Raw genomic sequence first — 57,671 nt, 5'->3', positions numbered from 1 at the left:
GCTCTAAACTCACGAATCTGATTTGGATCAAGACCCGCTGTCGGTTCATCCATTATGAGCACATCGGGATCATGGAGCAGTGCCTGAGCAAGGCCCACCCGCTGGCGATATCCTTTGGAAAGCTTCCCTATCGGTTTCTCAAGTACCTGTCCGAGGGAGCACTGCTCAACCACATAGTCGATTCTATGTTTGAGCATCTTCGAATCTATCCCTCGCGCTTCGCCGAAAAAGCTGAGGAGTTCAAGCGGGGTCATATCAATATAAAGCGGGCCGTTCTCGGGTAGATAGCCAAGGAATTTGACAGCTTCCAGCCTATGCGAACGTACATCGAGTCCTGCAATTTCAGCGGTACCTTCGCTTGCGGACAAGAATCCAGACAGGATTTTCATTGTTGTCGTTTTGCCCGCTCCGTTTGGGCCAAGAAAGGCTACAATTTGTCCTTTCGGGATGGAAAAAGTGAGATCCCTTACAGCGACAAAATCTCCGTAGAATTTGCTGACTCGTTTCGCTTGTATCATACTCTTTGGCGATGATGGTTTTTCGGTCATAGTATCCCTTGTTGACTATTTCTCATCTGATAATGATCCCTTCTATTTCGTTCTCATCTACGCATAGTGATGCAACATCACCATTTAGCGCGTCAAAATATAGACTCAGCTGGAATTTGTCAACCATACTATTTGGCCGTGTATCTGGTTGAGGGAGTGCAATTTAATGGAACTCTTGCAGCATAATGGTGTGACCTCTGACAACATCGCAATTACATAAAATGCGCAGCTTGAAGCTTCAAAATATCGCTGGCGTTGCTGAGAGGAAATAAAGATTGGAATTCGAAGAAAGAAGCTATACCCCGGTCGGCGCTTTGTCTTCCTGGATATCCTGATACTCTTCACCGTCCTCTCCCTGATATTTAGAAGGGCACTTAACGAGAATCTGATCGGCGACGAAATAACCTTCGCTATTGGGCTGACCTTTAAGAACAACGGAGGTGGCTTGATCGAAGTTACCCGGGACAGTGCCATAGTAGACCACGGGCATGCGAAAGGCCGATATAGTATCCTGGTCTTCAGGATTAAATACGGCAAATTCGAGCCGGGTCTTGTCTGCATTATAATTGACCCGGCTAAAATCGATCTTACCCATCACCTGTACTTTGCGGTTGCTGGCAACTGCATTCTGAATAGAGACATATTGCACGGTAGTCTTGAAAAAGGCCGATGCCCCCCAAGTAAGAAAAACCACTATTATTACACTGCCAATTACATATTTCGCGTTCATTTCATTCCCTAAGCCTTTCTGGTGATTTTCTCACACAAGCTGCTAAAATAAAAAGTCCTGTTGCCCGCTTGGATAATATAACTCCATTCTGCCGAAATAAGGCATCATATTTATCCAGTTTATACGGCGGTTTCCCGCGACCGCGCTATCCCTTTGATTGACGATGTTAAGCGAAGCAGCCAAAAGAAGAGTCCGGTGAATAATATCAGCGATGAGAAAAAAATTGTACGTACAGCGGGACTCATGGTGAACTTCAGGTCTTTGTCTATAATCGAATCGGATGGATGAAGCGAGGGCATGATTCTCGGCACGACAAATATAAGAAACGGAACTGTTACAAAAGCAAATATCGCATAGACCGCGGAAAGCGCGGCCCGGCGTTCTTCTATATCGATTGCGCCACGGAGAGCAAAATAGGCTCCGTAAATAAGCAAAAGAATGAAGATCGAGGTCTCACGCGGATCCCAATTCCAAAATGACCCCCAGGTCACTTTTGCAAATATCGAACCTGAAACCGTGGCAAGGATGCAAAAGAGAAGACCCAGCGAAGCAGCTGATACTGACATATCATCCTCGCGAAGATTTCTTGTTTTGAGATACCTGAGTCCATAAATGGTCGAGATGGCGAAGGCGATCACGCAGATCCATGCCTGCGGAATGTGATAGTAGAAGATTCTCGAGGACTCGCCAATTTGTGATTGCGGCGCAACAGTAATAAAGCTGAATACAATCACAGCCGACATACCAGCCAAAAGCAGTAACTTCCAAAACATCGAGATTCTGTAATAATCCTTTCTGTGCTTTTCCGCCAATTGTTTCTTTCAAATAATATAGCTACTTTGATTTCTGCAACAAAGTAAAAGCAGAATCGATATTAGTGCGGCTCTGTTCAAGTTCCTGAACTATCAGTTGAGTATCACATTTGATAGTGGAGAACGACGACAAACAAATTTTCTATTGACAACTGCACATACGGGCAGTTGTTTGTCTTTGACATGAAAAGTTTACAGGACTTTGCTCTATGACTAAAAGCCCGCTGACGGACAAACAACGCTCTGTTTTTGAATTTATTGAAATGCAGATGACCGATCATGGGAACGCGCCAACAATTCGTGAGATAGGCGCTAAGTTTGGCATTAGCTCAACCAATGGTGTTCGCGGGCACCTTTCTGCTCTCATCCGAAAAGGCTATCTCAAGAAACACGCAAGCATCTCCCGCGGAATCGAACTCACTCGTGAACTTGCGGGGAGGATGGGTCGTGTACCGCTTGTAGGAGCTGTGCCAGCCGGCTTTCCTATTGATTCGGCTGAGAATATCGAAGGTGAAATTGTGATCGATCTCTCTTTTCTGCCCAAAGGGGACTCGTATAGCCTTCGTGTAACTGGTGACTCGATGAAAAACGCGGGGATACTGGATGGAGACTTGGTTCTTGTAAAAAAACAGACAGTGGCGCAGAAAGGAGATATTATTGTCGCCTTGGTCAATGAAGAAGCGACAGTAAAACGATATTTTTCCGATGGAACGACCATCCGCCTTCAGCCCGAAAACGATGACTATGAGCCAATTTTTATTAATAAGATGTCCGGTGAATTTCGGATAGCCGGAAAAGTTGTAGGGCTAATTCGAAAAATCGGTTAGTTCGGACTGGCTTTTTGTTTCGAACAGTCTCCGCATAAACCGAGCAAGGCTGTATGCATTTTTGCCGTTGACTTTAGTGGCTCTTTGGCTACATTTCTCACTCGAGTACCTTCAAAAGCCACCGTAGCTCAGCTGGTAGAGCAACTGATTCGTAATCAGTAGGTCAGCGGTTCGACTCCGCTCGGTGGCTTGTATTTACCTGAAATTTTGATTCCTAAGAGAAACCGACCGATAGCCCCACTTTGTCTTAATATATCCGCTCAATCTGCCCGGAAACTTTCGAAAACTTCGGATTAAAATCTTCCCTTCCCCTTCCGAATGTGAACCCAAGCTGCTCATAGAGGCTCACAAAACTCAATTCGACATGCCGCTGGACAATGGCCTCCTTTATCTCCATATAACGAATCGTGCCATCGACAAAACCCGTTACTGTTACCCCCGCAATTCCTTCAAGGAGCAAGCTTACCGCGCACGCACCGGCTTCCATACCAAAATTGGCATCGTAGGCCGATGTTCCTCCCGCCCTCACAAGATGACCAGGAGCAATGATGCGAATTTCTGGAAGTTCATAGAGTCCCTCCACATACATACCCTGTGATTTCATGAAGGGCCGTATTTCCTGATCAGTCGAAAGCATCTTCTTAATCTCCTGGGACACATATTTGCCTGCGCCGGCAAGTTTCTTATGGCCGAACGTATCAAGGCCGGCTGAGTCATCGTACATTTCCCCACCACTTGAGTTACGGAGACCCTCAGCGACGACAATTGTGTATGTCCCGGCATTGATATCACTTTCGATAATCCGTTTTGTAAAGACACGTTTGAGATGGCTGTACAACTCAGTGAAGTTGACAGGAACTTCAGGGATAAGTATTGCGTCTGCTTCCCCGGCAACGCCGCCCCTGAATGCGGTATGCCCGGCGTAGCGGCCAAATACCTCGACAATTATGATTCGATTATGCGTGCGGCCAGTTGTTTTGATTTCACGGATAAAATCAGCTATTCTATTGATTGTAGAATCACCGCCGACACTGTATGGGACAAGGTCAAGGTCCATTGTTTTCGGGGCATGGACGCACTGTATGCCCTGGGTTGCAAGGTCAAGAATCACCGATCCGGTATCATCCCCCCCGCTGATGACCAGACCGCCGATATTGAACTTGGCAAGACCCGCTTTGATTCGTTCGTACTTCTTGTCATCTTTAATTTTCGAAATCTTGACTCTTGAGTGCCCTGCTTCGGAGCCTGCGGAACCGATACTGAAACGCTCGACACGAGAGGGTGTGAGTTCAACAAGTGAATCCATGTCAACAAGATTATAGAGACCGGCATATCCATTGGGAATGGCAAAAGGCTTCACACCCATGCGGGTTGCCATTTGTGCGGCTCCTTTAACTACTCCATTCAGCCCTCCGCAATCACCTCCACTGGTGATTATACCGATTGTCGAAATGCCCACAGAGTCTCCTTAACCTATTTTTTAACCGAGTCATGAATTTTGTAGTCCGAAGTATAGAACCAAATAGATTGGCAGTCAAGATTGACGCCAAAAGAGATGGAAGAAGTCTGCACAGGATGGATTTAATCCGGCTACCATTGAAAAATAAAAGCATATCACTTAGCTTCAAGCCAGTTTGGGCCGATACCAATATCGGCCACCAGTGGGACTTTGAGCTTTGCTGCTCCCTGCATGCTGATCGTAACTATCTTCTTAAGATCTTCAATTTCGTCTTTATGTGCGTCGAAAATTAGCTCATCATGCACCTGTAGAATCATTTTTGACCGCATACCGGCTATCTTTTTGTGAATAAGAAGCATGGCGATCTTTATGATATCCGCAGCAGTGCCCTGAATAGGGGTATTGATTGCCGTCCGCTCGGCGAACTGTCTGACCGAGAAATTTTTGTCGTTTATTTCAGGCAAATAGCGTCTGCGGTTGAACAGGGTGCAGACATATCCCTTTTCACGCGCGAAGACTTTTGTGGCTTCGAGATATCCCTTTATGCCGGGATAGCGCTCAAAATAGGTCTCGATAAATTTCTTGGCTTCGGCCTGAGTCATGTCAGTCTGATTGGAAAGGCCGAACGCAGAAACGCCATAAATAATAGCAAAATTAGCCGTTTTGGCAACTCGCCTCATATCCGGTGTGACAGCCATGAGGTCTACATTGAAGACCTCCGCTGCAGTCCGCACGTGGATGTCCTCGCCCTTAATGAAAGCCTCAATAAGAACCGGATCGTCTGCATAATGGGCAAGCACTCGAAGCTCAATCTGCGAATAATCGGCAGTCAGGAGGAGATAGTCTTTATCACGAGGAATGAACGCCTTGCGAATCTGGCGTCCCTCTTCTGTCCTAATAGGAATATTTTGCAGATTTGGATCGGTCGAAGACAGACGGCCTGTCGCGGCAATAGTTTGATTGAAAGATGTATGCACCCTTCCTGTCTTGGGAGAAATAAGCTTGGGGATGGCATCAACGTAGGTGTTTTTCAGCTTTACAAACTGCCGGTATTCAAGAATAAGCTTGGGGAAAGGATGAACCAAGGCAAGCTCTTCGAGAACGGAAACATCTGTCGAATACCCGGTTTTTTTGGCGGTTTTGCCATGTGTTGGCAGACCAAGTTTATCAAAGAGAATATGTCCCAGTTGTTGTGTGGAATTAATATTGAAAGCGCCGCCGGCAATCTGATGGATTTCTATTTCGAGCTTCCGAAGCCCCTTCTCCATCTGCTCGCTGAGTATCAAGAGAAAATCGGTATCTATTTTGACACCGCATTCCTCCATGTCGGCCAGGACTGTGACAAGCGGGAGTTCAATATTATAGAAGAGATTTTGCAGATCGAGCTCATCAATGGCCGGAGCGAATACCCCGCGGAGTCGATACGTATAGTCCGCGTCTTCGGCGGCGTAGGCTGTCGCTTTGTCTACAGACACAGTATCGAATGTCCTTTGATTCTTGCCGCTTCCAATGAGGTCTGCAATTGGAATCATTTTATGATCGAAATGTTTTAACGCCAGCAAATCAAGTGAGTGCTGTCGGCCTGAGGGATCAAGGACATACGAGGCCAGCATGGTATCAAAAGAAATTGGATTGATTGTTATGCCATGACGTCGAAATATATGAAAGTCATATTTGATATTTTGACCAATTTTTTGAACCGAACGATTTTCGAGCAGTTCCTTGAGAAGTTTCAGAGCCTCATCTTTTGACAAGTTTCGCTCAGGCTCCGCTGTATGCCCCAGGGGAACATAATAGGCTGTGCCTGTCCGGTCAGAAAGCGAAACGCCTACTAATTCGGCATCAAGGGCATCGAGCGAAGTTGTTTCCGTATCTACTGCTATTTCCTTCTGTTTGGACATACTCTTAAGGAGGGTACTTAAATCATCAAGGGAAGGGACACAATGATAAAATGTGCCTGTCTCGATGCTTCGCACCAAGGGTTTGTGTTCGACTGTATCGGATTCGGGAGTTAGCTGCCTCGCAAAAGTAGTAAATTCCATTTCTATAAAGAGTTTTTTAGCTTCCTCATAGTTTATGGGCTGTCTTTGAAGTTTTAATACATCGAATTCTATCGGGACATTCGTGTCAATCGTCGCGAGCACCTTTGAGAGCTTGGCTGATTCGACATTGTTCTCAATCTTTTCCCTGATTCCTTTTGCTTTGATTTCGTCCGTATGCGCAAGCAAATTATCCAAGCTGCCAAATTGCTCTAACAGGCTGTCGGCTGTTTTGGGACCGACACCGGGAACACCGGGTATGCAGTCGGAGCTGTCGCCCATCAGGGCAAGTTTATCGATAACCTGGTGCGGGAACACCCCGAATTTGACTTTTACCTCAGCCGGGCCGTAAGTGTCAGCGCTCTCCGAGACCTTTTTAGGGTCATAGACTCGCACGCTGTCGCTGACAAGTTGGAAGTAATCTTTGTCACCAGTGACACACCAGACGGCGTAACCTTGTTTCTCAGCTGCCTTGGCCAAAGTGCCGATAATATCATCGGCCTCATAACCTGCCAAATCAAAAGCAGGAATATTCAAAGCCTTGACAGCCTGCTGAATGCGGGGCAATTGAACTACAAGGTCATCGGGCATCTTGGCGCGAGTAGACTTGTATTCTGAATAAATCTCGTGTCGAAAGGTTGGAGCTTTGTTGTCGAACGCGACTGCAATATAATCAGGGTTCTCCTCCCTCAATAATTTGAAGATTGAATTGAGAAAACCGAAAGTCGCTGAGGTGTTTTCACCCTTAGTGTTTATGAGTGGGTTGCGGATAAACGCGAAATATGCCCGGTAAAAAATGGCCGAGCCATCGAGCAGATAAACTGACTTTTTCTTCTCACTCACCGATAGAGTCCTTTTCCGATAATATAATCTGCAACTGCTTCAGGGACCAACTCGCCAAGATGCGCTCGATCAATGCCTGCGTCAAGTGCAGAACGTACCCGCGACGATGAGAGGTCGACAAGTCCCGAGTGGATAAAGCGTACCCTCGGTGTTTCAAGCGATTCCTGGGTTGCCCGGACAAATCCCGGGCGTTCACCGACTATTACCGGAACGGTATCAAGTATTTCCTGAGGCTTATGCCACGTTTCAAAAGCCTTCCATTGATCGGCGCCGATAAGAAGCTCCAAAGAAGCCAGCGGAAACTTCTTTCTCAACGAATGTATTACGTACAGCGTGTACGTTGGTTCTGTCAAAGTCGACTCTATATCAGATATTGAGCATGAATCACAAAACGGTAATGCGAGTTCAAGCATCCGCATACGGTCTGCGAAGTTTGCGACACATCCGTTTTGTTTATGAGGGGGATGAAATGATGGCACAAGCAGAACTCCGTCGAGGTCTGCCATTGGCTTGATATTACTCGCCAAACGAATATGGCCCCAGTGAACGGGGTCGAATGCCCCGCCAAGAATAGCCCATCGTCCGCCTGAATTAGGATCCGGCTTTGTCGACGCTGGTTGAGTCACCACTGTGCGTCTGGATTTCCTTTAGATATTTGTCCGCCAGTCCCGCCCTTCTGTCCTGGGGATAGCTTTGTTTGAACAATTCAAATCTCTCGCGGGCCAAGGCGTAGTCCTTTTTCTCCAAAGCCTTTTCTCCGCCCTTGAACGCGGATTCAACCGCGTAACTTCGCGCGTCCTTGCCCCACTCATGATCGGGGTAGACCGCAAGGAAATCATCAAACTTCTTTTTGGCCTCGTCAAAATTCTTTCTTTTGAATTCGATCTCTGCGATTTTATACGTCGCCTGTGGAGCGTATTCGGTCTGGGTATAATTGTCGACCACGTACTGGAAGTATATCTTTGACGCATCAAGTGCATTAATACGCAAATAAACATCGGCCGAAGCATACATTTTATGGGCAAGCCTTGAATAGGCCAGATTGAGATACTTTTGAGCGTCGGCGACATATTCAGATTGAGGGTGATCGATGATAAAATCCTCAAATTGACGAAGAGCGACATCGAGTTCACTTTGATCGAGGGCGTAGTTGCCGGGTGTCTCTTCAAAACTGCATACAGCTTTCATAAACAGCGCACTCGTAACAAAAGGCGAGGAGGGATAGTTGACAGCCAATCGGTTGAACTCAATTCCAGCCAAGGTATAATTTTTAGCGCCTAAATATGACATGGCAAGGTAATACTGCGCTGAGTCGATAACCGATTCGCCGGGATAACTATAGACAACCGTTTGCAGGTGATCGATTGCCTTCCGGTAATCTTTATTTTCATATTCTGATTTGCCCATGCTATAAAGCTCCGCCGCTGGCAGAAGCGCCTTCGATGACGAGCCGCCGCAGCCAGCCCAGACCATTGAGAGAAGGGTCATCACCGCGACTGCTTTCACGGCCATCACAACTGTCGATTTCAAGAACAATAGGTCTCCTTGAGCATTTTGTAATTCTTCATAACTTTTGTGAAATATTCCTTGGGGAGAGGAGCTTTGGCTCGCATTAAATTCCTCAAACGGGTCTCTCCCATATTATATGCAACCAGAGCTTTTCGAACATCCTTAAACTGCATAATCTGCTCAAATAGATACAACGTTCCCAGTTTGATGCTCGACTCATAGTCATGCAGCGTGTGCGAGCCCTCCCAAACCACACCGGCTCGCTGGGCTACATCCTCGCCGACGTAGGGAATCATTTGCATAAGCCCCATCGCTCCCTTTTCGGACTGCTGACCCCGCTTGAACGATGATTCCACAAGTATTACGGCCAGAATAAACATCGGGTCGTAGTCATATTTGTTGCTTTCGGAGTATATCACTTCGGTTAAACTTCGGACTTCATCGTCGCTAAATCCGATCTGGAATCCTTCGATGGCGTTTAATATCTGAAGCTTCTCTTCAAACTCACCGATCTGCTTTTGCTGAAAATCTATTTGCTGTTCGAGGTGAAATTTGTCCCGCACCAAATAGACCAATAGGGCCGACTGAAGGAGATAGATTCCGACGAGAATGACTGCGACAGGCTTTGATAGAAAAATGCCGAGTTTTTCAATCTGAATCATTCTACGCCTCCACCACTCTTCCGATTAAATCATATCCGTCGAGTGATTCGATTCGCACTCTTCGAATGTCACCGACACTCAAATTCTCTCCCTTAACGACCACTTCCTGATCAATATCGGGGCAATCGGCTTTGGTACGACCTTGGCCTATTGCATCACCATTGACATAGTCGACAATCACGTCCTGAACAGAGCCGATTAATTCAAGGTTTATCTCACGAGCAATATCGTGTTGAATGCTCATAAGTTCTTCCATTCGTTCCTTCTTAATCGCTTCAGGTATCTGATTTGCCATCGTTCCTGCTGGTGTCCCTTCTTCTGCAGAATAGGTGAAAACCCCCATGCGTTCAAAGCGATGTTCGATAACAAAATCCCTCAGATCCTCAAACTCTTCATCTGTTTCACCCGGAAATCCTACAATAAATGTCGTCCGAAGGGCGGGATTGTTTCCTGTTGACTTGATACGCGAAATTAAGCGCTCAATATTTTGCTTGTCTATCATCCGGTTCATGCGTTTGAGAACATCTGTATTCGCATGCTGAAACGGAAGATCATAATAGGTCAAAGTCTTATTCTCATCGGCGAGGTAATCAATAAGGTTGTCTGTCAAATGGGCCGGGTACTGGTACATGAGCCGAATCCACTCGACGCCCTGTATCTTCTCAAGCTCTTCAAGCAGTGTTACTATAGTTGGCTTGCCGGGGAGTTCGTAACCATAGAGAGTCGCCTCCTGCGAAACAAGAATCAATTCTTTTTTGCCGTTTTTAGCCAAAAACTCAGCTTCGTTAACAATCGAGTCAAGCGGTCTGCTGCGAAATTTGCCACGCATCCCGGGGATTGCGCAATAGGTGCATGTCCGGTCGCAGCCATCTGATATTTTCAAATATGAATAGGGCAAACTGTCAGCAATAAAGCGATTCTTCCACGAAAGGTAGCCCAGCTTGCGCGACTCTATTTTGACAGTTGTCTTGAGCTTGCTCGAGTTCGTGACGGCTCTTGCTATTGAATCGAGCGCGCCATGGCCGAAAGCGCCATCAAGCTCTGGTATTCCCTCGAGCAGGTCATCGCCATAGCGCTGAGTAAGACAGCCAGTTGCGTAAACGGTCTTTACTGTTCCCTCGTTTTTGAGTTGTCCCATGCGAAGGATTTCGTTTATTGATTCTTCTTTGGCCGGCAGGATGAAACCGCAGGTATTGACAATAACTGATTCGGCCTCTTCTGCTGTTGCCACTGGAGTATGTCCTTCATCAATAAGCCGGGCGGCAATGTAGTCGCCGTCAACATCGTTTTTCGGACAGCCGAGCTTGGATATAAAAAATTTCATAGAATCAGTTTATGCGTACGACATCGCAGGAATCTGAAATATCCGCTTTAAATTGATCGGATTTGCAGGCGGCTTTTGTATTTTGTGAAATAATATGAATCACGTTACGGTCACTATTCTCATCAAGGTATTCAACTCGTTCAATTACTTTCTTTTTTGCGTCTATCATGACAATCATCGAGTCAGGAATATTCGTGTCATTTGACTTCTGCTTTATCAAACGATAGCGCGAACCAGGTGTAAGTATATATGATTTATAGAATTCGTCAAGTCGCGTCAGAAAGGAAATTTCTTCATTTAATGCCCGCTCAGGTGGCACTTTTTCAATTGTGACCTGATTATTATCAAAAGAGTAGCTGTACAGATCAGTCCCATCATAGAGAAACCAGTCGGGTCCCAGTTGAATTCGATATGAACCGGCTTCGGCTATATGGGCGGTGCCGGGCATGGTATCGACAGTCTCAAATACTTTGGATTCAAGTACACTCAGGAATTCGATACGGACACAATCTGCCTCGGACAGTTCTTTCTTTATAGAATCAAAACTGTCTCCTCTGCCCTGTGAAACAATCACGAAGGACACAACTATTGCCATACCAAGTGTCTTATTCATTGTAGTTATACGGATAAACAAGTATTTGGTCAGGGAGTTTCACTTGAAACTTTGCGAGGTGAAGAGTTCGTTAAAGACTCCAGATATATCTTATCGACAAGGACTTCGCGAGCCTTTGAGCCGTCAAAAACCGAAACGACTCCGGCTTGCTCAAGTTTGTCAATAAGCCGGGCCGCCCTCTGATAACCGATCCCAAGTCGTCGCTGGAGAAGTGAAACTGACCCTTGTTTATGTCTGATTACCACTTCGCAAGCCTCGCGGAAGAGCGGATCGCCAAGGTCAATGTCGCTTTCGCTGTCATCTTCGCTCTCTGGGAAAGCGCTCTCTTCTGGATTTAGATTAATATTCTGGTCCTTGATAAATGTGACAAGCCGCTCGGTTTCCTCGCTTGATACATAGGCTCCATGGATACGCATCGGCTCAGGCTGACCAGCCTGCAGGAATAACATATCACCATTTCCAAGCAATTTTTCGGCTCCGTTGCCATCAATAATAGTCCTCGAATCAACTTTCGATGAGACCTGAAATGAAATCCTTGCCGGAAAGTTCGCTTTAATAAGTCCGGTGATAACATCCACTGACGGCCGTTGTGTGGCAAGAACAAGGTGTATTCCCACAGCTCGCGCCATCTGAGCCAGGCGGGTAATAAGCAGTTCTGTTTTTGTCGATGTTGAAGACATCATTAGGTCGGCAAGTTCATCGACAAAGACGACAATGTAGGCAAGTTTATCCTCTTCGTTTTTCTGCTTTCTATTAAAATCTTCGATATTTCGAACCGATGCAATTGCAAGCCGGCGATATCTGCTTTCCATTTCTACAACTGTGTCGGCGAGTACTTTTTCGGCCATTTTTGGTTTGGTCACCACAGCCCGCGAGAGGTGCGGGATACCGGAGTAGATGGAAAGCTCAAGCATCTTAGGGTCTATGAAGACAAATTTAATTTGCATCGGATGAAAACGATAGATGAGCGATGAAATAAGAATATTCATGCAGACTGATTTGCCTGAACCGGTCGCTCCGGCTACAAGCAAATGAGGCATGCGAGTCAAGTCCGCAACGAAGGGTTTGCCGGAAGTCGTCTTCCCCAAAGCCAAGGGGAGACGGATACTGGCATCCTTGTATTCGGGTGAATCAAGAATTTCACGCAAGTAAACCATTTGTTGATTGCGATTGGGGATTTCGATTCCGACAGCGGCCTTGCCGGGAATCGGAGCGATAATACGAATGCGCTTGGCTTTGAGCGCAAGAGCCAGATCGTCGGCAAGGCCAAGAATCTGATTCACTTTGATACCCACTCCGGGTTTAAATTCGTAGCGGGTAATGACTGGCCCGGGATATTTTTCGATTCCTCCGTCTATACTAATCCCGAAGGTCTCAAGTGTTTCCTTGAGCGCTCGAGAGGTGGCAAGAAGTTCTTCCACCGATACCGCTGATTCTGTGATAGGGTTCGGCTGCAAAAGCTCGACTGACGGGTATGTATAATCAACTGACTTTATTTGTACCGGCTGTGCAGTCTTTTTTGGAACAGTGCGCTTTTTGTTCGTTGCAGTGGCAAGTTCATCGGAGAACTCAGAGCCATCTTCGCTGGGTGATTCATTTGGAGCAACTTGTCTGTCGGAGTCAAAGTCCTCAATGCTATCAGAGTCTAACCCGCTTTCGTCTTCAATATTGGGGGGTTCTCCAAAACGAAGGCTTGTGTAGATGGAGTTGAAGGCCCCAGCCAGAAGACGATAGCTTTTCTTAGCAAGTTTCGATCCTGGCACACGAACCCATGACGACAACAATGGAACAATTGACGTATACACAAGGAGAAGCACCAGGCCCGTGCCGGACAGGAAAATATATGAACCAACCGGCCCAACCAACTTGACAATAAGCTCTGTCAGTGATTGCCCGATTAATCCTCCCCCCCTCGGATCAAAATCAGATTCTGTATTGACTCCAATCAGATGGAGATTGTAGACCATTGCCCCAAGCAGACAGATAACAAAGAGCAGAAGAGAATGAAACCGAAACGTGTCGGCTTTTTTGACAGCGAACATTCTAATCGAAAAGAAGATAAGGCCGAGCGGAACAAAAACTGACAGCCATCCGAGCATCGTACGCAAGGCAAACGTCGAATAGGCTCCCAGCATTCCGCCCTTGTTCTCCCAAGGAAGTTCGAATGGATTGAGCCGACCGTCGACTTTTTCAATGACGCGGTCGTCATCGATCGACTGGTGCGAAGCTAACGAAACAAATAGTAACATCGCCAGGACGGTGCACCCAACACCGACAATTATCCGCCAAGCAGAGAGATATTTTCTTCTTCTCGATTTTGCCATGAATTAATATAAATGAGACGGTTGAAAGAAACAGGTTTCAAATTCAATAAAAAAGGCAGGACACCTGCCCTGCCTGAAAGAAATAAATCGATAGCGATTTATTTCCGCACGGCTTCCTTAAGTCGCTTTCCCGCGCGAAAAACCGGAACTTTTGTCGCCGGAATGGCGATTGCCGCCCCTGTTTGGGGATTACGTCCGGTGCGGGCTTTTTTCTTGGAGATGGAAAAAGTCCCGAAACCTGTGAAACTGACCTTCTTCCCCTTTTTCAGCTGGGTGGTCACACCTTCCATAAATGTCAGCATGGCCGATGTCGCTTGGCCCTTCGTGATCCCTGTGCTCTGAGCGATCATCGCAATCATTTCATCCTTAGTCATTGCGGTTTCCCTTCCTGAAATACTTCGTTTAGGTTACTTATTTCTCTATTCGCCCGACAAAGAGGAGAATGCCCGAAATTGTGTCAACTAAAAAACTTAAAACCATGTGCCGGAAAGGCGGCTTTGCCGTGAAAATAGGAAGATCGCCCAAGACTATCTGTTGTTGAAAAATGTTCCGCTATTCAGATTGCTCTGAGAATTGTCGATTTTGATTGCCGGTATGGCCGTAACAAAGAGCCTGAAACCATAGCCGTGATTTGATCCAATCGGAACCCAGTAAAAATTACCCGTCCAGCAGTGAATAGTTCGGGTAATGCTTACTTCGTTATTTATCGTTTGTCCCTCGCCAAAGTCATAATACTGCGAATAATCTACCGTTGTCTGCGATGTTAGGTTAAACTGAAGCGAGAAGCGGATGAAGCTCTCTTTGCGGTACAGCGTGTGATAACCGCTTTCACTGAAGCTGTATGTAGCCGAGAGATCCCAGCCCTTTCGACCGCCAAATTGTCCCCCCACACCCACATGGCTTGCCGAATCAACGCCTTGGGGTTGTCTGGAGAAGACATCGTCGAAGATAAACGAGGTGCCATTGAGCGAGATAGAGGCATTAAAATCAAAGCTTTGTAAGCTTGGCGACCAGAAATTGAGTGTGTTAGAATTTTGCTCGTAGAGCGAATGCGTCAAACTACCGTAAAAATTTATCCTCGGTAATAGTGTCGAGGAAAAACTTGTGTTTAGATCCGAGTACTTTCTCTCCCCTGCCTCAAAATCGTAACCGAAATTTGTGGTTACTGACAGAAGTTGGTAGACTCGGGCAAATTCTCCTTCACCGACACGAGCCTGATATACCTGATCAAGACCGAGTAAAACGGCTTGGCTTCGGCGTGTGCTTCCGGCTCCCCCTCCGGCGTAGGCCCTAATCTCAGGAAAGCGGTTTAGTTGCGGCGTGTAGCTGTAAGAGACATTGGGCGTAAGCACCTGCCTCAGCCCGGCAAGTCCGAAAATATTGGGCGTGACTGTCCCGTAGAGCTTGGTCGAGAGTCCGACACCAGTACTGTATAGATAAGTCCGGTAGGCGCCAGCTTCGATACCCTGGGAATCCGCAAAAGCTGTATTGTATATCCTAAACCAATTTTCCGTGTAAGAAAAACCAGGGCTAAGTGTAAAGTAGCGCGCGATCGTGAGAGGGAGTGATGCCGTGAATGGATGGTCAATCCTCGTGTATTGTTTCCTGTTATGAGACGAGAGAGTGTCAATCAAAATAAGGGTATCGGTGACCAGTGTATCGGCAAAAAGAGCGGTGTCGACATCCACCCGTTTTGATACCGAGCGGCTGGAGTAATTCAACAATGATGGGCGATAGCTCACAGTGAGCCTGTTAAACCATGCTTGGTCCAATATCCCCTTCTCATCGACATTCCCTGCTCCGAAAGGACGAATGACCGGAAGTGAAAGGGAAAGGGCTGGAAATGTTGTTGTGCGCGAATCTCGATCGAGATCCAGTTCCTGCGAAAACAGACCCGACAGAGAAACCGACTGGCTGAATCGCTTAGAAAAATTAAGCCTTGAGGACAGCACCCTGTTAAGCCGGTCGCTTAAGTTTGTAGAAAAGTCATTATAATATGTCGCATCAGATTGTATCTGTCCCGAGGATGTTACCCTGAAACTCGGGCTAATATCATGATTGTGCGAACCTCGCAAAGTCCAGCGAGCGGATTTGAATTCGTCCGCCGTTGATCGGTTATACCCCGTCTGGCGAGTATAGTTACCGTCGAATGAGCCATTGAAGAGATACCGCCTATTGTAGTTGAGCTTTCCATAGAAGTTGACTGACCGCTGCTGTTCATAATAGTCAAGCGCGGCTTGGGCGTCCCAAAATTCAGACGGCGCAAAATAGTAGCCGACATTTCGGATATAGCGCTCGCCCCGCTCTATATTTCCGAATGTGAAGGGAAGTATGCCCGAGTGTCGTCCCTTTTTGAGCGGAAACACATAGTACGGAATCGCAAGAATCGGCAGTCGACCAATACTCAGCACTACTGGCTTGGCGATAAGCCGGTCATTTTCAATGAGTTTGAGGCGCTTGGAGTGAAAATGAAAATGCGGCTCGTCGGCATCGCAAGTGGTGTATCGGCCATCATCGAGATAAAAAATATCCCGTTTTTCGCGATAGAGCTGTTCTCCATAGAAAAACCCTGTCTCATATCCCGACTTTGACTTTAATATGCGTCCTTTTTCTGTGTCGATTGAATATTCCAGATAGTCGCCGTAGAGGACGTCTTCCTTATCTTTCAGGACAACTGGTATCGTGTTCGGCTGAAGCTCCGATGTGAATGTGGCAGACGAATCGGTCCTGCTTTTTATTTCATATGCGGAAAAGGCCTCGATAATTCTCTCTTGAGTATCGAACTCAACCTGGAAGGCCTCGAGCGCCACGGTGCCAGAGCCGATAGCTGCATCTTCATAGAGTGTGATGAGCGAATCATTTACGGCGTATTGGATTTTCCTTGAGCTATAATCGATGGTATCAACGATCGTGGTTGAGACAGTGTCTTTCATAGTTGTCTTGGCGCTGTAGAACGTTCCCACTGCTCCGCCGATTACATCAACGCGGTCTAAGAGTTCATTTTCAAGTGTGAACCGAATCGTATCACCGGACACACTGTTTTGTGTTGAGTCACTCTTGCCACGTGAGGAGGGATTATACCAGGAATATGCCTGACCATAGGAAAACACGTGGGCCAATTCTCCACCAGCGAAATCAAAGATAATCCGTGAGCCCGAAAGAATTGATCTGTCGGTAAACAGACCGGCCGAGTCAACAGGTTCAGTAAATTCACCTCGTGCCGAATCAAGGACGTCGATTCGACTTATCTGCTTATCGAGCGAAATTATAGAAATGAGTCCGCCGGAAATGCGGGATTTCCCTTTTGTTGCCACGGGTGATTGGTAGAGATCGAGTATGTTGAGATCAGGCCTCATGATGGCGCAACCGGAAGAAGTCGACACCTCATTGGATGTGATAATGACGTTGCCCGTTGCTTCGGCTCTGACACGCATGCCGTCGTATTCGATATTCTCAGCGATGACTTCAACCATATTCGCGCTGTCAGGGTAGTTCAGATACATCGTAGGCCGATTCCCCATTCGGAAATACTTGGTCGATTTGTTATAAAGCGCCTCGGTGCCGACAGCAAAAAGGGAGTCCTGTTTCGACCACAGCTCTACATAAGGCCCGTTCGCGAATGCCTCCTGGGTCACCAGATTATAATCCACTTCATCGGCGGTGAGCTGGTACTCGGCATCATCGACGCGGACATTTCCCATGAGTTTGACGGTCAGCCCTTTGACCCATACGGCGGAATCACAATAAATCAAGCCGCTAGTGGTTTTGAAAATGACAGAACCATCGACAACAGTCGTGTCCTGAAGCCCAAGGATTACCTCAAGCGCGTCGGCATGGTGAAGATCGAGTCGTTCGCGTGTTTGCGATTGCGCAGGAAACGATGACAGTGTCAGTAGAAAGGTGGCAAATAATAATACGCGCATCTTATCTCTTGGAAAGCAAATCCGTTATCAACCCAGGAATTTGCTCCGTCATTTTCCGCTCGACCCCGCCAATCTGCGCAACTGACTCGTTTCCGCCCCCGCGAAGCCCGAGCGATTGACAGAGTGATTTAACCAACTCGTTTGCTTTGTGGCCTGTAGTTTGTGAGACAGAAAGCACAAGTCGTTCCTGAGACGTAATAATAACCACGCCGTTTATACACATCGCAAGCTGGGACGCCAACGGGCTGAGCAATGCAGGGTCAAGATTATCGTCATGGTGGAACAGGAAGGGCGTTTTCGAGACTCTTACTTTCTTTTCTGCAAGCTGAGCGACCAAAGTTGGGAGGAGAGCTTCTTGGAGCCCCTTTATTTCGGTCCGGGCAGTTTTATTGTCTGACAAGAGTTTTTGCACCTTTGATAAAAGATCGGAGGGATGGCAGGTCAGAAGCTGGCTCAATTCTTGGGTTACTTTGAAACGAAAAGCGTAGTCAGCCAATGCTTGTTCTCCGGCAAGGAATTTTACGAGTATATGGCCGCGCATCTTTTCAGGCCCGATGATTTTCACCAAACCGATTTCCGAGGTTTGTGAGCAGTGCGTTCCTCCACAGGCGGACCAATCGTAGTCTCCGATTTTGATAATGCGGATAATTCCTTCGCGTGAGGACGGCTTGCGAAGCGGTATAGCAGCAAGTTCATCTCCTGTTGCAAAAAGTATTGAAATCTCAAGATTTTGACTGATTAAGTCATTTACACTGCGCTCTATGGTTTCGATTTGTTCGTCGCTTATCCCCGATGTCTGCAATTCCACCGCCCCGTATTCTTCGCCAAGATGGACTGAGACAGTTTCCATCTTCAATAGGTGTGTAAACGCCGCGCTGAGAAGGTGCTGTGCAGAGTGAAGTTGACGGTTTCGCTTCCGACGAGTTTCATCGACAACCCCCGTAACTAAATCACCCACCTCTCCAGCAGGATTTGTTGAAAGATGCCAGACTTGGCTCGATTCGCTCTCGATAACTTCCACGACCTGTTCTCCGCCAAGAACACCTTTGTCATGAAGCTGGCCCCCAGATGTGGGATAGAAAGCTGACCGATCAAGCACGGTATAATACAGGTCTTTGTGCATTCCCTTCGACGTAATTGTCGCCTCGAACGACAACAGGCTGGGATTGGTGTAATATAGCCGCTCTGTCATAGTTATAAAGAAACAACATTAATAGGGATTATTCAATATAGGGCGTATGATTTAATGAACTTGGGCTGCGAAATCAATGGCTTTGAGCGACCATAGTATTGGAAAGCTCTCCGATTCCGGCTATCCGCACTACAATTGTATCACCCGGCTTCATTGGAGCGATACCTGAAGGAGTGCCTGTTGCAATGAGATCACCCGGTTCGAGGGTCATAACCGAAGAGATATAGCAAATTATAGTTGGAATCGAAAATATCATCTGGGAAGTGTTTCCGGACTGCATAACATTATCGTTGAGTATCCCTTCGACCTGCGCATTTGCAAAATCAATGTCATCCCTCGGAATAATCCATGGACCAACGGGACAAAACGTGTCGAACCCTTTAGCGCGTCCCCACTGGCCGTCTTTTTTCTGAAGATCGCGGGCTGTGACATCATTTACACAGGTAAAGCCAAATATATGATCGAGTGCGGTCTCTTCCGAAACAAATCGCGCGAGTTTACCAATAACGATACCGAGTTCGGCTTCGTAATCTACTCTTTCGCTCTGTTCCGGATGAACAATGCTTTCCTTTGGCCCAATGACCGACGACGGCGGCTTCAGAAAAATCAATGGCGTATCTGGAGGTTTATCAGCTGAGAAGGATGCGCTGACATGGGCATGGTAGTTTAATCCTACACAAACTATTTTAGAAGGCGTCACCGGCGCCAGCAGGCGAATTTCTTGGACATTTAGCCTCTCGCCGGTCTCACTTCCTCCCTCCCATGGGGCAAAGTTCAATACGGAAAGTGCGCCCTCTCGGATCACCCCAAATCGGGAAAGTATGCTTTTCTCTGTTGAAAACCGGACAAAGCGCTCATTATTCATTCAGATAATCCTCTGAGGAAGTTTTCAATTGATTCTTTGTTTGCCTGCTTGTCATAACCTCCTTCGAGATTACAAATAACTCTGCCATTGCAGAATACAGCGGCAAACCTCTTGAGACGAACTCCTATCTGATAGAACCCATCGCCGGACATTGCGCATCCGCCAATAGGATCGCGGGCATGGGCATCGAATCCGGCGGAGACAAATAGCATTTCGGAATGATAGTCTTCCAAGGCAGGAATAATTGCGATATCGAAGCAGTCAAGTACCTCCCGGTCGCCGCTTCCGGCCTTGAGAGGACAGTTTAATGTATAGCCCAAGCCCACTCCTATCCCTCGCTCACTTGCCGCGCCTGTTCCTGGATAAAAAGGGTACTGATGCAGCGAAGCAAAGAAGCAGTCACGTCGGTCATAGAAAATATCCTGAGTGCCGTTGCCGTGATGGACGTCGAAATCTACAATTGACACTCGTCCCAGAGGATACGAATCGAGCGCATACTGTGCGGCAACGGCAATCGAGTTGACAGGGCAGAATCCCATACCTCCGGCGCGTTCGGCATGGTGTCCCGGCGGGCGGCCAATGACAAACGAAATGTTCGTTTTGTTCGACACCGAATTGTCTACAGCGCTGAGAAGCAGATCGACCACATCACACACCGCTTTGAACGATGTCGGCGTTACGTAGGTGTCGCTATCAAGAAATAATAACAAAACGTTCGCTTTCAATTTGTCGATGTAGTTCCTCTCATGCACTCGGTAAATGGGCTCAGTTCCATGTTCTGTCGGACTGAATATTTCAATGTGCTGGGGTGGCGATGTATTGAGCCAGTCAAGGACATCGTCGAGCTTGTCTGCGCGCTCGGGATGTCCCGCAGGGGCGCTGTGTTCATCAGCGTTTATTGCAAGCCCTATCCCTATTGTTTCCATGTACTAAATTAACCGAAACAAACGCGCTCGGTCAACGGTCATTAGACCTTCTTTGCCTGCCACTTATTCAACGAAAACCAATACGCCAGAATGAGCGCCTTGATTGTAGTACTAATGGTCAATGTCCACCACACCCCGTTTATGCCCCATCCGAGGGTGTTTGCAAGAAAATAGGCCATCGGGATCCGAATGAGCGCACCCGGCAGCATAACGATCATAACTGGCAGGGTGTCTCCGGCGCCGTTGAACGCCCCTTCGAGAACTATCTCGAGAGCCATTGTCAATTGCGATAGGCCGAGTATAATAAGATAATCTGAGGTGATTGCGATGACAGCCTGATCATCGCTAAATATTGCCGCAATCTGGGTAGACAGTGTCAGAAAGAGAATAGACATAATAGCTGTCACAGCCACGCCAAGTCCCGCTGCTCCCCAAGCGCACTTTGCAGCACGGTCAGGCTTGCCGGCCCCGAGATTTTGACCGACCATCGTGGCCGCAGCAATAGAAAATCCGGTGCAGGTCAAATATCCGAACGATTCCATCCGGTTGCCGATTCCCATTGCGGCCCCAGCCGAAACTCCAAAGCTGTGCACGAGGTCTATAAGAAACCAATAAACCAAAGCAAAGCTCAAGTGCTGGACTGTGGTGGGAAGTCCGATTCGGGCAATCTTGCGAATGCTCTCCCAATGAGGACGAATGGAGCGTACATTTCCTATCGACAAACCGAGCCGCCCCGAAAGAAGACAACGGCTAATCAGAGCCAGCCCGATAGATTCCGAGATCGCTGTCGAGAGTGACGCACCTGGGACTCCAAGCTCTGGAAACGGACCGATACCGAAAATTAATAATGGATCGAGGATTATGTTTATCGTAACAACCAGGATCCCAATCTTGGCCGGGGTCTTAGTGTCCCCTGCTGCTCTAAATATGGCATATGAGGTATCAATGAGAGTAAACATAAGCGCGCTTGCGAAAAAAATTCTTAAATACGGGAGGGCATTATTTAGAGTCTCGGGTACAGCCCCCATTACCGAAAGAAGCCACGGCGCCGCCACTATACCAATAACAGATGTCACCAGCGCAATGCCTGCGGAGAATAATATCCCCTGCCTGGCATAGAAACTGGCCTGCGCGTAATCTTTGCCCCCGATAGCGCGAGAAACTAGGGCGGTCAACCCTATTGAAACGATAGACATCAGAGCAAACATAGGCCAGATGACCACTGTTGCGGAGTTTACCGCATCCTGAGCCTCCGGCCCGATTTTGCCAACCCAGAACATATTGGTAAGGTTGAGAATGAATATCATAAACAGGCCTAGCGATGCGGGAATGGCAAGCGAAAAAACCGATCTGACTATTGAGCCTTCGGTCACTCTATTGCGGTTTTCTTCCATTTGCTTTTGCATATATACACCACGCCCCTATCAATTGACGAAAGCGGATGCAAAGCTAAGTATGGAGAGAGAACTGAACAAGCTCAAAGGCGGCTGAAGAAATCAAGCGCGAGGAAATAACTTTCAAAGCCAAGTCCGCTTATCTGGCCAAGGCAGACAGGCGCAATAACAGATGTTTTGCGAAACTCTTCGCGAGAATTGATATTACTGATGTGGACTTCAATTGTTCTAATAGAAACAGCAGTTATAACGTCGCGGAGGGCATAACTATAATGCGTCAGTGCGCCGGCATTGAGTATCATGCCATGAGCTCCCGGACTATTCTCCTGCACAAAATCAATAAGTGCGCCTTCGTGATTCGACTGAAAGAAACGAACACTCAGACCATTCTTTCCAGCCCTCAATGAAAGCTCACTTTCGAGATCCTTAAGGTTTTTAGTCCCGTATATCTCCGGTTCGCGTGTACCGAGAAGATTCAGATTTGGCCCGTTAACGACTAAAAGCGTTCGCACGCGTCCCTCCGACTATCTTGTAATCCTGCAAGGCCAGCTTTAGCGCCTCGACCACCTGCATCTTTGAAACCTTATCAGTAATTATCGGCTTTCCGAGTGATTTTAACAGAATAAAACTTTGACCGGAAGATGTCCGTTTTTTGTCAAGAGTCATAGCAGACAACACCTTTGGACTCTCTATTATCCGATGCGGAACCCTGGCAAGCATTTCCAATGCAAGATCGTTATAACTCTCGAGACTTGGTTTGTCAGCTGAACCGGTCAAACGGCTCAAATGCAAAGCCCCTATTACCCCGATGATGACAGCCTCCCCATGAAGTAATTTGCCATATCCAAGACTTGCCTCTATTGCATGAGCGTAGGTGTGCCCGAAGTTCAGAATTGCGCGCATTCCAAATTCGCGTTCATCTGCCGATACAATCTTCGCTTTGTATTGAACAGACAGGGAAATCAGCTTCTCAAGCTCATTGTGGCTCAAGTTCTCTTGTTTCATGCAATATTTCTGAAGAGGCGCGAGGAAAGCCTTACCTTGAAGACCGGCATATTTTAATACCTCTCCGAGACCGGCGGTCATTTGCCTGCCCGGAAGAGTCTCAAGAAATTCGAGTTCATTGCAGACAAAATTCGGCTGCCAAATTGCGCCGATGAGATTTTTACCTGTCGTATGATTAATCCCGGTTTTGCCTCCGATGGCGGCATCGACCATTCCAAGCAGCGTCGTCGGAAGAGCAACCCAGCGCAGTCCACGTAAAGTGGTAGCGGCGGCATACCCTCCGAGGTCGCTTGTCACACCTCCCCCGCAGGTAAGAATAATATCCTGCCGCCTGACTTTTTCCTGAAGCAGAAAATCATAAATGTGACTCAACACCGACAATGATTTCGCCTTTTCTCCCGAAGGGATGACGAACTCCTTAATTCGTGACTGTGGAATCTTTATGGAGTTAAGAATGGTTTTGTAATGGAGAGCGTATACATTGGCATCGAATAACACAAATAAGCGGTTATCATCGATTAAGCTTTTTAGTTCAGCACCGAACTGCGGTAGGACCGATGAACCGGTTAATACCGGATATGACCGCTCTTTTAGTCTAACGACTGTTCGAACCATGCAGGCCTTCCAGCTTTTCAACAATGCTGCGGCAAACCTGGACAGGTGTTCGCTGCGTGGTCGAGACTGAGATGTTTGCCATGCGATAATATCTTTCTCTTGTTTTCAACAGAGTTGAGATTTTCCGCAGTTGTGCCTGCCTCAGCGTTTCATTCCTCTTGGGATCCACATACAATAGAGGCCTATCACTTTGCGTTTTGAGCCTTCGATATAGCTCTTTGACTGAACAAGACAAATATACCATCACCGCGTCTTCCCTCAAAACTTGCCGAGTCTTTGAATTCATCGTCGCTCCGCCACCGATCGAAAGCACGTCCTTAGATTCTCTAGTTCGGAGTATTCCGGCTATTGCTTCCTCTTCCAATGTTCTAAAATAATCCTCGCCACGCGTCTGAAATATTATCACAGTGGGCACCATACATTGCCTCTCAATCAATTTGTCGACGTCAATGAATGTGTATCGCAATGCTTTTGCAAGCAGTGGTCCCACCGTTGATTTTCCAGATCCGGAAAAGCCAATCAGGGCTATTTTATTAGCGTGTCCCCACTTCGTGGCTCGGTTCTTTATTGTCATCCGGATTCCCTGCCAAAAACAGATGAATAGATAGGTTCAAAGGGCGCTGATTGTCCCGCCCAGATATCAAACGATTTGAGTGCCTGACCAACCAGCATAGCAGACCCATCAACTGTAATCAATCCCATCTCTGTCGCCTGCCTAATGCTCTTGTTTCCTTCGTTGTAGTTCAGATCGTAGTAAATCGAACCTTTTTGCAATGAAAAGCTCGAAGGAATGGCGCTGATCTGATCCTGATTCCACCCGCCGACTGGTGTGCAATTGACCATTAGCTCGACATTTTCTGGTGCAAGACTTGTTTCTTGCATGGGTGACATAAGCTGTATTTCGATATTTTTCATTCGACCTTCCAGGGAGTCCTTAAAGACTTGCAACTTCTCGGCTGATCGCCCATAGACAATAAAACGGTTTACCTCAAAGTCGACATGAAGGGCGTACACAACTGCTCTTGCCGCGCCTCCGCATCCGAGGATAAGCGCAGTCTTATATTTCAATTTGTCAGTGTATTCTCTCAATGGAATACAAAATCCATGGCAATCAGTGTTGTAACCATGGAGCTGTCCCTTGCTCACCGCCACTGAGTTGACAGCATCGACCGTTTGCGCTATCGGATCTATATCTTCAAGCAGTGGAATTATTTGACTTTTGTACGGAATTGTTACAGACAGTCCGGTGAATCCATGTCCAACAATTTCCTTTAGACGTTCCCCAAGGTCAGTTGAATGAATTGTGAATATCTCAAAGCTTCCGGTTTTGCCGATCAGCTTGAATATTGCCTGAAAGATATCCGGTGATTTGGAGTAGTGGACATTATTGCCGATAAGTCCAAACTTAAGGTCGTCGCTCATCGAGCGACCTTCGCAAGCAGATCGTAAAAAGTCGGGCACGAAATGGCGACCACTGATGAGTCGTCAATCACCGATGGACCAACCGCAACCATAGCCGCAATCGAAAAAGCCATCACAATCCGGTGGTCATTATATGAATTGATATCGGCGCCATGAAGTTCATTTGAGCCTTCAATTGCTAAGCCGTCTTCAAGCAGGCCAACTTTGACCCCCATACTCCTCAAGTTCTCGGCAATAGCGGCCAGTCTATCTGACTCTTTGACTTTAAGTTCGCCAGCATCGCGAATAATAGTTGTGCCCTCGGCGCAAGCCGCAATGACAGCAACTATTGGAATCTCATCAATGAGTCCGACAGTCATTTCACCAGAAATCTTCTTCCCTTTTAGTTCCCCTCCTATGACGGTAACGTCTCCTCTGTGTTCTCCAGAGACAGTGGATTTCTTATCGATGGTAACGGCGCAGCCAATTGCTTTTAAGTAGTCCAGAAATTCGGTACGCGTTGGATTGAGACCGACCCCTTCGACTGTTACAGCTTTTCCGGAGATCGCCGCCAAGGCAAAGAAATATGCTGCTGTCGAAATATCTCCCGGTATGTCGATAGTTCCAGCTTCGATTGTCGAATGTGGCTTGAGGTGGATTCGCCTCTTGTAGTCATGAGGATGAATCATTTTCTTTTTACGTGGGTCATTCGGGTCTTCGAGCATGACTGCTTTTGTATCTTCAACTTCGATTTCACCACCCAAAGCCGCAATCATACGCTCGGTATGATCGCGGGTCAGAAAATCTTCATAGAGCGTGACCGAACATCCCGAAGATAATCCAGCCAGAAGAATTGCGGATTTGACCTGAGCCGATGCCACCGGCAGGCGGTACTCAAACGGCAGAAGCGAAGCTCCTCTGACTTTTAGCGGAAGATGGCCGTCGGTGTCGAAGAGTTCGGCTCCCATAGCGGTGAGTGGAGCGACAATTCGCTTCATTGGTCGTGAGGACAAGGATTCATCGCCGGATAGTATCGCCGAGCATTTGCTCCCGGCCAGAAGTCCGGCAAGCAGTCGCGCGGTCGTCCCGGAGTTGCCGCAGTCAAGAATTGTCTCTGCTTCAACCGAAAGTGTGCTTGGCGGAGTCAGTAATAGTTTACTGTCTATCTTTTCAACGGTCACACCCAACTGACGTGCAATCGAAAGCGAAGTCTGACAATCCGCGCCGTCGGGGAAGTTGACGACTGTGACGGGATTTCTGGCTATTATGGATAAGAGGGCGGAGCGGTGTCCGATAGACTTGTCGCCCGGTACACGCAATGTTCCGCCGATTTTCTTTGCTGGTTTAAGCGGAAGTTTCATGCGCAGGTACGACCGACTGCCGGTGCGATCCGTCGCATGTCATTCATCAGACTTTCAAATTCAGAAGGTATAATCGCCTGCGCTCCATCAGAAAGCGCCTCTTCGGGCTTGTGATGGACTTCGACCATAATCCCGTCGGCTCCTACAGCAATCGAGGCCCGCGAAAGTGGGATGACTTTATTTCGTCGCCCGGTCCCGTGACTCGGGTCGGTAATGATAGGCAGATGACTCAATCTTTTCACATACGGCACAGCTGACAGATCAAGTGTATTGCGAGTGTGGTCAGCAAACGTTCTCATCCCACGCTCACAGAGAATGACCCGCCTATTCCCCTCAGCCAAAATATACTCGGCGGACATCAGCAGTTCCTGTAAAGTGGCTGAGTTGCCTCGTTTAAGCATTACCGGTTTACTAAGCCGACCGGCTTTTCTGAGCAAAGAAAAATTTTGCATATTCCTCGCGCCAATTTGAATTATGTCTGAATACTCTGCCACAAGTTCGAGGGTCTCGGTGTCAGTGGCCTCGGTAATGATAAGCAGTTTGTACCGGTCCCTGACTTCTGCAAGAATTTCGAGTCCTTCTTTTCCCAATCCCTGAAAACTGTATGGGGATGTGCGCGGTTTGTATGCCCCGCCGCGAAATATCTTTGCGCCGTTTGAAGCGACGGCCTCGGCAATTGTGAAGCACTGTTCGCGGCTTTCGACAGAACAAGGCCCGGCCATGACCACAAACTCTGGTCCGCCGATTTGTACGCCATTTATGTCAATTACTGTGTCATCGGGGAAAAACTCACGGCTTACCAATTTGAACGGCTGAGTAACATGGATAATATCTCGAACACCGACAAGTGTTAGCAGACGGTCGGCGTCGACTTGGGCCTTGTTCCCTGTGACACCAATGGCTGTCCTTTGCGCACCGGGCATAGGGTGCGCTGAAAGTCCCATCCGTTCTATCTCTTTGCAGACATGCGCCACCATTTCGGGTGTCGCGCTGGTTTCCATTACGATAAGCATCTATTTCTCCACATGTATGTGCTGTCTGGTTAGGCTTGGGATGCAAACCAAAGTAGCATTGAACGATATCTGGATTGTTGACATAAACGATACGAAAATTCGTTACATCTCCTCCGGCGCGGCAAGCCCAAGCAGGTAAAGTCCTTCCTGTAGGACAATCCTCGTAGCGCCGACCAAAGCAATTCGGGCGGCAGATAATTCGGCGTTAGCGGATATGATTCTGTCAATTCTTCCTAACTCATCTTTCCTCTGATAGAATTTATTAAATGCCCCTGTAAGTTTAAGCAGATAATGTGTGACAAAATAAGGGTCATACTGCCGCGCGGCGTCGGTGATAGCGGTCGGAAAATCAGCGAGTAGTTCTATGACTCGCTTCTCTTCTTCTCTTTCAAGTAACGCATAGTCGACTGTCGCGTTCACCGGTTTGCCATAGTTGCGTATGAGCGAAGAGAGTCGGGCATGGGTATACTGAAGATACGGGCCGGTCTCGCCATCAAAATTGAGTACTTCTTCCCAAACAAAGTTCACATCCGTCTGGCGACGAACCGACAACTGTGAGAAAAGCACTGCGCCGACGCCGATGGATTTTGCGACTGAGTCAAGATTAGCAAGTTGAGGGCTTTTTTCTTTGATTCGCTCGGTGATCAGCTCGACCGCCCGGTCGATTACGTCTTCAAGCAAAACAATATTGCCCTGACGCGTTGACATCATTTTGCCGCTGAACTTCACCCAGCCAAATTCTATATGTTTGACCTTACCCGTCATCCGTTCTGATTCGGACAAATTCTCCGCCTGCTCAAGCAAATTAATGACTTTTAAACATTGCCTGAAATGATCGGCTTGGGCCGAGCCGACAACATACAGAGATTCATGAAAATAATATGTCTGCCACCGGTAAATAAGTCCGGCAAGGTCGCGGGTGATATAGAGCGTTGCGCCATCCCGCTTTTTCAATAGCGCTGGCGGAAGATTAGGATCATCGAGTTCAACAATGAGCGCACCTTGGGAAACTTTGGTCAGACCTGCTTTTTCAAGCCGTCCAATGACCGAATCCATCTTATCATTAAAAAATGATTCTCCGATTACCAAATCAAACTCGACTCCAAGCATTGAATAGATTCGGTCAAATTCAGCATGGGAAATTGTTTTGAATTTCTCCCACAACCGCACAGCATCAGGGTTACCCTGCTCTAATTCTTTGAATGCTTCGCGGGCCTGATCGTTGAGCGTCGGATCGACTTCGACTTCTTTGTGAAATCGGACGTATAGGTCAAGAAGTTTCTTAACGCTATTGCCTTCGAGAGTTTTATCGTCTCCCCATTTTTTGTAGGCAACAATCATTTTCCCGAATTGCGTCCCCCAGTCGCCGGGGTAATTTATTCCAGTGACTGCGTAACCGAGCTTGAGATAGATCCGCCGAAGCGAATTGCCAATTACGGTTGAGCGCAAATGCCCGATACCAAATGGCTTGGCAATATTGGGAGAGGAATACTCCACCAGAAAAGTCTTATGTGTCCCAACAATCGACTTACCATACTCCGTCCCATCGGAAATGATCGTACGTACCGTCTCCTGTCCAAGACTCGATGTGTCGACCACAGCATTCAGGAAGCCGTTCACTCCGACGCACCGTATCGACATTTCTTTGCGGCCTTTCAGTTGTCTATTAATCTCCTCGGATACCTTTGCGCTGACCTGTTGCGGAGGTTCTTTAAGAAGTTTGACATACCTGAAGATTGGAAACGAAAAGCGTCCCATTGTGGCATCTTTTGGCTTTTCAAGCTCTTCATATATCTGAGTCTTGCTGAATAATCCAGAATCGCCGACCTCTTGGAACTGATCAGGATATAACCGTCGGAATGCCACAGACGTGGCTTCTGCAAAACTTACTCTATATTTATCTTTTGTCATTACTTCCATACGCTTCCAATCTCTATCTGCCAAATATCAGCTAACATCTTGCGGTTCGCAACTTCAATGTTCTTCTGAATAATGGGACTTGGAAACGAAGAATTACGTGAGTTATCAATCAATAGCCCTGCGTAATGAACGAAGCAGTTGTCCGACCGCTTTTCGCCCTCCGGCGAACGAGTTATCATTGCGAATCCGCTCAATTAATGCCGAGCCAATCACAACGCCGTCGCTGTAGCGAGTCATGAGACGGGCGGTCTCAGGTGTCGAAACGCCAAAACCCGCAACAAACGGCTTGATTAGGTCCTTTTTGAGCTTTTTCAAGTAAGACTCCGTCTCCGCGCTAAATTTCGATCTGGCTCCAGTCACACCAGCGACTGTCACCGCATAGACAAAATCAGTCGATGATCGGTCAATCAATTTAATTCTCTCTTTTGAGGATGTCGGAGCCACTAAAAATATGGAGCTGAGCGAAGCCTTCCCAACTGCCTGTCTCAGTTCACCACTTTCTTCTACTGGTAAATCCGGTATGATTAACCCATCTACACCAGCATTTGAACATTCCATACAAAATCGCTTCAGTCCAAAAGCTAAAATCGGGTTGTAGTAGCCCATAAGCACAAGCGGAAGATTGATCTTTCTTCTTAATTTACTGACATCAGCTAGGATACTCATTAAGCTGATATTATTTTTCAATGCTACCTGTGATGAATACTGCACCGATGACCCATCGGCCAAAGGATCTGAAAACGGGACGCCCAATTCTATTATGTCCGCGCCGGTATCTACGGCCTCGTATACCAAATCGAGAGATTGCGCCCGGGTTGGGTATCCTACGGTAAAGAACGGAACAAGCAATTTTCGCTTGCCGCGATTATTGAGGAGATGGCCGATTTTGGTCATTTTTTGACGGGCTTTTCTTTGAGAATTATCGGGAGGTCCTTGTCACCTCGTCCGGAGAGACATACCACCACTCTTTGCCTGTTGCTGAATTTAGCAGGGTTGTTGATAAGATGTGCCAGGGCATGCGAGGTCTCAAGCGCCGGAAGAATCCCCTCAAGTTTTGTCACAAGTCTGAGCGCAGACATTGCTTCTTTATCAGTAGCTGAAACATAGACCACACGCTTGGAATCCTTGAGGTACGAATGCTGAGGTCCAACCCCCGGATAATCAAGTCCCGCAGAAATTGAATGTGGCAGTGTTATCTGTCCGTGCGTGTCGAACACAAGATAGCTGAGCGAGCCATGCAGAACGCCCGGCTTCCCTTTTGTAAGCGTGGCGGCATGCTTTCCACTTTCGAGGCCATGACCCGCAGCTTCGACACCAATCAATCTGACAGACGTGTCACCAAGAAACTCATCAAAGATTCCGATGGCATTCGATCCGCCTCCGACACAGGCGATAACTACATCGGGTAGTTTCGACCACAGTTTTTTTGCCTGTAATTTTGTCTCTCGGCCAATCACCGATTGGAAGTCTCGAACTATCATTGGATAGGGATGCGGGCCAACAGCCGATCCGATAATATAAAAAGTGTTCTGAATATTTGTTACCCAGTCACGCATTGCTTCGTTCGTGGCATCTTTGAGCGTCTGCGAACCGGAAGTCACCGGAATAACGGTCGCTCCCAAAAGTCGCATCTTCTCGACATTGGATGCCTGCCTGACAACATCCTCAGCCCCCATATAGACCACACACTCAAATCCAAAGCGGGCGCAGACGGTAGCGGTCGCAAGTCCATGTTGACCAGCGCCGGTCTCGGCGATTATTCTCTTCTTCTTCATCTGCCGCGCGAGAAGAATCTGCCCGACTGTATTATTGATTTTGTGCGCCCCGGTATGATTGAGATCTTCGCGTTTGAAGTAAATCTTCGGACCGCCTATATGTTTGGTCAGACGTTCGGCAAAATAGAGCGGTGTCGGCCTTCCGACAAAGTCAGCCAGATGCCCCTTAAGTTCACTTTGAAAAGCTTTGCTCTTTTTGATCTTAGTGTACGCTTGCTCAAGTTCCTGCAGCGCGAACATGACTGTCTCCGGAACATATTGGCCGCCGTATGCCCCGAAACGGCCTCGCTTGTCAGGCATAGAAAGTCTCTTATTTGCCATAACGTATCGCATTACACTGGGTGAAAAATTGTTTAAGCTTTTTCTGTGATTTGACACCCAGCGAACTTTCCACCCCGGAGTTCACATCGACTATCATGGGACAATAAGCCTTAACTGCTTTTGCAACGTTATCGGCATCGATTCCGCCGGCTACCATAAGATTCCGCAGTGGGGCTGCGGGCCTAAGCCTCCAATCAAAAGGTTTCCCCGTACCTCCATGTTTTTCCTCTGATGTATTATCAAGCATTATTATTTCAGCTTCACTTTCGGCTATTGTCAAAAAGTCTTTCTTGGTCCGAACGGTAAACGACTCAATCACTTTCAGCCCATTTCGCTGCAGCGTACGAATGGTCGAGTTGTCACGTAAACCATGTATCTGCGCAAAATCAAACCGCAACTTATCTCTGAGCCGTAATATAGTCTCCGTTTCTTCATTTACAAATACCCCTACACTTTGAATAACGGGCTGCAGGGAACGGACAATCTCCTTTGCTTGCTTTTGAGAAACGAAGCGAGGCGAGCGATTAAATAAGATGATGCCGATAAGATCGGCTCCAAGTTCAATCGCATAACTCACAAGAGCCACATCCTTCATCCCACAGATCTTGACTTTAAACCGTTTCAAGCCAAGCCCCTCAATTCATGGAGAAGCGAAACCGGATCATCTGATGTCATGAGCGACTCACCGATGAGAAAGTTATTATAGCCTGATTTCTGGAGCCGCGATATGTCCTTATGCGCAAAAAGTCCGGATTCTGCCACACGGACAACGGATTCCGGAATTATCGAAGAGAGTCCTTCCGCAGTCTCAAGCGACACCGAGAAATCGTTGAGATTGCGATTGTTTATTCCAATGATATCGGCACCTGCAGAAATCGCCACAGCAAGCTCCTCTTCGTTATGAGCTTCGACAAGACAATCAATATCAAGTTCTTTAGCCAATTTCAGATATTCCTTCATAGTCTCTACCGGGAGCAAGGCGGCAATAAGTAATATAGCATCTGCGCCCATATGTCTCGCGAAATATACCTGATATGTGTCAATAATAAAATCCTTACACAGAATAGGCAACCCCGATGCTCGTTTCGCTGCCGCAAGATAATCATGATTACCAAGAAAGAAGTTTTGCTCTGTCAAGACAGAAATTGCTGAAGCCCCGCCCTCCTTATATTGTCGTGCGTATCGCGCCGGATCAAAATCCTCAACAAACACTCCTCTTGAGGGGGATGCCTTTTTAATTTCAGCAATAATTCGTACATCATTTCTATGAGAATTGCTCAGGGCGTCTTTGAAGGAAATACGAGGTTCTTTAATTTGAAGATTCTTGAGCACATCAAGCGGCAAAAGCGCTTTCTGACGTTCAATCTCAATTTTCTTCGCCTCGCATATCTGCCGAAGGATACTTTCGCTCACACCTGAACTCCTTCGGGGATATACCAACCGTGGGAATCTTCTCGTTTGACCTCAACATCTTTAAAATAGCGATAGTATAGAAACGACGATACCATATAAAGACCTGCGGCGATACAGAGCGTCGGAGCATAACCATATTCTTCAATCATCTGCCCGCCGACGATTGCCGAAAGCATCCATGACCCCGTCCAAGAAATCATGAGCAGGCTGTTCACAAAGCCCTGCTCGTTTTTCTCTGCCAATTCCATGGCGAAATTAGTTCCAATCGGAACTCCCAAATTCATAAGTCCTCCTCGAGCAACAAATGCAATCAGCGCAAGTGGCAGGTAATCGGTGAATGCCAATATAAGCATAAAGGGAATAGACAACAGCTCGGTCATGACGATCGTCCTGACGAGTCCAAACCGTCGAGTAAGGAGCGGTCCTGCCAAAGTCCCAATAAACATTGAGGCAGTGACAAGGGCGTAAAACAGACCAATCACTTTGGGAGACAATCCAAATCTGTCCCGAAAGTAAAGATTGAGAAAGGGAATTATCATTCCAGCCCCAACTCCGACCAGAAAGCGGGCAAAGATAATCTTAAAATAGAAGTTACCGCGTTCCTTAAGCTGTTTGATAGAAATCCGTATCGGTTCGACGTCGTCCGTTAGCGCTTTTGCCTTTATCATTGAAAACGGAATAAGCGCGGTAAGCCCAGTCATTACACCGAGGATCATCGTGTATCGGTATCCCAAGAGAATGTCTCCGGTGTAATCACCCAGTACTGTCACCAATGTGCCTGCCCCGATTGCGCCCGCCATTCCCGAAAGCAGAAGAACCGCAAATCCTGCTGAGAAAAGATATGTCCGCTCCTTTGGAGTCGAATTCCTCATATAAAACGGAGCCGAAGCAACCCTGAAGAAGGTATATGCACAGCCTGCGAGAAACGAAAAGCAGACAAAAAAGAACAGTTGGCTCTGGTGAATCAGCAGAAGACTGAATCCCGCAAAAACAACACAGCTGGCCATCAAAATCGGTTTCAATCTAACCCACGCAAGAAGCAAAGCGACGGGGATAGCCATAAGGGCTATGCCCCCCGCTCGTCCGGCAATCACATTCCCAATCTCTCCTTCACTTATTCCGCGCTCTCTTAAATACAAATTCAGCAAGAGTTGAAACACTTCAAAATTAACGCCCATGAGAAACGAACCAAGCAGGAATAACCGCGCATTGCGGGAGAACATTTTGACATGGGATAAATATTCTCTGAATGTACTTGTAGCCCCAACGTGTGTCTGATGCCGCTTGGATTTACCCTGAATATTAGTTGGCATCTACCCGCACTGACTCGGCTACCACCGCGTTGAGTTTTTCTCGTGCATCACCGCTGTCAATTGCCTCCGATGCCCGCCCGGTTCCATCTCCGATACTGTCTGCATGTCCGGCCACATATAACATTGCTCCAGCATTGAATATGGCAGCATCACGACATGCGCTCTTCTTTCCATTCAGAACATCTTCAAGAATAGAAAGATTCGCCGACGCATCTCCGCCGGCCAACGCGCCTTTTGGGTACATGATCAGACCGGCGTCCGTTGGCTCTATCGATGCCGAATTGCGCTTTCCATCTTTGATTTCAATATAATCTGTAATTGCGGAGACTGAAAACTCATCAAGTCCATCGCGCCCATGGAGGACCAACACGTGCTTAGAACCAGTCAATTCCATAACATCGGCTATCAATGGCATTAATGATCTATCATACACACCGATAATCTGGCGTGTGACCCCGGCCGGGTTCGTCATCGGACCAAGAATATTAAATACCGTGCGAACACCGAGTTCTTTACGAACAGCAGTAGCATGTTTCATTGCCGGATGGAAACGCGGAGCGAACATGAATCCGAATTTGAGTTCCTCGATTGATCGCAATACACGCTTTTCTCCCGGGTCAATAGCCATCCCGGTTGCCTCAAGCAGATCAGCCGAACCGCATTTTGAACTGACTGAACGATTTCCGTGCTTGGCGACTGTCGCTCCAGCCGACGCCGCAACCAGAGCAGCCGCTGTAGAGATATTAAAACTATGAGAGCCGTCGCCGCCGGTTCCGCAGCCGTCAACCGCATTACTATCTGAGAGGGTCAATCGCAAGGCATGCCTCCTCATTGAATCGACAAATCCGGCGACCTCAGTCACAGCCTCCCCTTTTTCCTTCAGTCCAATAAGAAACTGAGCTATCTGACTGTGGCTGCTCGTGCCGGACATGATTTCGTCCATGCCCCACGCCGCTTCGGCTCGAGTGAGATTCTCCTTGCCAGAAATTTTCTGAATCAACGAATCAATCATCAAAGAGTCTTGAGGAAATTGTTCAGGATTGCTTTGCCATGAGGTGTCATGATCGACTCCGGATGAAATTGAACGCCATACAGAGGCAGACTTCGATGTTGTAACCCCATAATGACACTGTCGTCAGTCCAGGCAGTTGTTCGGAAGCACTTCGGCAATGTCGACGGCTCTATCATCAGAGAATGATAACGTGTGGCCGTAAATGGCGAGGGAATATCTTTGAAGAGCGCTGCGCCATCGTGCTCGATCTGCGATGTCTTGCCATGCATGAGGGTTGGCGCATACACAATCGAACCGCCATACACTTGTCCAAGCGCCTGATGTCCCAGACAAACGCCGAGGATTGGGATATTGCCATCGACCTTGGTTATGAGCTCGTTCATAACACCAGCGTTCTCCGGTCTTCCGGGACCCGGCGACAAAACAATTCCCGAAGGATTCATGGCCATTAAAGATTCAGTCGTCTCGGCATCGTTGCGAATGACAGTCAATTCTGCCCCCAACTCGCACAAATATTGCACAATGTTATAAGTAAACGAGTCATAGTTATCGAGCATAAGAATCATTTAGAAACGTCCCCAACGATCGCTTGGATGACACCCTGCGCCTTGGCTTCTGTTTCCAGAAACTCTCGACTTGGATTGGAATCTGCCACAATTCCGGCTCCGGCCTGAACATAATACGCCTCTTTATTTTTCACTATAGTTCGAATCGCTATACATGAATCAAGGTTCCCCCAGAAGTCAAGATAGGCAATGGATCCGGCGTAGACGCCTCTTCGTTGGCCTTCGAGTTCATCAATAATTTCCATAGCTCTGATTTTCGGAGCTCCGGACACTGTTCCAGCCGGAAAACAGGCAAAATGGCCGTCAATCGGCGAGTATTCTTTTTGAAGTTTACCTACAACTGATGACACGATATGGATGACGTGCGAATATTTTTCAATAGTCATCCGCTCCTTGACTTGCACACTTCCAGGAACACTCACCCTGCCGACATCGTTTCGGCCGAGGTCGAGCAACATCGTGTGCTCGGCAAGTTCTTTTGGATCGGCAAGCAAATCGGCGATGTTTTTTTCATCTTCAGATTGATTCTTACCTCGTTTTCGAGTCCCAGCAATTGGCCGTGTTTCAATGAGGTCATTCTCTATACGAACCATCATCTCCGGCGAGGAACCTATGATTGAACACGATCCAAAATTGAGCAGGAACATGTAAGGCGAAGGGTTGATGCGACGAAGTCTTCGATAGACGGAAATTGGAGATTCACCGCTTGTAATTCTCCATCGGCGAGAAAGAACAACCTGAAAGATGTCTCCTTCTTTGATATACGATTGTGCCTTCTTCACCATTCTGGTAAACTCTGGTTTTCCGCAGAGCGAAGTCAGCGACACTTTCGCTTTTTGCTTGGCCCCTTTCGGCAAGCGAAGCGGGGCCGCAAGACCTCTGACAGTCTGCCCTATTATTTCCACCGCCTTCTTATATTTATGTTGCAAGCCCGACGCATTCTTTTCATTGAGTATATTTGCAATAATCAACAGCTCTTGTTTGAGATGGTCAAAGACCAGGATATTATGATAAAAACAGAAACGGCACACCGGCAAACCTATTTCGTCGTCATTGCTGCTTGGAAGCCGCTCAATCCATCGTATGGCATCGTATGAAAAATAGCCAACCCCTCCTCCGGTAAAACGAGGAAGTCCTTCGACTTTTGCCGGTTTATAGACCGCAAAAAGTTCTTTAAGAAATATAATGGTCGGCATAGCTATTATCTGACGCTCCTTGTCCTTGAAAACAACAACTTCGTCTTTGCTCCCTTCAATTTTGAGATAAGGGTCAAAACCGAGAAAAGAATAGCGAGCAAGTTTTTCGCCGCCTTCAATCGATTCAAGGAGAAACGACTCTGTCTTCCCTTTGCTGAGTTTGATAAATGCCGAGACCGGCGTTTCCAAATCCGATGGAATGCGAACAAACAGCGGAATCACATTCGCCGTTTTATTAAGTTTTCGCACTTCTGAAAAACTAAGCATCAGATTTCGGCTGTTCCTTGGGCAATAAAAGACACTGGCCCCTTTATGCGCACGATATTGTCATCGGCGCTCCATTCAACCATAAGCGTACCCGTTTGAAACTGCACTTCGCATTTCCTCTCAATCAATCCGAGCATGACCAGAGCGCAGACTGAAGCAGCGGCTCCGGTTCCCGATGACTCGGTCTCTCCGACTCCACGTTCCCATTCTTTCACTTCAATTTTCTTTCGGTTGATCTTTCGGACGAATTCGACATTCGTGCCGTGGGGAAAGTAGCTCGAACTCTCGATGTCCGAGCCCAACTCTTTCCAGCCCGATGGAATAGCATCACAGTGAACAATGCAGTGCGGGTTCCCAACCGACAAACAAGTAACTGGTACTCGTGTGCGGCCAATAGCCAACGTTTTGTTTATAAAGTACCGCTCTTTGATTCTCATCGGCAGCGATTTGGTCTCAAACGACGGCTCGCCTATCCCAGCCTCGACTATTTGTGATCGTCCAATATTCTTACCAACTACGACACTATCAGTTGTCGTAGCGGTCTGAATCGTGAACTTCTTTGTACGCGAATATTTCAGAGCCAGAAAACAGCCGGCTATGCGAAGACCATTTCCTGACTTTTCAGCCCATGTCCCATCAGCGTTGAATATGTCGGCTTTGATATCGGCCGTTTTACTTGGCGAAAGATACACAACGCCGTCTGCCCCCACACCTTTGTGGCGATCACAGAGAAGTCTGGCAATACCGCCGATTTTAATCTTATCGATCCTCGTCTGATTTGACTCGATAACCAAAAAATCGTTTTCAAGAGCATGGTATTTATGAAAGTGAGCCTTCACAGAACAGTTTCCTTGTGATACGCACTATAAGGACGATTGAACGGAGGAAAAAAATTCTTCAATTATTCGAAATCGCAGTGTTGAAGAGGTCGGCTAATCGGGTAATGCCCATGACTATTTTCTCAGGCGTTGAATTTGAGAAGTTCAAGCGAAGCGTGTTGTCCCCCTCTTTATTCGGGAAAAAGGGCTGCCCCGGCACATAGGCAATTTTCTTCTCAAGGGCCTTTACAAGAAGCTCCCGTGTCGAAATCCCTTTCGGCAATTCCACCCAGAGGAACAGCCCGCCGTCTGGTTTCGTCCATTTGATGGATTTGGAAAACGTTTCATCCATTGTTCTCAACATCAGGTCTCGTTTGGCTTTATAGTCGCGGCAAATCTTTTGTACATGGGGCTCAAGCAGTCCTTGATGAACAAACTCATAGAGCACATACTGTCCGAATGTATTGCTGTGAAGATCGGTCGCCTGCTTCACCCGCTCCAGTGGGATCAAGAGCGAATTATGCGCATTTATCCAACCGATGCGCAGGCCCGGCACAACAAGCTTAGAAAATGTGCGAAGGGCTATCACACCATCACCGCCAATAGACTTTATCGACGGAACACGATCACCCTTGAAGCGGAGATCACCGTATGGACTGTCATCGACAATCGGTATGTTGTATTTGGCGGCAACTTCAACTAGTTGATAGCGCCGCTCAAGAGAGAGCGACGTGCCTGTGGGATTTTGAAAATCAGGAATTGTATATATGAATTTTGGATTGCATTTATTAATCTGCTCTTCAACCTTTTCAATGTTCATACCATTTTCATCAAGATCAACCGTGCAGTATCTGGCATCGTAATAGCTGAATACCTGAAGCGCGCCGATATACGAAGGATTGCCGGTCAGCACATAATCTCCGGGATTAATGAAAGCACGGGCAATGAGTTGAAGGCCCTGCTGAGAGCCTGATGTTATAAGTATGTTCTCTACTTTGGTGGCCGATCCGCGGGCAGTTGCTCGTGAGGCTATTTGTTCACGAAGCGGCAATATCCCCCTGGTCAAAGAATACTGCAAACTTGTCGATCCATACTTACTCAACACCTCCGGCATAATCCGGCTCATATCGGTGAGTGGAAACATTTCTGGTGCTGGAAGGCCGCCCGCGAACGAGATAACATCGGGATCTGAAGCTATTTTCAGTATCTCGCGAATGGCCGACGGCTCAAGATTATTAACAATATCTGTTAACTTCCAATCCGCGGCCGATTTTCCGTTTATGAATGCTGTCATACATACTCCGTATCTGAATCGCAAGCATACTTTCAATTAAAGCCCGATGCGCAGCTCTTTCATGCCCTTGCGAGGCAGGCATTAATATATGCTATAACTACCACGCTCTGACAACAAAATATATGCACTTTCTTTTGAGAATCAGGCACCAATGCTTGATATTACATCAACAATACAATATCATAATATATGCCCTGCAATGACGTATCAGAAGTCCTGCATTTGAACCTTGGCTTTGACGACAAGGTAAAATCGTACACACTGCAAAAAAAGACGTGCGGCGGATCTCTGGGAATGCCATCGCTCATTAAGGAATGGGTCTCGTCGCGGTCTGCCGATGAAATACTGAAGACCGATTATGATTCTTTCCTCCAGTCACAGACAATTCGTACTGTCACCGGAGAATTGATCCATCTCAAACATCTTGTCGCAATCCAAAAAGGGCTTTCGGCAATGCTCGGCTATTCCAAATCGGGTCCAGACGACGTCTGCTTTATTGATTCGATTGCATCTTCACCCGATGGTATTGAGATGACCGCTTTGATAAAAATCGACGTCATGACTGAAGAGATAAAGGGTTGCGGCGGCTGCGGTTCATGCGGCTCTAAATTTGTCGCTCCGGTTTCAGAATAAGCCCTTCTATTCTTAAATTGACTGTTTACCCTGCATGTGCATCCGGCTCAGTGTAGAAGAGCGAATCCTACTGGTTCCATTTTCCAACAAAAGCTCGTTTACCAAAACATATATACTCCTCAAAATGCCTCTTTCTGCCTGTATTTTGATAGGTATAAAGTACGTGGAGTGCACCGTGCCCCTCAATGCTATAAGCTGACGACCTGATTAAAACTCAAAAAAGAAAGGACTTCCATATCCTTTTTGAAGAATACAATCCGACTCTCAGCGCCATTGGCATAATGGTGGGATTTTATATCATGGCGCGTTTGGTTTCTCAACTAACTCGGAAAGCAAACGGAGAAGAAAGTATAATCTCCGAAGTGCTCATGGCGATAGCAATATTTATCACCCTGATTTGTACCTGTGTCATCGCGTATAATAGCACTATTGGTCATGTAAATGGGTGACTACTTGATGCTCGTAAACTATGGCGCCCCGCGGAATCGAACCGCGGACACACGGATTTTCAGTCCGTTGCTCTACCAACTGAGCTAGGGCGCCATTCACAAATGAAGACGCCAATTTAATCAGATTAACATTCAAGTCAACAGATAATTGTGTGGCTAAGAAAGCAGTAACCAAACTGGGATTATAATACCCAGTGGATTGAGCGACTCCATGCGGTAAATGCTGTCCGCACAAACGAAACTTCCCGAATAAACTATCGAGGTTGAAAAAACGCGCGGGTTGTCGAAGGAGAGAGAAGAGCTCCAAGCGCGCCAAGAGAGAGCACCAGGAATACGATATTCATCGCTTCCCTCAGCCCAAAAAGGGCAAGGACGACAACCAATCCGTTCAAAACTACGAGTCCGTACCATCCCCAAGGGCGATTGTCGCGATAGGCAAAACAAAGCGTTATCATGACTATACCTGCCAGGAGGAACACGAATGGCGTGGAAACCCCTTCGTAATTTCTATCAAGAAACCCAAGCAGTATTTTTACCCCGCCATAGAGAATGAACATGATGGAAAAAATATAGCCATACCATTTGGCTACCGTAAAAGTCATCGGTCTATCCGTGGTTGTTGCATTCATCAAACTTCACCCTTTTCATACACACATTTACAAACTAACATAAACGATAACATAATATACACGGCTAAACCTTAAAGTCACCAACTATCGCTGCGCCAATAAAACCCGCGTCGTTGCCAAGAGACGCCTTCGCCACCCGAAGATTGCTGACTGCCGGTTTGAAGGCTCGTCTTCTAATCTCTGCTGCCACGGCTTCGACAAACCCGCCGCCCCCATCGGCGACGCCTCCACCTATTACTACGATCTCCGGATTCAAAAGATTCACAACACTTGCCAACCCGGCTCCCAAATATGACGCTGTCTCGTTTATGACCTGAAGAGCCACCTCGTCCCCCTTTTTGACTGCTGCAAAAAGTTTACGGACATTCAGATTCGAGAGCGATCCATCCAGCACGTCCTGGAAAATCGGCGTAAGTCCATGTTTGAGATGCTCGGACGTTCGCGCCATGATGGCTGCTGAAGAGCAGAAGACTTCGATACACCCTTTATTGCCACACCGGCACAGAGGACCGTTGTAATCTATCGTCATGTGCCCGATTTCGCCAGCGGTGTGGTTTGCTCCGCGCCATAATTGTCCGTTGAATATCACGCCTCCGCCCACCCCGGTGCCTACTGCTACGCACACAACGGAATTATACCCTGCTGCTGCTCCAAATCGCGACTCTGCCAGCGACATCATATTGACGTCATTATCTACATGGACGGGGAGGTTCAAGCGTTGCTTTAAGATTCCGCCAATTTCCATTCCCTCCCAACCAGCTATGTTGGGAGACTGACTGATGACTCTCCCAGTTTTGCTGTCAACAGAGCCGGGGGTCCCGACGCCAAGCCAGCGTATGGTGTGCTCTTCTTCTGCGGCATGGTAAAGAAGTGACTCGGCGATATTGGTAACCAAGTGTATGAGCGGCTCGGCGCCCTTTTCGACAAGGGTCGGCTTTTGCTCTTTGAAAAGCACTTTCCCCTTATCATCCACAAGACCGTACTTAATACTGGTTCCGCCGATATCAATCCCGGCGTAGACAAGGTTTTCTGACATGGTATTCGCGCTGTTACATCTCCATACAGTTTAGATCAAAGCACTCCGGCAAAGGATGTGAGAAGAGGCGATGATAGATCGCATACGAAATGGAGTCAACAAGAAAAGAGGGAGAGCATATCCTTCTAATAGGCAGCTTGAGAGCCTATGCCCTCGCCGACGATGGCTTGCGTTTCAGGACAAAAAGCGCCACAGTTGTCATCGTAACGACAATTACAGCAAGAATCAGGTAGAGCCAGCCGACACTGACAATTTTTTGCTGAACAAGTACGGGCAGATAGCGAAGTACCAGATTAACCGCAATAGTCAATGCAAGCATCTGCGTGACCGCTTTGACATTCTTGAGGGCTAGAGAGCTTCCAAGAAGTGCGCTAGTCGCCGTGTGAAATAGAACTAGAAACGATCTTTCGAGAAGATTCATGGAAAAGAGCGGCGTAATCATGCCAACCGTGAGATATATAGCCTCGGCCAAACCAAATCCAGCTCCGGTAACGGCTCCGATTAGCGAAAGTCTGTAGTTTTTGACGGATTTCAGTTTTTGAAACAATGCGCTTGAAGCAAGTTTGAGTATTTCCTGAAGCACACCCCCGACAAAGGCAGGCAGAAGTGACAGCAAATATATTGACTCCCCATCGCGTATCGCCGAAAGAATCATCTTATTTATCAGATATTTCTGCAGAGGCACCAGCGTCCAGATAACCGGCAGGAATAGTAACAAACCTATGATGAGCGCAATACCAGCTTCCCTCACGGCTATCTTCTTTCCTGTAAAAAGAAAAAATGCGGCAATCGCAATAATCGAGTAAGCAAAAGCGTGTGGAATCACTGCCACTAGCGAAACTAAAATAGAGCTGGCTGTTTGGGGATTCTCCTGCTGTCCTTTCGCAACAGAGTCCTGATAAACACGAATTTTTTGTTGGGGAAAATCAACTCGGACAAGCCGTTTGTCGGCTGTAAAATAAAGCTGGGTCACTTGCGGCTCTGTAAGGTGAATAATAAAGACCGAATCGAATCTATTCTTCCACAATTCTTGATACATAAAATATGGAATTGTCCCGATCACTCTGGCCGTATTTCCAGCCTGAGGCATGTAAATCGAATCCACTATTGTGTCATTGACTTTAAGGGCCCTCATTGCCATCAGGATCTCGAGTTGATCAACAAAATTTGGCTCCCAAGCGAGGATAGTTTCGGGGAGGGTGACATTGACCGAAACGTTCTCGCCTCCTCGGGTGAAAAATCCCTCGATTGTGTTCCCGTCTCTTAGCATCTCAAAGGCTTCAGATTGTTTGTTGGCAGTAATCTCCAGTTTGTCACCAAGATATTGGCCGCTCGGAGAAATATAATGTTCTCCGATAACAGAGATATCAGACTCTACTTCGAATATGCGATAGTCAATTTTTAATTGTTCCTCAAAGACAAGAGCCGGGCGATCATTGATTTTTGTATTCCTGACATATTTCGAGATAAGCTGGCCGAATGATTTGTTGCCTGAAGAAAATGTCCAGAGACGTACTTCCCCGACAGGACGAAATGATTCCACCGATTCCGATGCCGCCACTGTGCGGGAGGTATCGCCAACGCTGAACGCTGATACTGCCGCAAAGTACAGGATACAGATAAGACAAATGATAATTTTTAGACTCTGAAATAATTGTTTCATGACTGAGGAAAGATAGACCATAAGAGAGTGAAGTCAACCTGTTTTAGAATCGAACAACTCAGCCTACAGCGCCAGTTTGGATTTGAGATAGGTAACAAGAGATGACCGCGGGATTTGTTCCTGTACACCTTCTGCGGCGAGCCATTGACTTCGGTCTTCTGTCTCAGTGGATTTCTTCCCGCCAGCTTTTAGATTTTTGATGGTGACAGTATTTGCGGCAAATTCATCCGAGCCAACCATCACTGCAAACGGAATCCCAACTTTATCGGCGTACTTGATCTGTTTGGTCAAATTCTTGGTTTCTCCGACGTATATTTCTGAAGCAATTCCCGACGAGCGGAGCTCTTGAACGATTTTCAGATATTCAGCTAATTTGTCCTGCTCCATGATTGTCACCAAAACCGACGATGTCGCCTCTCGGAGCGATAAGGCTTTGAGCTCTATCAAAGCGGCAAGAAGGCGATCGATACCAATAGATGCACCTACTCCCGACAGGGGCTGGCTGGAAAAGCGGCTGATAAGATTGTCATACCGCCCGCCAGAAAATACTGACCCATAATCTGGCATGTCGAGCAATGTGGTCTCGAAAACCGGGCCGGTATAGTAGCCAAGTCCACGGACAATTGTGGGGTCTATTGAATATTTTGTGTAATCAATTTCAAGCGAGCCCAATATTTGTTCAATCTTTCTCAACTCCTCAATACCAACAAGAGGGCTTTCAGTCTCATGGTTAAGAGTAGATAAGAGTTGCTCGCAATGTTCCAATGTCGGCTTGCTCAAAAATTCATCCAACCGGGCGATTATGTCTCCCTGCAACTCAAGACCGATAATTTTGTCGCCAGATGAGTCAATTCTGCCGGAACCAAGTTCTCGTAATACGGCATCCTCCCCCTGCTTTTCAAGCTTATCGATGACTCGCAAAACATCCGGGCCCTTGTCCGGTGGAACACCCGCCCATCGGAGAATACCGTTCAGAATCTTTCGGTTTGAAAAACGAACTTTGAAGTTCCTGACACCTAAGTGATCGAACGTCGTCACCATCGCCGCAATAATCTCGGCATCTGCGAGAATATTATTTGTGCCCACGATATCAATATCAAACTGCATGAACTCGCGATACCTGCCCGGCCCCGGTTTATCGACTCTCCAGACGTTGCCATACTGGTAGCGGCGGAATGGAAGCGGCAGGTTCGGCTGCGAAGCCACATATCTCGCCAGTGAGATAGTAAACTCATAGCGCAGCGCCATTTCAACTTTATCGGGTCCCAAAAAGCCAAAAAGCTCGGCAAGCGAATCGGGGCTATAATGCGGTCCAAGCAATGTCTGCGCAAATTCAAGGGAAGGCGTCTGAAGCGGCAAAAAACCCATCAGTTCGAAAACTTCGCGGACTTTCCCCAGCATTTCTTCACGAGCAATTTGTTCTTTCGGAGAATAATCGCGGAAGCCTTTAAGAATCTGCGGTGTTACCCGTTTCGGTTTCTCTTTTGCCATATTGGTGTTCAATGTATGAATTATATTCTTTCAGGAAAGTATTTAAACTGACAACAGACAAACACGCCAAAAATTCCGCTTTCAAACGGACTGTCAATCATTTACTTTTGCCACTTGCATGTCGATGAAAGAAATATATGAGTAAGAATTTCGCAATAACCGGTGTTGGCGGATATATCGCCCCCCGTCATCTCAAGGCAATCAAAGATACAGGCAATAAACTGATTGCCGCGGTCGACCCCAATGATTCAGTGGGTATTCTTGACCGTTTCTTTAATGATGTCAAATTCTTCATCGAATTTGAACGCTTCGACCGCCACTGCGATAAACTTCGTCGAGCCGGCGAAGACCAGCGCATACACTATCTTTCGATATGCTCTCCGAACTATCTCCATGATGCCCATGTCCGGTTTGCTTTGCGTATCGGAGCCGATGCTATCTGTGAAAAGCCGCTGGTGTTGAATCCCTGGAATATCGATGCCCTTGCAGAACTGGAGCGCGAGAGCGGTCAAAAGGTAAATACCATTCTACAGCTTCGCGTGCATCCTGCATTGAAAGCCTTGAAAGCCAAATACAGCTCTGAGAAAAGCGCAAAGAAACACGAAGTGGATCTCACCTATATCACATCGCGCGGAATTTGGTATCTCGTTTCATGGAAGGGCCAGCGCGACCGTTCTGGCGGCCTTGCAACAAATATCGGAATCCACTTTTTTGATCTGCTTATATGGCTCTTTGGACCAGTTCAACATAGCGAGGTGCATTATAGCTCAAGCACCAAAACCGGAGGCTTTATTGAGCTTCAGAATGCTCGTGTTCGCTGGTTTCTCTCTATTGACCGGCAGGATTTGCCTCTTGAGATTGTCGCCAAAGACCAACCGACTTTCCGTTCAATAATCATCGACGGAGCCGAGCTTGAATTCTCTGAGGGATTCACTGACCTGCACACCGAGGTCTACCGCGAAACAGTCGAGGGACGTGGATTCGGTCTCGACGACGCGCGGCCGTCAGTCACCCTCGCTCATGATATCCGCGAAGCCGCATCAATCGGGCTAAACAATAACGCGCATCCAACGCTCGTCAAAGTAATCAAGGACTAACAACACAATTCCCTGTTCAGCCGGCTATTGCGCCAGGTAGATCGCAATAGTATTGGCATCTATTCGTTCTTTTGAGTCGAATGTGTGACCTTGCACTTTTCCGGACTGACCGACATAGACAGCCAAGGGAAAATTCCTCACGTCATATTTTGTCATAAACACCAGACCGGTATCTGAATAGATAAGAAAGTTGATGGAATGCTCTTTTTTATACATGCGTATCTCACCGGGAAGGCTGTACGTGATGCCGGCGACGCGCTGCCGATCTATCAGATTGCTGTCAATCATATCCTGCCAGAGCTGGGAGATTTCGTTGCATGGCGGACATCCTAGTTCCATAAACAAGAGCACTGCCCCGGAATCTTTATAAAGTTCGGCGCTGCTGATTAGCGTCCCCTCCTCAGTCATAAACTCTTCTTGCGGAAATATGGTCCCATTGGTGAAGCTTGTCAGCAATGTATCGCCGTCCATTGAAAGTATCGGCTCCGGTTCTTGTGATCTACTTCTGAGACCCATATAAACTCCGCCGAATACTGCTCCAAAAACTAATATTGCAATCAGAATGATTTTGGAAATGCTTAAAGAATTGTTTTTCTGCTCACTCATCTAATTATTTAGCCTTCTGCTTGAAATCTGCCATTGGGAGAAATTTTGCTTTTCACAATAACACCAAATAAGAGCGCGGGGATAAGATTCTACCTATCCCCGCATTGTCAATCTCTCGATTATCCTTTGTTCAGAAGTACCTAAATTAACAGGACACTATTGGAGGACAGCCGATATTGTTCGAGGGTTTACATGTAGTAACACCATTATGTGTACAACATTTCACAGGGTTCCCCAGACAATCACAGTCGTAAAAACAGTTCCTTGGTAGTGACTCGGCCATTACACTGCCAACGACGAACGCGGCGGCAAAGATTAGAACAAGTCCAGCGATAAGTTTGCGCATATTCTCTCACCTCCTTTCAGAGACAGAATAATGTGTGAATTGTCCACAGTCAACAATTTTGAGCTACAACCAAGTCACAAAAAAAGGCCTCCCATATATATGGGCGGCCATATCATCGATTCAAAATTAAATAACCGATTGTGGGGATAAGATTCTACCCATCCCCGCATTGTCAATCTTTCAATTATCCCTTGCCCTGGACTACCTTAATTAACAGGTAATTATCTGAGGACAGCCGATATCCATTGTGGGTTTACATGTGGTAACACCATCAAACGTACAGCATTTCAATGGATTTCCCATGCAATCACACCTGTAAGTACAGTTGCCCGGTAACGGCTTGGCTGCCATTACACTGCCAACGACGAACGCGGCGGCAAAGATTAGAACAAGGCCAGCGATAAGTTTGCGCATATTCTCTCACCTCCTTTCAGAGACAGAATAGTGTGTGAGTCAGCGACAGTCAACAATTTTGTATCACTTTCACATCATAAAAAACGGCCGACCATATCGATGGACGGCCGTTCTATCAAACAATTTCACATAATCGACTAAGGAAATATTCCAAGCTGTGCGTACGAAACAGCGATTTTATCAATCACCGACACAAATGCCGCCGTGCGCAGATCAGGAATTTTTTTCTTCGACTTCTTCACTTCACGAATCACATCGTACGCGTTGTACATCGTCTCTTCAAGTCCTGAGTTGACCAGATCAATTTCATCGGCCCCGCGAATAATTAGTCTTCGTTCTTCCTGCGAAAGTCTTCGACCAGTGATATTTTCGATGGCATCAAGTAAACGAGTGTTTGTGCCTTCGTCAAAACGCTTACTCATCCGTCCAAAGCGGACGTGACTCAGGTTTTTGAGCCATTCAAAATATGAAACGGTCACTCCGCCAGCGTTGGCATACATATCAGGAAGTACCATGATGCCGTTCTTGATGAGAATATCATCGGCATCAGAGGTAGTGGGGCCATTGGCGCCTTCGGCAATAATTTTCGCCTTGATCCGCCCGGCATTTGCCACAGTTATCTGGGTCTCCAGCGCCGCTGGGATGAGAATATCACATTCAACCTCGAGAACATCTATACTCTTCTTAAGATTTTTTGCGCCTGCAAAGTTCAAGATCGAACCAGTGGCCTTTCGGTGCGCCATCACGGCATCGATATCCATTCCCTTCGGATTGTAGATCGCGCCTTCGAACTCGGACAAGCCAACCAGAAGCGCGCCAGCTTCCTGATGGAATTTTGCGGCATAATAGCCGACATTGCCAAGTCCCTGCACGGCGACTTTTTTGCCTTCAACACCGGGCGACAACCCGAGCGCTTTCATATCGTCGGCGTATGATGTTGCTCGGGTAACAGCAAAAAAGATACCTCGTCCTGTCGCTTCGGTTCGACCATTGATACCGCCTTGGGCAAGCGGCTTGCCGGTTACACAGGCCGCAGCATCCAATTGCCCCGGGTTGAGCGCGGCGTAAGTGTCAACGATCCACGCCATTTCACGCGGGCCTGTTCCATAGTCCGGAGCCGGGACGTCGATGCCGGGCCCTATAAAATTCTTTTTTACCAATTCTGCGGTGTAGCGACGGGTTATTCTTTCCAGTTGTTCTTCAGTGTAATTTCGGGGTTCAATCTTAATCCCGCCCTTGGCACCTCCGTGTGGTACATCGACTACCGCGCACTTATACGTCATAAGCGCGGCCAAAGCTTTTACTTCATCTTCGTTTACCATTTCGCTGTAACGAATCCCCCCCTTGGTGGGAAGTTTATGATGGCTGTGTTCGACTCGAAAGGCCTGAATTATCTGAATATTGCCGTCTTCGAGGCGCAAGGGAAACTTGAATTCATAAATGCTATTACACATCTTGATCTGACTTAAGAGCCCGGGATGGTATTTGGTATGCACAGCGGCCTTATCAAAAAACGCTCCCACGGTCTCAAAAAATGACAAATGTTGCTCGGCCATATTCTCCTCAGTGCGCCCGTGGCTGGCAGGTCTCTGCTTTATTTTCACTGCCGCTGCAGTTTTCATTTAACCCTCCAGGGACCACGTTTCTGTCGTTCAGTGGACTCTTTCGCGCTGTATACTATGCTGTCTGAATCAAATTCGCAAGATTCATTTTGAGAGATATTCACCTCGGAAACACTCTTTTTAGGCCGCAAGGCTCCGTGGCCAACCGATTTATTTGCTTTTTTTGACTTTTGTAGTAGACTTAAGAGATACGCTTGCTCACACAAGAAACGAGGAACAGCCATGAAACTCAGTGTCGTTATAATAATCGTCATGATTCTGGTATCACGCCTTCAAGCAGAAGACTTGCAGCAACTGGGAGGAATTGACAAAAGTTTGCTCGAAAGGATTTCATCTGACTACGCTAAGTTGGGAGATAACAAGGGAATTGTAAATATCGTGACCAATAACGAGATAAACGCCCTCTCCCTTAACCGAGAGAAACTCATTCAGCACGACAAGCTGATGAACTTCAAACTCAAAGCTGGAGGCATCACGAACCAACGTAGCTCGGGGCGATGCTGGATGTTCGCCGGGCTAAATACAGTGGCGCCGGATGTGGCTACACGCTTAAAGACTGCCGATTTTGAGTTATCTCAGCCATATCTGACATTCTGGGATAAACTTGAAAAATCAAATCTTTTCTTAGAACAGATTATCAGCACCGGGAGCTTGCCGACAACGGACAGGGTGGTCGATATGCTTGTCTCTGACCCGACCGGCGATGGCGGCTGGTGGAATTACTTTTCGGATCTCATCCAAAAGTACGGTATTGTTCCGCTTACCGCTATGCCTGAATCCAAACAATCTGCCTCCACTGGCGCGATAAACACGCTTATCAATCGTAAACTCCGCGCCGATGCTGCTGAGCTTCGTTCCCTGCACCGCAATGGAACATCAATCGGGTCACTGCGCAAAAAGAAAGAAGCAATGTTGGCTGAGATATATAAATTGCTTGTCTTTAGCTATGGCAATCCCCCGACTGAGTTCACCTTTCGTTATGAAGCCAAAGACTCCACCCAGGTATTGCCCAAAAAATACACGCCGCATTCGTTCTACCGCGAATATGTGGGCGGGTCCCTGCCAGACTATGTTGCTTTGATGGACAACCCTAATTACCCCTACGACAAAGTGTTTCAGCTCGAGTTGAGCCGCAATATGGCCGATAGACCAGACATGACCGTACTTAATCTGCCCATCGACAAACACAAGACCTACGCCCTAAAAATGCTTCTTGACAGCCAGGCTGTTTGGTTTGCTTGCGATGTCGGACATGAACATATCAGCGATTCGGGCTTATTGGCTAAAGATATCTATGATTACAGCGGCATTCTTCAGACAGATTTCTCTATGTCCAAGGCAAACCAGCTTGCCTATGGAGAATGTTCACCGACCCATGCGATGGCTTTTGTTGGAGTTGACACGGTTGCAGGAAGCCTGCCCGCGAAATGGCTTGTCGAAAATAGCTGGGGAACAGCAAAAGGGGACAAAGGCTTTTGGTACCTTTATAATGATTGGTTCGATCAATATGTCTATGTAACAGTTATCGACAAAAAGCTCCTATCAGAAGAAGACACAGCCAAGTTAAGCCAGACACCAATTCTCCTGCCGATGTGGGAGCCATTTACAACAGCTATTCGCAAGATTGGTAACTAAAAGTGGCAGTCGGATTAAAAGACTCGCTCTTCCAGCGGTTGTCTGACATTTATTCTTCGTCTCGCGTCTCGGCTCAACCGGATGAGCTTGCTGTAGCCTCAAAAGACGAATCCGCAAACGCGCCCGTCTTGCCGGTCGCTGTAGTCTGGCCGCTCAATGCCGAAGAAATTCTCCGCACGGTACGACTATGCATTGAGACCCGCACGCCAATAACCGCTCGTGGGGCCGGAAGCGCGCTCGAGGGATCAGCTATACCTCTTTCAAACGGAATCGTAATGGATGTCAGCCGCATGTCATCTATTCGGAATTACTGGCCGGAAGACCTTCAAGTCGAAATCGAACCCGGTATCGTATACGACAAGCTCAACGACTATCTCAAACGCGATGCCCTTTTCTTCCCTCCCTCACCCGGCGGCTCAGGGGACTTTGCCACAGTCGGCGGAATGGTTTCGACCAATGCAAGTGGCATCTATTCTGTCAAGTACGGCGGGACACGGGACTATGTTCTCTCCCTTGATGTCGTCACAGGCTACGGTGAACAAGTCAAACTGGGCAATCGGGCTGTAAAACGCTCAAGCGGATATAATCTTGTCGAACTAATGTGCGGCTCTGAAGGCACACTTGGAATTATTACGTCAATCGTGCTGAAGCTTGCTGGATTGCCCGAAGGACGCCTGCAAAAGGCATACAAATTTCCTACAGAGAGAGCCGCCGCGCAGGCTGTGTCGGAAATGCGCCGCTACGGTGTCGATGTTGCAGCCATAGAATTTTTGGACAAACGGGTAATTGGTGCTTTGAATAAACTCAAAAGCTACGGTATTGAAGAAGTTCCGATGCTCTTGCTTGAATTTCACGGCCACCCTTCTTTGCTTCAATCAAGTTCCGAATCCGCAGAAGCGATCTGTTCAGAACAGCTTGGTCTCCCGTTTCAGTTGCCCGAAGGGCAACAGCCATGGGAAATCCGTCATTGGGTGACAGAATCAATCAAGCAACTGCTTCCCGGTTATAGTATTATTCGCAACGATATTGCATTTCCTATTTCCAGGCTGCCGGATATGGTGACGTTTTGCTATACAATTGGGGAGAAACATTATACGCCGATATTCACCTTTGGCCATGTCGGCAACGGCATTCTCCACGCCCTTATGCTTGCTCGCAAACATGACTCTGGAGAATGGAACCGGGCAGTTCGCGCAAATATTGAGATTGTCGAGGAAGCGGTTCGAATCGGTGGCACGGTTTCAGGTGAACATGGCATCGGGCTTGGTTTGAAACTTCAGTTTCTGAAAGAGCATGGAAACGCCGTCGAACTCATGAGGCAAATCAAAAAACAGTTTGATCCGCACAATATTCTCAATCCCGGTAAAATTTTCGACATAGCGTAGCCGCCATTTGTATCTCAAGCATGTCAATCTTTCTTATTTACATTTGAATTTGCCGGAGGCCGGACTCGAACCGACACGCCCCTTTCGAAGCAAGGGATTTTAAGTCCCTGGTGTCTACCAATTTCACCACTCCGGCGAACTTTGAACAATAATGACTTACGCGTTTAGGCACAACGGGAATTTCACCGCTTGTGACCGATTTGTGACTAGTACCAAACTTCGGCGACGCCACCGCCTTCTGCTTATGGGACGCGGACAGATGCGCGTAGCGCAATGTCATGGTAATCGTCTTGTGACCCAGCAGTTCCTTCACCGTCAGCAGATCCACGCCGCTCATCACCAAATGGGAGGCGAAGGTGTGGCGCAGGTCATGAAAGGAGAAGTCCTCCAGCTTCGCGCGGCGGACCGCATTCTCAAACGCCGTCCGCATACTCGTGACGTTCGACCCATCACGTCGTGTAAAGACGAAGCCGGTCGTTACTGGCAATTCGGCTAAGGTGTCTGAGACTTCATCGGCCATCGGAATCTCCCGTGCTTGCCCATTCTTGGAGTCACGAACGTACACCACTCGGCGGTTAAAATCAATATCTTTCCATGTGAGTTTGAGAATTTCACCCTTACGCATGCCCGTGTAGAGGGCCACGGTCAGAATGGGCTTCAGGTGTGTTGCTGCTGTCTGGCCGCTCGACCGTGTCTCTTTCCTCGTCCGCAGTCTGCCCTCGACGTAGAGCCGGTCACTTTGCGGATGTGGATGTCACGACTATACTGCTCCCTACTAGTGCGTAGGCGTGCATATTCGTTTCATCTCCGTGAACCCCCAAAGGATCAGCCTGGTAATACCGTCCAATTCGCGGATAATAGTATCTGTGCCAGTTGTAGGTCAGGTCTCCGTTGGTTTCTCTCCACTGCCCGGGAGGCTTACGGCAAATACGGGTGGTCTTGAATGACCTCTTTGTCTTGCGGTGTCTCCTTGCACCACTGCAAGAGAGGCATTAACTTTCATATTGTCTACCAAGACAGAACGTCACTCTAAATGACAAGCTACAGAATTTTCGCATTCTGATTTGTTTCCGGGCGAAAGTTTCGATGTATTGTCTCGAAGCAATGGTACACAGAGGCACTTTCACCAAATATCGCAATCAATTCATGTGTGGATTCGTAAAACACGAAGAAATCGTATGTGCACTGAAAGGCCAGAAATTTGTGTTCAAAATAACCATCAAGAGAGGTCATTATTAAATTGCTATCAAATTCTGGGATAGAGTCTATTAAGTTAGAATTGTAGAATACTAACGCTTCAGAATGAACGGTCTGCAAAACCTTCAATACAGTCGATTCTGACGTACACTGGATTATAAGATTCTTAGCGGACTTTTGTCCTACTGTAACATCTCGATCCAACCAGTTTGGAATCTTAGATTTAGTTAGAACTGAGCTAATATCTTCGGGTTTTTCATAACATAAAATGGTCTGGGCAAGAAGCGCTTTGGTGGGAATATGCGTCGAGTAGAGAGCCCGACTGAGTTCACGCAGGCAATTCTTACCATCAGAGCATTCGACAATTAATCTCGAAGTCTGGTCGGGGAAATTACGTTTCTTGGCCTCTTTTGCGGAAACTGGTAAGTCTAAGGAAAGTCTTAGCATGAGTTCTCCTACTTGAAAAAAATTCTAAGCCACTTTATGAGTCGTCCATCCCATTCCCAACCCTTTCGATGTTGAGGAGAATCAAACCGAATAAAGTCTCTTATTCTACCGACATACGGTGGAGATCTCTTGGAGGAAACGGACCAATAACACGTGTCAAGTAGCCTCCTCCCAATGTCGACGCTGTCTCCTTCCATGTATCCTTTGTCCAAAGAGCGGCGAATCCTCCCATCGTTCCGTAGAGTGGTCTGAACTGGTCATCTTCACACTTGTCACTCTTTTGGTTGTATTTACTTGCCCAATAGTCTACTGCAAATTCCCCGTAATTCGTGCCGAAGTACTCGCCGTCGAGCCACGGCTGAATAACAGGAGTGACTTCACTTCCCCAGAATGAGCTAAATTGGTCTGATAATCCATTCAGTGCGATCACAATTCCCGGCCTCCACGAACTTAGCCCCGTCGGATCAATATACCTGAGCGGACTATTGAGGGCATAGGCATACATATTCGTTTCATCTCCGTGAACTCCCAATGGATCGGCCTGATAGTATCTGCCTATCCTCGGATTGTAATAGCGGTGCCAGTTGTAGGTCAGCCTCGTCTCGCTATCCTTCCACTGCCCGGGAAAGCGAACATAATTGCTTGTTGAGGTGACTTCATTGTAGATAACACCAAAGGGATAGCTCCTGGACTTCCATCTGACCGTCTTGGCTGAATCGGCCAGAACATGCGGCGTACCCAGATGGTCGGTCAGATAGTATTCTCTGCCGCCCTGCGAACTGTTGCCAAGCCGTGCAATGGGGACGCCGTTGAGGTAAACGTAGTCAGCCTGCCATCCGCCCGAGCTGTAATACTCGGCCAACTGCTGGCCATCAAGCGCCGGAATAAAGTAGAAAGTAGCTCCACCATAGCTTTTCTTGATTCGCCGATTCCAGGCGTCATAACCTGAGGTGACGGCCGCGCCACGTTCATTCCCTGCACGTCTTGCCAATTACAGTTCCTTTGGCTGAATCAATATGGCACTCAGCTGGCGAGGAAAGCGTCAAGTCTTGAGCATAATACCAGTTTTCTGTAATGCAGGTATTTCGCTTCGAGTACCTAATTTTAACCGGGGTCCCCATTAGTGACGTAACTTCATATCTTGTCATCCCAACCTCAATTTTGTGATAGTTCTTGCGGAGAGTTTTTAGCCGAACGTAGTACTCAGTTGAGCAGCTAAGAGTTAAACAGCAAGTGAACGCAATGAAAATTATTGGCTCCTTCACTCTCAACCCAAATTTTCTCATCCGCCATTTGCTAAACCAACATTTTCCCGCCCTCGAACGACGTTTTTAACTCTGGCCATCGATAGTAAAAAAACAAGACAACGAAAGGTGTGATAAAGACGATTCCCAGCACAGTGGTTTTATAATCCGTTTGGGGATACCAAAGTTGGCTTAGGAAAAAATAAAGAATCCCAAAAACCCAAATCAGTCCTATCGCACAGTTACGCAAATATAGCGAAGGAAATGGTGTAGGTGGTTCATACAATTTCACTCGAAGGACCGCAATCATGTAAGTTAAAAGTGACATTGATAAAATGCCAAGCGATACAAGACCGACCGGCGGTCCAACGAAAATGCCAACCACCGCCAGCGGAGCGGTCATGGCATACGCAATTTGATTAAGTTTCTGTCCAGTTCGGTCTTTCTCAATCGCCTTACGAGCATCGACCTGATGCGTGCTAAGTAGGTAGGACATCATCGCCTGCCATTCATCTTCGGTACAACGATGGAAAACTTCACCAAATCGTATATTCAGTTTTATCGTGAGGTCGGACTCACCGAATACTAATACTCGCGCAATACCCTGCTCAACTAATTCTTTTATTTTGGCGAGATTAACCTCTTCTCCATGGCCGTCGTGTTTGTTGGCATGCAGGGCTATTAGTTTGTTTGGAACTAGTACTTCGGCCACTTTATCCCTCGCACAAATTCGAAGCCTGACCCTCTGTTCGGCCAGCCCCATTGAGGTTGCAATCCGGGGTATCTTGGTCCGATTACAGGCTGCCACCAAGGGACACTTATCCTTTGAACGGACGTGGCTAGGTTTTGCGGAGGTAAATTGAGAGCCGACCTCGCCTCAAAACCTAGACCATAGGGCGGTCCCGTGGTTCTGCTCCCAGCCAACCAAGTGGGATTTGCTTTCGGCGACCCACTGAAATAGTTCCAATAGCTCCTTGGCACATTACAAACTGATTGCAGTCCACGGGCTCCACTCAAAAGACCTGCCGTTGCAGTCCATGTATCTGGCGTCCATAGTGCGGCAAATGATCCTGCCGCAAAATCTACCCAACTGCCACTCTGTGCATATCGAGCCGACCAAAACTCTGAAGCAAATGCACCATGGGTCGTTCCGATGTAATCGCCTCGTTGCACTGAACTAGGAAGGAGCGACCAGAGATAGTCGGATGCGGCTTGTATACCATTCATGATGGCAGAAACTTCCTGATACCGTGAGAAAATAGATGTGCCGGTTGGATCCGAATACCTCAGCGGGTTATTGAGGGCATAGGCGTACATATTCGTTTCATCTCCGTGAACCCCCAAAGGATCAGCCTGATAATATCTGCCTATCCTCGGATTGTAGTATCTGTGCCAGTTGTACGTCAGTCTGGATTCGCTCTCTTTCCACTGCCCGGGGTAGCGCGCAAAATTGGTAATCGAGACCGTCTCGTCAAAGATCTCACAAAAGGAACACTACTTTGTTTTCCGGACAATTGTCTTATCTGTGTAATTAGTTGCGTAGGAAATAAAACGCGATTCATTCCCCACAAATTACGCGAGTGACAACACCTGTGCTGGCGTCAATGTAGCAACGAACCGGAGCAGGGGCAGTATTTAACAGACCGCCAGTGTAGTTCCACGAGTACAGCCATACAGTATCTTCTGAAAAAACAGCTATACTCTTAGGAATGCCCATTATATTGAGAACTTCCTGGTACTTCATGCCGACTTTTAGTTTATTGCATTTATCAAGCCTCTCTTGGACTTCTTTTCTATTGCAAGCATGTAAGAGAAAGCAACCCGCGATAATAATGAGCCAGAACGAATTCTTTATCATTTGCACTCACAATCTTTGCGATCGGTCGGCAGTCTGCCGTTGAAGAAGTTCCTCAGAGATGTCTCGAAACCTCTCCAACCCGCCCAAAAATACCAAACATGCCAGTTTACGCCCAAATCATTAGAGAAAAAGTCTTGAGCGTCAAAGGCTCCTTTCTCTCCCGTTATATATTGGTGGATTTCTACAGCTAAACCTGAGTATTCTCCCATTTGTCCAATCACAAGAAAATGTCTCATGTCTATAACCCGTTTTGGATCGGCAGGATCAAAAACGTAACGAAACCTATCATCAGGTCCTTCAGCACTTAAATCACCTCGTGGGTTTCGATCAAATTCGTGGATAACATCTTCAAAGCTTCGGCCCTTAATGTGATTAAGAAATTCACAGTAGGTTACAGCCTCGTTTGAGTGTGCTGAGAGTTCTACTGGATCATCCCAAAACCACTGAAATATGCGGCCATCCTTATCGTAACGGCTAATTGGATTGCCACCAGTGTACGCATACACATTTATCCCACCATTCAGCCCAATCGGATCGGCCTGATAGTACCGGCCTATCCTCGGATTGTAGTATCTGTGCCAGTTGTACGTCAGTTGTACGTCAGTTGTACGTCAGTTGTACGTCAGTTGTACGTCAGTT

49 protein-coding genes and 3 tRNA genes (1 of these 52 running past the window's edge) are annotated in these 57,671 nt (G+C 47.3%); 7 read left to right on the top strand and 45 right to left on the bottom strand.

Features of this window, described 5'->3' with window-relative positions:
• From SGI97_10640 to SGI97_10630, 3 genes are all read right to left on the bottom strand, one after another.
• Positions 1 to 548: the 5' portion of an ATP-binding cassette domain-containing protein gene (locus tag SGI97_10640; protein MDZ4724343.1), read on the bottom strand. Its footprint begins 262 nt before the window's first position; the window shows 548 of its 810 coding nt (coding positions 1–548); its start codon is at positions 546 to 548; its stop codon lies beyond the left edge, outside the window.
• Positions 549 to 843: 295 nt separating this feature from the next.
• A complete protein-coding gene (locus SGI97_10635; protein ID MDZ4724342.1) occupies positions 844 to 1,278 on the bottom strand; it encodes a cytochrome c maturation protein CcmE in 435 nt (144 codons plus the stop codon).
• Between the two features lie 119 nt (positions 1,279 to 1,397).
• The gene (locus SGI97_10630; GenBank protein ID MDZ4724341.1) at positions 1,398 to 2,051 is read right to left on the bottom strand and encodes a cytochrome c biogenesis protein; all 654 of its coding nucleotides are present in this window, start codon (positions 2,049 to 2,051) and stop codon (positions 1,398 to 1,400) included.
• 248 nt (positions 2,052 to 2,299) lie between these two features.
• On the opposite strand from SGI97_10630, the gene lexA reads away from it, so the two are divergent.
• Together lexA and SGI97_10620 are read left to right on the top strand one after the other, a co-directional pair.
• On the top strand, positions 2,300 to 2,917 hold the full coding sequence (lexA, locus tag SGI97_10625; protein MDZ4724340.1) for a transcriptional repressor LexA: 618 nt from the start codon (positions 2,300 to 2,302) through the stop codon (positions 2,915 to 2,917).
• A 117-nt stretch (positions 2,918 to 3,034) separates the two neighbouring features.
• Positions 3,035 to 3,107, top strand: a tRNA-Thr gene (locus tag SGI97_10620).
• A gap of 57 nt (positions 3,108 to 3,164) precedes the next feature.
• Here the strand turns inward: SGI97_10620 and SGI97_10615 are convergent.
• The 30 genes from SGI97_10615 to SGI97_10470 form a co-directional block, all read right to left on the bottom strand.
• Positions 3,165 to 4,370, bottom strand: coding sequence for a 6-phosphofructokinase (locus SGI97_10615; protein ID MDZ4724339.1), 1,206 nt, complete (start codon positions 4,368 to 4,370; stop codon positions 3,165 to 3,167).
• Between the two features lie 161 nt (positions 4,371 to 4,531).
• Complete coding sequence (gene polA / locus SGI97_10610; protein ID MDZ4724338.1) at positions 4,532 to 7,258, bottom strand: DNA polymerase I; 2,727 nt, start codon at positions 7,256 to 7,258, stop codon at positions 4,532 to 4,534.
• Positions 7,255 to 7,884: a nicotinate (nicotinamide) nucleotide adenylyltransferase gene (gene nadD / locus SGI97_10605; protein MDZ4724337.1), complete on the bottom strand. Its 630-nt coding sequence runs from the start codon at positions 7,882 to 7,884 to the stop codon at positions 7,255 to 7,257. Before nadD ends, polA begins: the two co-directional genes overlap by 4 nt.
• Positions 7,850 to 8,788, bottom strand: a complete 939-nt coding sequence (gene bamD, locus SGI97_10600) for an outer membrane protein assembly factor BamD (GenBank protein ID MDZ4724336.1) — start codon at positions 8,786 to 8,788, stop codon at positions 7,850 to 7,852. The genes nadD and bamD overlap by 35 nt, the downstream gene beginning before the upstream one ends.
• Complete coding sequence (locus tag SGI97_10595; GenBank protein MDZ4724335.1) at positions 8,785 to 9,429, bottom strand: lytic transglycosylase domain-containing protein; 645 nt, start codon at positions 9,427 to 9,429, stop codon at positions 8,785 to 8,787. The genes bamD and SGI97_10595 overlap by 4 nt, the downstream gene beginning before the upstream one ends.
• A gap of 1 nt (position 9,430) precedes the next feature.
• Positions 9,431 to 10,753 carry a 30S ribosomal protein S12 methylthiotransferase RimO gene (gene rimO / locus SGI97_10590; GenBank protein MDZ4724334.1) on the bottom strand — a complete coding sequence of 441 codons (1,323 nt, stop codon included), beginning with the start codon at positions 10,751 to 10,753 and terminating at the stop codon, positions 9,431 to 9,433.
• A 4-nt stretch (positions 10,754 to 10,757) separates the two neighbouring features.
• On the bottom strand, positions 10,758 to 11,366 hold the full coding sequence (locus SGI97_10585; GenBank protein ID MDZ4724333.1) for an outer membrane lipoprotein carrier protein LolA: 609 nt from the start codon (positions 11,364 to 11,366) through the stop codon (positions 10,758 to 10,760).
• A 29-nt stretch (positions 11,367 to 11,395) separates the two neighbouring features.
• The gene (locus SGI97_10580) at positions 11,396 to 13,690 is read right to left on the bottom strand and encodes a DNA translocase FtsK 4TM domain-containing protein (protein MDZ4724332.1); all 2,295 of its coding nucleotides are present in this window, start codon (positions 13,688 to 13,690) and stop codon (positions 11,396 to 11,398) included.
• Between the two features lie 98 nt (positions 13,691 to 13,788).
• Entirely contained in the window at positions 13,789 to 14,064 is a 276-nt protein-coding gene (locus SGI97_10575) for an HU family DNA-binding protein (GenBank protein MDZ4724331.1), read from the bottom strand.
• 153 nt (positions 14,065 to 14,217) lie between these two features.
• Positions 14,218 to 17,613 (bottom strand): putative LPS assembly protein LptD, encoded by a 3,396-nt coding sequence (locus tag SGI97_10570; GenBank protein MDZ4724330.1) that lies wholly within the window; start codon positions 17,611 to 17,613, stop codon positions 14,218 to 14,220.
• Between the two features lies 1 nt (position 17,614).
• On the bottom strand, positions 17,615 to 18,805 hold the full coding sequence (locus SGI97_10565) for a DHHA1 domain-containing protein (protein MDZ4724329.1): 1,191 nt from the start codon (positions 18,803 to 18,805) through the stop codon (positions 17,615 to 17,617).
• Between the two features lie 73 nt (positions 18,806 to 18,878).
• The gene (locus tag SGI97_10560) at positions 18,879 to 19,670 is read right to left on the bottom strand and encodes a fumarylacetoacetate hydrolase family protein (protein MDZ4724328.1); all 792 of its coding nucleotides are present in this window, start codon (positions 19,668 to 19,670) and stop codon (positions 18,879 to 18,881) included.
• A complete protein-coding gene (locus SGI97_10555; GenBank protein MDZ4724327.1) occupies positions 19,667 to 20,596 on the bottom strand; it encodes a histone deacetylase in 930 nt (309 codons plus the stop codon). Before SGI97_10555 ends, SGI97_10560 begins: the two co-directional genes overlap by 4 nt.
• A 41-nt stretch (positions 20,597 to 20,637) precedes the next feature.
• Positions 20,638 to 22,002 (bottom strand): MATE family efflux transporter, encoded by a 1,365-nt coding sequence (locus SGI97_10550; protein ID MDZ4724326.1) that lies wholly within the window; start codon positions 22,000 to 22,002, stop codon positions 20,638 to 20,640.
• A gap of 71 nt (positions 22,003 to 22,073) precedes the next feature.
• Positions 22,074 to 22,502, bottom strand: coding sequence for a type II 3-dehydroquinate dehydratase (gene aroQ / locus SGI97_10545; GenBank protein MDZ4724325.1), 429 nt, complete (start codon positions 22,500 to 22,502; stop codon positions 22,074 to 22,076).
• Positions 22,480 to 23,610 (bottom strand): 3-dehydroquinate synthase, encoded by a 1,131-nt coding sequence (gene aroB / locus SGI97_10540; protein MDZ4724324.1) that lies wholly within the window; start codon positions 23,608 to 23,610, stop codon positions 22,480 to 22,482. Before aroB ends, aroQ begins: the two co-directional genes overlap by 23 nt.
• A gap of 570 nt (positions 23,611 to 24,180) precedes the next feature.
• Positions 24,181 to 25,032 carry a shikimate dehydrogenase gene (locus tag SGI97_10535; protein MDZ4724323.1) on the bottom strand — a complete coding sequence of 284 codons (852 nt, stop codon included), beginning with the start codon at positions 25,030 to 25,032 and terminating at the stop codon, positions 24,181 to 24,183.
• Positions 25,029 to 26,372, bottom strand: a complete 1,344-nt coding sequence (gene aroA / locus SGI97_10530) for a 3-phosphoshikimate 1-carboxyvinyltransferase (protein ID MDZ4724322.1) — start codon at positions 26,370 to 26,372, stop codon at positions 25,029 to 25,031. Before aroA ends, SGI97_10535 begins: the two co-directional genes overlap by 4 nt.
• The gene (gene aroF / locus SGI97_10525) at positions 26,369 to 27,385 is read right to left on the bottom strand and encodes a 3-deoxy-7-phosphoheptulonate synthase (GenBank protein ID MDZ4724321.1); all 1,017 of its coding nucleotides are present in this window, start codon (positions 27,383 to 27,385) and stop codon (positions 26,369 to 26,371) included. The genes aroA and aroF overlap by 4 nt, the downstream gene beginning before the upstream one ends.
• A 102-nt stretch (positions 27,386 to 27,487) precedes the next feature.
• Positions 27,488 to 29,305 (bottom strand): arginine--tRNA ligase, encoded by a 1,818-nt coding sequence (gene argS / locus SGI97_10520; protein MDZ4724320.1) that lies wholly within the window; start codon positions 29,303 to 29,305, stop codon positions 27,488 to 27,490.
• A 105-nt stretch (positions 29,306 to 29,410) separates the two neighbouring features.
• Positions 29,411 to 30,199 (bottom strand): tryptophan synthase subunit alpha, encoded by a 789-nt coding sequence (gene trpA / locus SGI97_10515; GenBank protein MDZ4724319.1) that lies wholly within the window; start codon positions 30,197 to 30,199, stop codon positions 29,411 to 29,413.
• Positions 30,196 to 31,380 carry a tryptophan synthase subunit beta gene (gene trpB / locus SGI97_10510; GenBank protein MDZ4724318.1) on the bottom strand — a complete coding sequence of 395 codons (1,185 nt, stop codon included), beginning with the start codon at positions 31,378 to 31,380 and terminating at the stop codon, positions 30,196 to 30,198. The genes trpA and trpB overlap by 4 nt, the downstream gene beginning before the upstream one ends.
• Positions 31,381 to 31,390: 10 nt before the next feature.
• On the bottom strand, positions 31,391 to 32,026 hold the full coding sequence (locus SGI97_10505) for a phosphoribosylanthranilate isomerase (GenBank protein MDZ4724317.1): 636 nt from the start codon (positions 32,024 to 32,026) through the stop codon (positions 31,391 to 31,393).
• Positions 32,023 to 32,814: an indole-3-glycerol phosphate synthase TrpC gene (gene trpC, locus SGI97_10500; GenBank protein ID MDZ4724316.1), complete on the bottom strand. Its 792-nt coding sequence runs from the start codon at positions 32,812 to 32,814 to the stop codon at positions 32,023 to 32,025. The genes SGI97_10505 and trpC overlap by 4 nt, the downstream gene beginning before the upstream one ends.
• On the bottom strand, positions 32,811 to 34,127 hold the full coding sequence (locus tag SGI97_10495; GenBank protein ID MDZ4724315.1) for an MFS transporter: 1,317 nt from the start codon (positions 34,125 to 34,127) through the stop codon (positions 32,811 to 32,813). The genes trpC and SGI97_10495 overlap by 4 nt, the downstream gene beginning before the upstream one ends.
• Complete coding sequence (trpD, locus tag SGI97_10490; GenBank protein ID MDZ4724314.1) at positions 34,117 to 35,139, bottom strand: anthranilate phosphoribosyltransferase; 1,023 nt, start codon at positions 35,137 to 35,139, stop codon at positions 34,117 to 34,119. Before trpD ends, SGI97_10495 begins: the two co-directional genes overlap by 11 nt.
• Positions 35,139 to 35,705, bottom strand: a complete 567-nt coding sequence (locus tag SGI97_10485) for an aminodeoxychorismate/anthranilate synthase component II (GenBank protein ID MDZ4724313.1) — start codon at positions 35,703 to 35,705, stop codon at positions 35,139 to 35,141. Before SGI97_10485 ends, trpD begins: the two co-directional genes overlap by 1 nt.
• Positions 35,702 to 37,168 (bottom strand): anthranilate synthase component I, encoded by a 1,467-nt coding sequence (trpE, locus tag SGI97_10480; GenBank protein ID MDZ4724312.1) that lies wholly within the window; start codon positions 37,166 to 37,168, stop codon positions 35,702 to 35,704. The genes SGI97_10485 and trpE overlap by 4 nt, the downstream gene beginning before the upstream one ends.
• Complete coding sequence (gene dapF, locus SGI97_10475; protein MDZ4724311.1) at positions 37,168 to 38,007, bottom strand: diaminopimelate epimerase; 840 nt, start codon at positions 38,005 to 38,007, stop codon at positions 37,168 to 37,170. Before dapF ends, trpE begins: the two co-directional genes overlap by 1 nt.
• A 58-nt stretch (positions 38,008 to 38,065) precedes the next feature.
• Positions 38,066 to 39,280, bottom strand: a complete 1,215-nt coding sequence (locus tag SGI97_10470) for a PLP-dependent aminotransferase family protein (protein MDZ4724310.1) — start codon at positions 39,278 to 39,280, stop codon at positions 38,066 to 38,068.
• Positions 39,281 to 39,502: 222 nt separating this feature from the next.
• Here SGI97_10470 and SGI97_10465 point away from each other — a divergent pair, with 222 nt between their 5' ends.
• Positions 39,503 to 39,913: a hypothetical protein gene (locus tag SGI97_10465; GenBank protein ID MDZ4724309.1), complete on the top strand. Its 411-nt coding sequence runs from the start codon at positions 39,503 to 39,505 to the stop codon at positions 39,911 to 39,913.
• A gap of 470 nt (positions 39,914 to 40,383) precedes the next feature.
• Here SGI97_10465 and SGI97_10460 read toward each other — a convergent pair.
• From SGI97_10460 to hisS, 5 genes are all read right to left on the bottom strand, one after another.
• Positions 40,384 to 40,456, bottom strand: a tRNA-Phe gene (locus SGI97_10460).
• A gap of 160 nt (positions 40,457 to 40,616) precedes the next feature.
• On the bottom strand, positions 40,617 to 40,991 hold the full coding sequence (locus tag SGI97_10455) for a hypothetical protein (protein ID MDZ4724308.1): 375 nt from the start codon (positions 40,989 to 40,991) through the stop codon (positions 40,617 to 40,619).
• A 64-nt stretch (positions 40,992 to 41,055) separates the two neighbouring features.
• Complete coding sequence (locus SGI97_10450; protein MDZ4724307.1) at positions 41,056 to 42,027, bottom strand: ROK family protein; 972 nt, start codon at positions 42,025 to 42,027, stop codon at positions 41,056 to 41,058.
• Between the two features lie 145 nt (positions 42,028 to 42,172).
• Positions 42,173 to 43,711: a hypothetical protein gene (locus tag SGI97_10445; GenBank protein MDZ4724306.1), complete on the bottom strand. Its 1,539-nt coding sequence runs from the start codon at positions 43,709 to 43,711 to the stop codon at positions 42,173 to 42,175.
• Between the two features lie 42 nt (positions 43,712 to 43,753).
• Entirely contained in the window at positions 43,754 to 45,181 is a 1,428-nt protein-coding gene (gene hisS / locus SGI97_10440) for a histidine--tRNA ligase (protein MDZ4724305.1), read from the bottom strand.
• A 137-nt stretch (positions 45,182 to 45,318) separates the two neighbouring features.
• On the opposite strand from hisS, the gene SGI97_10435 reads away from it, so the two are divergent.
• On the top strand, positions 45,319 to 46,278 hold the full coding sequence (locus SGI97_10435) for a Gfo/Idh/MocA family oxidoreductase (GenBank protein ID MDZ4724304.1): 960 nt from the start codon (positions 45,319 to 45,321) through the stop codon (positions 46,276 to 46,278).
• Positions 46,279 to 46,302: 24 nt separating this feature from the next.
• On the opposite strand, the gene SGI97_10430 is transcribed toward SGI97_10435, so the two are convergent.
• Positions 46,303 to 46,884, bottom strand: a complete 582-nt coding sequence (locus SGI97_10430) for a redoxin domain-containing protein (GenBank protein ID MDZ4724303.1) — start codon at positions 46,882 to 46,884, stop codon at positions 46,303 to 46,305.
• Between the two features lie 897 nt (positions 46,885 to 47,781).
• The gene (locus SGI97_10425; GenBank protein ID MDZ4724302.1) at positions 47,782 to 49,200 is read right to left on the bottom strand and encodes a Glu/Leu/Phe/Val dehydrogenase; all 1,419 of its coding nucleotides are present in this window, start codon (positions 49,198 to 49,200) and stop codon (positions 47,782 to 47,784) included.
• 288 nt (positions 49,201 to 49,488) lie between these two features.
• Between SGI97_10425 and SGI97_10420 the strand changes: the two genes are divergently transcribed.
• A complete protein-coding gene (locus tag SGI97_10420; protein ID MDZ4724301.1) occupies positions 49,489 to 50,901 on the top strand; it encodes a C1 family peptidase in 1,413 nt (470 codons plus the stop codon).
• 2 nt (positions 50,902 to 50,903) lie between these two features.
• On the top strand, positions 50,904 to 52,286 hold the full coding sequence (locus tag SGI97_10415; protein MDZ4724300.1) for an FAD-binding oxidoreductase: 1,383 nt from the start codon (positions 50,904 to 50,906) through the stop codon (positions 52,284 to 52,286).
• A 50-nt stretch (positions 52,287 to 52,336) separates the two neighbouring features.
• Here SGI97_10415 and SGI97_10410 read toward each other — a convergent pair.
• Positions 52,337 to 52,422 (bottom strand) — tRNA-Leu (locus SGI97_10410).
• Between the two features lie 123 nt (positions 52,423 to 52,545).
• On the opposite strand from SGI97_10410, the gene SGI97_10405 reads away from it, so the two are divergent.
• Entirely contained in the window at positions 52,546 to 52,782 is a 237-nt protein-coding gene (locus SGI97_10405) for a hypothetical protein (protein ID MDZ4724299.1), read from the top strand.
• A gap of 545 nt (positions 52,783 to 53,327) precedes the next feature.
• Here the strand turns inward: SGI97_10405 and SGI97_10400 are convergent.
• The 4 genes from SGI97_10400 to SGI97_10385 all read right to left on the bottom strand — a co-directional run bounded on the left by SGI97_10400 (position 53,328) and on the right by SGI97_10385 (position 57,625).
• Positions 53,328 to 53,930 (bottom strand): hypothetical protein, encoded by a 603-nt coding sequence (locus SGI97_10400; protein MDZ4724298.1) that lies wholly within the window; start codon positions 53,928 to 53,930, stop codon positions 53,328 to 53,330.
• 100 nt (positions 53,931 to 54,030) lie between these two features.
• Complete coding sequence (locus SGI97_10395; protein MDZ4724297.1) at positions 54,031 to 54,921, bottom strand: RHS repeat-associated core domain-containing protein; 891 nt, start codon at positions 54,919 to 54,921, stop codon at positions 54,031 to 54,033.
• A gap of 305 nt (positions 54,922 to 55,226) precedes the next feature.
• Entirely contained in the window at positions 55,227 to 55,886 is a 660-nt protein-coding gene (locus SGI97_10390) for a hypothetical protein (protein ID MDZ4724296.1), read from the bottom strand.
• A 1,142-nt stretch (positions 55,887 to 57,028) separates the two neighbouring features.
• A complete protein-coding gene (locus SGI97_10385) occupies positions 57,029 to 57,625 on the bottom strand; it encodes an RHS repeat-associated core domain-containing protein (GenBank protein MDZ4724295.1) in 597 nt (198 codons plus the stop codon).
• Positions 57,626 to 57,671 lie beyond the last annotated feature (46 nt).

Source organism: Candidatus Zixiibacteriota bacterium, from assembly GCA_034439475.1.
Taxonomy (GTDB): domain Bacteria; phylum Zixibacteria; class MSB-5A5; order GN15; family FEB-12; genus JAWXAN01.
Note: the sequence above shows the minus strand (reverse complement) of the source record. Positions and strands in the feature narration are given on the sequence as shown.

Excerpts from the sequence above, each read along its gene's own strand:
- SGI97_10635 (MDZ4724342.1), bottom strand. The coding sequence starts at position 1,278 with ATGAACGCGAAATATGTAATTGGCAGTGTAATAATAGTGGTTTTTCTT.
- SGI97_10630 (MDZ4724341.1), bottom strand. The coding sequence starts at position 2,051 with ATGTTTTGGAAGTTACTGCTTTTGGCTGGTATGTCGGCTGTGATTGTA.
- lexA (MDZ4724340.1), top strand. The coding sequence starts at position 2,300 with ATGACTAAAAGCCCGCTGACGGACAAACAACGCTCTGTTTTTGAATTT.
- SGI97_10595 (MDZ4724335.1), bottom strand. The coding sequence starts at position 9,429 with ATGATTCAGATTGAAAAACTCGGCATTTTTCTATCAAAGCCTGTCGCA.
- rimO (MDZ4724334.1), bottom strand. The coding sequence starts at position 10,753 with ATGAAATTTTTTATATCCAAGCTCGGCTGTCCGAAAAACGATGTTGAC.
- SGI97_10585 (MDZ4724333.1), bottom strand. The coding sequence starts at position 11,366 with ATGAATAAGACACTTGGTATGGCAATAGTTGTGTCCTTCGTGATTGTT.
- SGI97_10580 (MDZ4724332.1), bottom strand. The coding sequence starts at position 13,690 with ATGGCAAAATCGAGAAGAAGAAAATATCTCTCTGCTTGGCGGATAATT.
- SGI97_10575 (MDZ4724331.1), bottom strand. The coding sequence starts at position 14,064 with ATGACTAAGGATGAAATGATTGCGATGATCGCTCAGAGCACAGGGATC.
- SGI97_10570 (MDZ4724330.1), bottom strand. The coding sequence starts at position 17,613 with ATGCGCGTATTATTATTTGCCACCTTTCTACTGACACTGTCATCGTTT.
- SGI97_10565 (MDZ4724329.1), bottom strand. The coding sequence starts at position 18,805 with ATGACAGAGCGGCTATATTACACCAATCCCAGCCTGTTGTCGTTCGAG.
- SGI97_10560 (MDZ4724328.1), bottom strand. The coding sequence starts at position 19,670 with ATGAATAATGAGCGCTTTGTCCGGTTTTCAACAGAGAAAAGCATACTT.
- SGI97_10555 (MDZ4724327.1), bottom strand. The coding sequence starts at position 20,596 with ATGGAAACAATAGGGATAGGGCTTGCAATAAACGCTGATGAACACAGC.
- SGI97_10550 (MDZ4724326.1), bottom strand. The coding sequence starts at position 22,002 with ATGCAAAAGCAAATGGAAGAAAACCGCAATAGAGTGACCGAAGGCTCA.
- aroB (MDZ4724324.1), bottom strand. The coding sequence starts at position 23,610 with ATGGTTCGAACAGTCGTTAGACTAAAAGAGCGGTCATATCCGGTATTA.
- SGI97_10535 (MDZ4724323.1), bottom strand. The coding sequence starts at position 25,032 with ATGAGCGACGACCTTAAGTTTGGACTTATCGGCAATAATGTCCACTAC.
- aroA (MDZ4724322.1), bottom strand. The coding sequence starts at position 26,372 with ATGAAACTTCCGCTTAAACCAGCAAAGAAAATCGGCGGAACATTGCGT.
- aroF (MDZ4724321.1), bottom strand. The coding sequence starts at position 27,385 with ATGCTTATCGTAATGGAAACCAGCGCGACACCCGAAATGGTGGCGCAT.
- argS (MDZ4724320.1), bottom strand. The coding sequence starts at position 29,305 with ATGGAAGTAATGACAAAAGATAAATATAGAGTAAGTTTTGCAGAAGCC.
- trpA (MDZ4724319.1), bottom strand. The coding sequence starts at position 30,199 with ATGACCAAAATCGGCCATCTCCTCAATAATCGCGGCAAGCGAAAATTG.
- trpB (MDZ4724318.1), bottom strand. The coding sequence starts at position 31,380 with ATGCCTGACAAGCGAGGCCGTTTCGGGGCATACGGCGGCCAATATGTT.
- SGI97_10495 (MDZ4724315.1), bottom strand. The coding sequence starts at position 34,127 with ATGCCAACTAATATTCAGGGTAAATCCAAGCGGCATCAGACACACGTT.
- trpD (MDZ4724314.1), bottom strand. The coding sequence starts at position 35,139 with ATGATTGATTCGTTGATTCAGAAAATTTCTGGCAAGGAGAATCTCACT.
- SGI97_10485 (MDZ4724313.1), bottom strand. The coding sequence starts at position 35,705 with ATGATTCTTATGCTCGATAACTATGACTCGTTTACTTATAACATTGTG.
- trpE (MDZ4724312.1), bottom strand. The coding sequence starts at position 37,168 with ATGCTTAGTTTTTCAGAAGTGCGAAAACTTAATAAAACGGCGAATGTG.
- SGI97_10470 (MDZ4724310.1), bottom strand. The coding sequence starts at position 39,280 with ATGACAGCATTCATAAACGGAAAATCGGCCGCGGATTGGAAGTTAACA.
- SGI97_10455 (MDZ4724308.1), bottom strand. The coding sequence starts at position 40,991 with ATGAATGCAACAACCACGGATAGACCGATGACTTTTACGGTAGCCAAA.
- SGI97_10450 (MDZ4724307.1), bottom strand. The coding sequence starts at position 42,027 with ATGTCAGAAAACCTTGTCTACGCCGGGATTGATATCGGCGGAACCAGT.
- SGI97_10445 (MDZ4724306.1), bottom strand. The coding sequence starts at position 43,711 with ATGGTCTATCTTTCCTCAGTCATGAAACAATTATTTCAGAGTCTAAAA.
- hisS (MDZ4724305.1), bottom strand. The coding sequence starts at position 45,181 with ATGGCAAAAGAGAAACCGAAACGGGTAACACCGCAGATTCTTAAAGGC.
- SGI97_10435 (MDZ4724304.1), top strand. The coding sequence starts at position 45,319 with ATGAGTAAGAATTTCGCAATAACCGGTGTTGGCGGATATATCGCCCCC.
- SGI97_10430 (MDZ4724303.1), bottom strand. The coding sequence starts at position 46,884 with ATGAGTGAGCAGAAAAACAATTCTTTAAGCATTTCCAAAATCATTCTG.
- SGI97_10425 (MDZ4724302.1), bottom strand. The coding sequence starts at position 49,200 with ATGGCCGAGCAACATTTGTCATTTTTTGAGACCGTGGGAGCGTTTTTT.
- SGI97_10420 (MDZ4724301.1), top strand. The coding sequence starts at position 49,489 with ATGAAACTCAGTGTCGTTATAATAATCGTCATGATTCTGGTATCACGC.
- SGI97_10405 (MDZ4724299.1), top strand. The coding sequence starts at position 52,546 with ATGCGCGTAGCGCAATGTCATGGTAATCGTCTTGTGACCCAGCAGTTC.
- SGI97_10400 (MDZ4724298.1), bottom strand. The coding sequence starts at position 53,930 with ATGCTAAGACTTTCCTTAGACTTACCAGTTTCCGCAAAAGAGGCCAAG.